Origin of the sequence: Mesorhizobium abyssinicae, assembly GCF_049887195.1 — a bacterium.
GTDB lineage: Bacteria > Pseudomonadota > Alphaproteobacteria > Rhizobiales > Rhizobiaceae > Mesorhizobium > Mesorhizobium abyssinicae.
The window spans coordinates 904,597-950,132 of sequence record NZ_JARAKC010000001.1 but is presented as its reverse complement, the minus strand read 5'-3'; the positions used below and the strand labels follow the sequence as shown (position 1 = coordinate 950,132).

Annotated in this window: 45 protein-coding genes and 1 pseudogene (1 of these 46 running past the window's edge); 24 read left to right on the top strand and 22 right to left on the bottom strand. The window is 64.6% G+C overall.

From position 1 onward, the window contains the following. Positions 1-187, bottom strand: a pseudogene (locus PU724_RS04455) (sulfite oxidase); the annotation flags it as partial. 317 nt (positions 188-504) lie between these two features. Between PU724_RS04455 and PU724_RS04450 the strand changes: the two are divergent. The 3 genes from PU724_RS04450 to PU724_RS04440 all read left to right on the top strand — a co-directional run bounded on the left by PU724_RS04450 (position 505) and on the right by PU724_RS04440 (position 2,212). After that, the gene (locus tag PU724_RS04450; RefSeq protein WP_354419889.1) at positions 505-915 is read left to right on the top strand and encodes an ankyrin repeat domain-containing protein; all 411 of its coding nucleotides are present in this window, start codon (positions 505-507) and stop codon (positions 913-915) included. Then, on the top strand, positions 818-1,057 hold the full coding sequence (locus PU724_RS04445) for an ankyrin repeat domain-containing protein (RefSeq protein WP_354419887.1): 240 nt from the start codon (positions 818-820) through the stop codon (positions 1,055-1,057). The genes PU724_RS04450 and PU724_RS04445 overlap by 98 nt, the downstream gene beginning before the upstream one ends. A 264-nt stretch (positions 1,058-1,321) precedes the next feature. Beyond that, complete coding sequence (locus tag PU724_RS04440; protein WP_354419885.1) at positions 1,322-2,212, top strand: ankyrin repeat domain-containing protein; 891 nt, start codon at positions 1,322-1,324, stop codon at positions 2,210-2,212. 1,814 nt (positions 2,213-4,026) lie between these two features. Here PU724_RS04440 and PU724_RS04435 read toward each other — a convergent pair. After that, positions 4,027-4,242: a helix-turn-helix domain-containing protein gene (locus PU724_RS04435; RefSeq protein WP_354420159.1), complete on the bottom strand. Its 216-nt coding sequence runs from the start codon at positions 4,240-4,242 to the stop codon at positions 4,027-4,029. A gap of 158 nt (positions 4,243-4,400) precedes the next feature. Between PU724_RS04435 and PU724_RS04430 the strand changes: the two genes are divergently transcribed. From PU724_RS04430 to PU724_RS04415, 4 genes are all read left to right on the top strand, one after another. Next, complete coding sequence (locus PU724_RS04430; RefSeq protein ID WP_354419883.1) at positions 4,401-5,114, top strand: hypothetical protein; 714 nt, start codon at positions 4,401-4,403, stop codon at positions 5,112-5,114. Between the two features lie 303 nt (positions 5,115-5,417). Then, on the top strand, positions 5,418-5,693 hold the full coding sequence (locus PU724_RS04425; RefSeq protein WP_354419881.1) for a hypothetical protein: 276 nt from the start codon (positions 5,418-5,420) through the stop codon (positions 5,691-5,693). Then, positions 5,690-7,444, top strand: a complete 1,755-nt coding sequence (locus tag PU724_RS04420; RefSeq protein WP_354419879.1) for a recombinase family protein — start codon at positions 5,690-5,692, stop codon at positions 7,442-7,444. Before PU724_RS04425 ends, PU724_RS04420 begins: the two co-directional genes overlap by 4 nt. Before the next feature lie 176 nt (positions 7,445-7,620). Then, positions 7,621-8,889 (top strand): DUF763 domain-containing protein, encoded by a 1,269-nt coding sequence (locus PU724_RS04415; protein WP_354419877.1) that lies wholly within the window; start codon positions 7,621-7,623, stop codon positions 8,887-8,889. A 6-nt stretch (positions 8,890-8,895) separates the two neighbouring features. Here PU724_RS04415 and PU724_RS04410 read toward each other — a convergent pair whose 3' ends face one another. Together PU724_RS04410 and PU724_RS04405 are read right to left on the bottom strand one after the other, a co-directional pair. Beyond that, positions 8,896-9,339 (bottom strand): PPC domain-containing DNA-binding protein, encoded by a 444-nt coding sequence (locus tag PU724_RS04410; RefSeq protein ID WP_354419875.1) that lies wholly within the window; start codon positions 9,337-9,339, stop codon positions 8,896-8,898. A gap of 90 nt (positions 9,340-9,429) precedes the next feature. Beyond that, the gene (locus tag PU724_RS04405; protein WP_354419873.1) at positions 9,430-11,142 is read right to left on the bottom strand and encodes an HAD family hydrolase; all 1,713 of its coding nucleotides are present in this window, start codon (positions 11,140-11,142) and stop codon (positions 9,430-9,432) included. Positions 11,143-11,300: 158 nt separating this feature from the next. On the opposite strand from PU724_RS04405, the gene PU724_RS04400 reads away from it, so the two are divergent. Beyond that, positions 11,301-11,708, top strand: a complete 408-nt coding sequence (locus PU724_RS04400) for a DUF427 domain-containing protein (RefSeq protein ID WP_127392042.1) — start codon at positions 11,301-11,303, stop codon at positions 11,706-11,708. 23 nt (positions 11,709-11,731) lie between these two features. Here PU724_RS04400 and PU724_RS04395 read toward each other — a convergent pair whose 3' ends face one another. The 3 genes from PU724_RS04395 to ftsZ form a co-directional block, all read right to left on the bottom strand. After that, on the bottom strand, positions 11,732-12,949 hold the full coding sequence (locus PU724_RS04395) for an NAD(P)/FAD-dependent oxidoreductase (RefSeq protein ID WP_354419871.1): 1,218 nt from the start codon (positions 12,947-12,949) through the stop codon (positions 11,732-11,734). A 94-nt stretch (positions 12,950-13,043) separates the two neighbouring features. Next, a complete protein-coding gene (locus PU724_RS04390; protein ID WP_127283184.1) occupies positions 13,044-13,208 on the bottom strand; it encodes a DUF3309 family protein in 165 nt (54 codons plus the stop codon). Positions 13,209-13,414: 206 nt separating this feature from the next. Next, entirely contained in the window at positions 13,415-14,395 is a 981-nt protein-coding gene (gene ftsZ / locus PU724_RS04385) for a cell division protein FtsZ (RefSeq protein WP_127283183.1), read from the bottom strand. Between the two features lie 267 nt (positions 14,396-14,662). Here ftsZ and PU724_RS04380 point away from each other — a divergent pair, with 267 nt between their 5' ends. Next, positions 14,663-15,304, top strand: coding sequence for a ThuA domain-containing protein (locus tag PU724_RS04380; protein ID WP_354419868.1), 642 nt, complete (start codon positions 14,663-14,665; stop codon positions 15,302-15,304). Positions 15,305-15,424: 120 nt separating this feature from the next. Here the strand turns inward: PU724_RS04380 and PU724_RS04375 are convergent, their stop codons facing one another. Together PU724_RS04375 and PU724_RS04370 are read right to left on the bottom strand one after the other, a co-directional pair. Then, positions 15,425-15,775, bottom strand: a complete 351-nt coding sequence (locus PU724_RS04375; protein WP_127283181.1) for a BRA0787 family protein — start codon at positions 15,773-15,775, stop codon at positions 15,425-15,427. Positions 15,776-16,066: 291 nt separating this feature from the next. Then, positions 16,067-16,936: an aldose 1-epimerase gene (locus PU724_RS04370; RefSeq protein WP_127392045.1), complete on the bottom strand. Its 870-nt coding sequence runs from the start codon at positions 16,934-16,936 to the stop codon at positions 16,067-16,069. 98 nt (positions 16,937-17,034) lie between these two features. Between PU724_RS04370 and PU724_RS04365 the strand changes: the two genes are divergently transcribed. The 6 genes from PU724_RS04365 (at position 17,035) to PU724_RS04340 (ending at position 23,453) form a co-directional block, all read left to right on the top strand. Then, complete coding sequence (locus tag PU724_RS04365) at positions 17,035-17,778, top strand: FadR/GntR family transcriptional regulator (protein ID WP_127283179.1); 744 nt, start codon at positions 17,035-17,037, stop codon at positions 17,776-17,778. A gap of 89 nt (positions 17,779-17,867) precedes the next feature. Then, the gene (dgoD, locus tag PU724_RS04360; protein ID WP_354420158.1) at positions 17,868-19,031 is read left to right on the top strand and encodes a galactonate dehydratase; all 1,164 of its coding nucleotides are present in this window, start codon (positions 17,868-17,870) and stop codon (positions 19,029-19,031) included. A 2-nt stretch (positions 19,032-19,033) separates the two neighbouring features. Next, on the top strand, positions 19,034-19,810 hold the full coding sequence (locus tag PU724_RS04355; RefSeq protein ID WP_354419865.1) for an SDR family oxidoreductase: 777 nt from the start codon (positions 19,034-19,036) through the stop codon (positions 19,808-19,810). 82 nt (positions 19,811-19,892) lie between these two features. Further along, the gene (locus PU724_RS04350; protein ID WP_354419863.1) at positions 19,893-20,885 is read left to right on the top strand and encodes a substrate-binding domain-containing protein; all 993 of its coding nucleotides are present in this window, start codon (positions 19,893-19,895) and stop codon (positions 20,883-20,885) included. Positions 20,886-20,946: 61 nt separating this feature from the next. Next, complete coding sequence (locus PU724_RS04345) at positions 20,947-22,467, top strand: sugar ABC transporter ATP-binding protein (protein WP_354419862.1); 1,521 nt, start codon at positions 20,947-20,949, stop codon at positions 22,465-22,467. Further along, complete coding sequence (locus PU724_RS04340; RefSeq protein ID WP_245478376.1) at positions 22,464-23,453, top strand: ABC transporter permease; 990 nt, start codon at positions 22,464-22,466, stop codon at positions 23,451-23,453. The genes PU724_RS04345 and PU724_RS04340 overlap by 4 nt, the downstream gene beginning before the upstream one ends. A 131-nt stretch (positions 23,454-23,584) precedes the next feature. Here PU724_RS04340 and PU724_RS04335 read toward each other — a convergent pair whose 3' ends face one another. The 3 genes from PU724_RS04335 to PU724_RS04325 form a co-directional block, all read right to left on the bottom strand. Beyond that, entirely contained in the window at positions 23,585-24,940 is a 1,356-nt protein-coding gene (locus PU724_RS04335) for a glutamine synthetase family protein (protein ID WP_127286170.1), read from the bottom strand. 255 nt (positions 24,941-25,195) lie between these two features. Beyond that, positions 25,196-25,894 carry a GntR family transcriptional regulator gene (locus tag PU724_RS04330; RefSeq protein WP_354419859.1) on the bottom strand — a complete coding sequence of 233 codons (699 nt, stop codon included), beginning with the start codon at positions 25,892-25,894 and terminating at the stop codon, positions 25,196-25,198. A 154-nt stretch (positions 25,895-26,048) separates the two neighbouring features. Continuing rightward, on the bottom strand, positions 26,049-26,831 hold the full coding sequence (locus tag PU724_RS04325; protein ID WP_354420157.1) for an SDR family NAD(P)-dependent oxidoreductase: 783 nt from the start codon (positions 26,829-26,831) through the stop codon (positions 26,049-26,051). A gap of 176 nt (positions 26,832-27,007) precedes the next feature. Here PU724_RS04325 and uxuA point away from each other — a divergent pair, with 176 nt between their 5' ends. Beyond that, positions 27,008-28,192: a mannonate dehydratase gene (uxuA, locus tag PU724_RS04320; protein WP_354419857.1), complete on the top strand. Its 1,185-nt coding sequence runs from the start codon at positions 27,008-27,010 to the stop codon at positions 28,190-28,192. Between the two features lie 17 nt (positions 28,193-28,209). Here the strand turns inward: uxuA and PU724_RS04315 are convergent, their stop codons facing one another. Beyond that, positions 28,210-29,022 carry a helix-turn-helix transcriptional regulator gene (locus PU724_RS04315; RefSeq protein WP_354419855.1) on the bottom strand — a complete coding sequence of 271 codons (813 nt, stop codon included), beginning with the start codon at positions 29,020-29,022 and terminating at the stop codon, positions 28,210-28,212. Between the two features lie 110 nt (positions 29,023-29,132). On the opposite strand from PU724_RS04315, the gene PU724_RS04310 reads away from it, so the two are divergent. From PU724_RS04310 to PU724_RS04290, 5 genes are all read left to right on the top strand, one after another. Further along, a complete protein-coding gene (locus PU724_RS04310; protein ID WP_354419853.1) occupies positions 29,133-30,269 on the top strand; it encodes an ABC transporter ATP-binding protein in 1,137 nt (378 codons plus the stop codon). Continuing rightward, positions 30,250-31,413 carry an ABC transporter substrate-binding protein gene (locus PU724_RS04305; protein WP_354419851.1) on the top strand — a complete coding sequence of 388 codons (1,164 nt, stop codon included), beginning with the start codon at positions 30,250-30,252 and terminating at the stop codon, positions 31,411-31,413. Before PU724_RS04310 ends, PU724_RS04305 begins: the two co-directional genes overlap by 20 nt. Before the next feature lie 77 nt (positions 31,414-31,490). Continuing rightward, a complete protein-coding gene (locus PU724_RS04300) occupies positions 31,491-32,354 on the top strand; it encodes an ABC transporter permease (RefSeq protein ID WP_127310467.1) in 864 nt (287 codons plus the stop codon). Then, entirely contained in the window at positions 32,354-33,160 is an 807-nt protein-coding gene (locus PU724_RS04295) for an ABC transporter permease (RefSeq protein ID WP_354419849.1), read from the top strand. The genes PU724_RS04300 and PU724_RS04295 overlap by 1 nt, the downstream gene beginning before the upstream one ends. Positions 33,161-33,170: 10 nt before the next feature. Then, positions 33,171-33,932, top strand: coding sequence for an SDR family NAD(P)-dependent oxidoreductase (locus tag PU724_RS04290; protein WP_354419847.1), 762 nt, complete (start codon positions 33,171-33,173; stop codon positions 33,930-33,932). A 24-nt stretch (positions 33,933-33,956) separates the two neighbouring features. On the opposite strand, the gene PU724_RS04285 is transcribed toward PU724_RS04290, so the two are convergent. The 9 genes from PU724_RS04285 to PU724_RS04245 form a co-directional block, all read right to left on the bottom strand. Continuing rightward, the gene (locus tag PU724_RS04285; protein WP_354419845.1) at positions 33,957-35,465 is read right to left on the bottom strand and encodes an aldehyde dehydrogenase family protein; all 1,509 of its coding nucleotides are present in this window, start codon (positions 35,463-35,465) and stop codon (positions 33,957-33,959) included. A 156-nt stretch (positions 35,466-35,621) separates the two neighbouring features. After that, a complete protein-coding gene (locus tag PU724_RS04280) occupies positions 35,622-35,966 on the bottom strand; it encodes a cupin domain-containing protein (RefSeq protein WP_127285932.1) in 345 nt (114 codons plus the stop codon). Between the two features lie 28 nt (positions 35,967-35,994). Further along, positions 35,995-36,336: a cupin domain-containing protein gene (locus tag PU724_RS04275; RefSeq protein WP_127285931.1), complete on the bottom strand. Its 342-nt coding sequence runs from the start codon at positions 36,334-36,336 to the stop codon at positions 35,995-35,997. A 14-nt stretch (positions 36,337-36,350) separates the two neighbouring features. Continuing rightward, a complete protein-coding gene (locus PU724_RS04270; protein ID WP_127312210.1) occupies positions 36,351-36,701 on the bottom strand; it encodes a cupin domain-containing protein in 351 nt (116 codons plus the stop codon). Next, complete coding sequence (locus PU724_RS04265; protein WP_354419843.1) at positions 36,698-37,972, bottom strand: glycosyltransferase; 1,275 nt, start codon at positions 37,970-37,972, stop codon at positions 36,698-36,700. The genes PU724_RS04270 and PU724_RS04265 overlap by 4 nt, the downstream gene beginning before the upstream one ends. 14 nt (positions 37,973-37,986) lie before the next feature. Further along, on the bottom strand, positions 37,987-39,060 hold the full coding sequence (locus PU724_RS04260) for an ABC transporter ATP-binding protein (RefSeq protein WP_354419841.1): 1,074 nt from the start codon (positions 39,058-39,060) through the stop codon (positions 37,987-37,989). Beyond that, complete coding sequence (locus tag PU724_RS04255) at positions 39,057-39,848, bottom strand: ABC transporter permease (protein ID WP_354419839.1); 792 nt, start codon at positions 39,846-39,848, stop codon at positions 39,057-39,059. Before PU724_RS04255 ends, PU724_RS04260 begins: the two co-directional genes overlap by 4 nt. Before the next feature lie 183 nt (positions 39,849-40,031). Further along, positions 40,032-40,874 carry an ABC transporter permease gene (locus PU724_RS04250; protein ID WP_354420156.1) on the bottom strand — a complete coding sequence of 281 codons (843 nt, stop codon included), beginning with the start codon at positions 40,872-40,874 and terminating at the stop codon, positions 40,032-40,034. Between the two features lie 101 nt (positions 40,875-40,975). Beyond that, a complete protein-coding gene (locus tag PU724_RS04245) occupies positions 40,976-42,037 on the bottom strand; it encodes a polyamine ABC transporter substrate-binding protein (protein ID WP_320256100.1) in 1,062 nt (353 codons plus the stop codon). A 229-nt stretch (positions 42,038-42,266) separates the two neighbouring features. On the opposite strand from PU724_RS04245, the gene PU724_RS04240 reads away from it, so the two are divergent. The 3 genes in view from PU724_RS04240 to PU724_RS04230 are tightly spaced (at most 12 nt apart) and all read left to right on the top strand, a layout consistent with a single transcriptional unit that may run on beyond the window. Continuing rightward, a complete protein-coding gene (locus PU724_RS04240; RefSeq protein WP_292173220.1) occupies positions 42,267-43,205 on the top strand; it encodes a GntR family transcriptional regulator in 939 nt (312 codons plus the stop codon). Positions 43,206-43,217: 12 nt separating this feature from the next. Continuing rightward, positions 43,218-44,501, top strand: a complete 1,284-nt coding sequence (locus tag PU724_RS04235) for a glycosyltransferase (protein ID WP_320321011.1) — start codon at positions 43,218-43,220, stop codon at positions 44,499-44,501. Positions 44,502-44,505: 4 nt separating this feature from the next. Further along, positions 44,506-45,536 carry the 5' portion of a glutamine synthetase family protein gene (locus PU724_RS04230; RefSeq protein ID WP_320321010.1) on the top strand. It continues 355 nt past the right edge of the window, so 1,031 of the gene's 1,386 nt are visible here — the first part of the coding sequence; the start codon lies at positions 44,506-44,508; its stop codon lies off the right edge, out of view.

Genomic DNA, 45,536 nt, shown 5'->3' with positions numbered 1-45,536 from the left:
CCTCCCAGACAAGCTGGCTCTGGATGACCGCCGGAACGGGATTGGGCTGCGGCTGATCAAGCCACGGGATCACGGTTTCACCCGCTCGGCTTGGAAAGGCTTGGGCAAACCGTGAGTGGAAGATAGCCAGCGCCGCGAGGGCCGCGCTGCCTTTAGCAATGAATTCGCGTCGTGGAAGGTAATACATGATGATTTCTCCTCCAGTGAAAAGCTGTTTTCTCCTCCAGTGATAAAAGTGATGGCGGCCGGAATAGCGCAAACGAGAGGCCGGCCGAGGCGGCAGTCTTGAGAGCGCGCGGAACAACGCGAGTTGGAATCGCGCCAGATCTTAAGGCGGAGTCTCCCGCTCTCCGTTGCCGGCTCCGTCAGGTCCCAGCCAGCAGTAGTTAAGTATACGCCTGATCTGCGTTCATGGCGAGCGCGACGCGCCGACGCTCCGGAGTAGTCGAGGGAGTTGATCGGGTATACGCTTCTCAATCACCGTGTCGGCCCAGGGAGAGCCAGATGCGTGAACTGATTGGAAGCGTGCTCATCTATTTGACTGCTCTCACGACCGCCGAAGGCAGTCCGCTTCACGAGGCGGTCAAGAACGGGGACCCTGCCGCTATCGCAGCGGCCCTCGATGCAGGGGCGGCCATCGAGGAGCAGGACAGGGGAGCCACTCCTCTCTTCCTGGCAGTTCGCAGCCACCATCCCGAGGCGGCGGAACTGCTGATCAGCCGCGGCGCGGGTGTGAGCAAGGAGTCGGCGCTCGGTCTGCCGATCACCGTTGCTGTCCTGAAGGGTTACGCCGACCTCATGCAACTGTTGTTGTCACATGGCGCTGACCCCAATGCCAAAGCGAGAGGCGGCGAGCCCATGTTTGCACTTCGCGGTCGCGAACGGCTGCCTCGATTGCGTCAAGGTGCTCGTTGAAGCCGGCGCAGACGTGAACGCCATCTGGATCCAGGGCGACCCCGCCCGTCTACCGGGCATTATACGCCCTACCACCTTGCAAAGCACGACGACCGTGCCGACATCGCCGCCTACCTGCAGGCTCATGGGGTCGTCATTCTGAAGCCCGAGCCGATTTCCGCGAAGCTGGCAATCGGTGACCCGGCAAAGGGCGCGGCGTTCTTTGCTCGACAAACGACAGCCGCACCTCGCCGGCACGTTTACGCATCGGAACCCCACGCAACATCGAATTTAATTCAATATCGCATGGCCGTTTCAGTTCCGTTAGCCAACCCTAAAATAACCTTGCCGCGATTTGGCGGTCGCACTAGACTCTGGCCTTCTCAGAACGTGCCCAGTCCTCCGGATTGACAAAGGGGGGTAGCGAATGCGCCACGTTTTGCTTTTGCTTCTGTTTGTGCTTGTACACATTCCGATTGTATCGCATGCCGCCGCCATCCACGACGCCGCCATGGAGGGCGATGTCGCGGCGATCACGGCGGCACTCGATGCAGGTGCCGGAATAGATGAGAGCGATGGCACTGCCACGCCGCTCTATCTTGCGGTGATGCTGGGCCACATCGATGCGGCAAAATTGCTCATAGAACGTGGTGCGGACGTCAACGCCCAGACGACTTGGGGCCCTCCGCTGATGGCGGCCGTGGGGAAAGACAAGATCGATCTGTTAAATCTGTTGCTGGAGCGGAATGCAGATCCAAATTCCAACCGTGACAGCGAATCCGCCCTCCACGTCGCCGTCACTCTCGATTGTCTCGATTGTGTGAGGGCGCTGGTCGAGGCCGGCGCAGACGTGAATGCGAAGACAACGGGCGGCAAGACGCCGCTCCATATCGCAAAGAGCCGGGGGCAAGCCGAAATTGCCGCCTATCTTTTGTCGCACGGGGTTGTCTTGCCAACACCGGCTCCGATCTCAATGAAATTGGCTTCTGCCGATGTCGAGAAAGGTCGAACCTACTTCGCCCGCGTGTGTGTCAGTTGCCACACTGCCGAACCGCAGGGAGGGAACAAGATAGGACCCAACTTGTGGAGCGTCGTCGGCCGCGACAAGGCATCCGGGGCAAATATGCGTTACTCCGATACCTTGCTGAGTTGGGAGGGCGTATGGACGTACGAGGACCTGAACAGATATCTCTTCGGGCCTATGCTCACCACGCCGGGCGTTAAGATGGAGACGCCTGGTGTCCCGGAGGAGACTGAACGGGTCAACGTGATCGCATACTTGCGCACACTCAGTGACAAGCCGATCCCGCTGCCCTGAACGCGGGCGCATCTCAACTTGGGAAAGATACTATCTGCCATGCTGGCGCGTCCGGGCCGACCTATCCCCTGGCGGTTTCAAAACCCCGTACTCAGGCGAACGCGCGGCTCGGTCGGCCTCATGTTCCGCTATCCTCAGCCGCGCTGGAACAATTTCCGCACCCCGTAAGTGTTTCACGCGGCCGATTAGCCCCAGCGCTGCCCAAGCGTCGGGGCGTTGTTATGATTGAAGCGTCCTTGGGTACAGTGCTGAACCTAGCCAACCCCACTGGGACTTCTAAAAACCAAATCGGATCCAGACGCGCCTGCGATAGCACCGGGTGCGCCGTCGGCCATGCCGCCAATAACGACGACAGACCCGTCTCCAAACGCGTCGCCTGTGGTGGCGGTGCCAGCGACGGTGGTAGACAGGCTGCAGCTCCGCTTGAGAACCTTCATCGCCGAAAGGCTCCGTTTCCGGCGCGTCGAGGTCATCCAAAATCCCGTTCTTTCCGACGGATGGCACGCCGGCAACAGCGTTGAGGGGCTGAACCGCGCTCGCAAGGACCGCAGCTCCTGCAAGGCCAAACATTGCTGTCAGAAATGATCGCCGATCCATCAAAACCTCCCAATTATCGCCTGCCCAAAGGGGCTGGCACTGCGTTTGAACGCATGTGGAGAGGCTCGGTTCCTGACCGGGCTGGATCAAGGCTACTATTTCGTTATTGCGACTCTGACAGTAACCCTAGTCTAGGGCCTCGACTTGTCCACCTTAGCGAGCAAGTCTGTCGATAGCCCCGCCTTGGAAAGCCTGCGCCAATAGCGCGGCGAGCCATTCCCCTTCGTCCAGAGGCGCACTAGCTGGGAGCATTTTCCGCAGAACCCGCTCCAACATCGCGATGTTCGTCGGGTTCGCAGTTACCCACACACTGCCCACGCATGAACGCTTCCCCCCGGAACCGTTTGCGGCCTGACCCGCTAGTCTAGATGACACGGGACATCGCCGGTCGGGCCACCCACCCCTTGGAGGGGAAGTATTGATCCAGCATCCATATGAGTGGCGTCGCAAACGACTTCTTCGGCGACTGAAGTCCGATGCTCAAGCGCATTGGTCTTAGCGGCGAAACATATAGCCCGCTATCTCATTGACTTCCCAGACTGGCGAGTGTGAGTCCCTTTCTCGTCAGTCACTTTGCCAGACAAGACCCGCTGCCTCCTTCTATGCGGCGGGTGTTTTTTGTGAGAGATCCCGCATGCGACTTGGCGAAATCATCGCGGAAATGTTTGCGGCGCTTCTCGTCGTAAGCGTCGTTGCCATTTTGTTTTTCCTAGGCGGAAGGCCGTTCTGGCCCGACCACCAAGCGAAGATGGTCATTGTCCTGTCGCAGGATGCAATGACGACGGCATCGATTAGATCGTCAGCTCGACCACACCTACCCGATACGGTTGACGCCGAACTGGTGCGGCCGAGACCGTTCCAGGACTAGGAGGTCGGTTGGAAGACATAATGACACCGCAGCAGTCGCGAGCAGCAAGAGCGCTGTTGATCGCGCGTGCGGCTTGGCGCCAAGTGCAATCTTAGCGAAACAACGAACAGCGAATTTGAGAACGGGGAAAGAAAACCGCATCCCGGCAAAGTCGCCGCTATGCTGCTGGCTTTCGAAGGAGCGGGATTGTCTTTCCGGTCGAAGGCGGCCCCTCCCTAGCGCGCTCTGAGGGTCAGACTGGCACACCGACAATAGAAACTGGCGCCGCCGGCAAACCAATCGGGCGGCGGAATAGAAGCCGACAGGGTCGCTTCGGAAGAACTCCATCACAGAACGGCTGTTGGTTGTGTCAGTTGTCGTGCAGTCGACGGGCAAGGCGGACCCCTGGTCCTCCTCCATTCTGTGAAATGAATTCGATCCCTGCTCCCTCAAAGGCGGCACGAATAGCCTGAAGGGTTTTGGGTTTAAGATGATCGCCCTGTTCCAGACGGGTAATCGTTTGCGTTGCGACGCGCGCCACTTCGGCTAGTTCACGTATGCCCCAGCCAAGAGCTGCTCGAGCCATCCTGCACTGGATTGCGTATATTTCATCACTATGTGATGATTTTTGTTGCCCGCTCACGTCTCTACCTGTAGTCTTTGGCCGCACAATAAACGGCCGGAAAAGGTGCTCGAACACCAATTCCGACCTGACCACAACCTAAGCTTCAGGGAGCTCGGATCATGGCTGATTCCGACAATACCACGCCTTTGTCTTTCGTCACTCGGCGGCTGCTGATGATGCAGATTGTTATCGCGGCCGGACTGGGACCATTTGGCGCTCGGGCGCGCGAGAATATCTCGATCAAGGGCCGGCCGGACGATCCAGCTCTTCGGTTGTGTGAGAGCTGGCACGAGGTTCACCGCTCGACCTTGGTGCTATGCCGGCAACAGCAGCAGTTGGAGACATATCTCGTCAAAGCGATCGGCTTTCCCTGTGCTAAGATGCAGCTTCCCGCCGGCGGGGAAAAGACGGCCCATTCCGTCGAGAGTCTCGACGAACTCTATTCTCCCGACAACGAAGCGGCATGGGGTAGGGCGTTTGCGGATCTAGCCGCACATCAAGCGCGCTGGGACGCTGCTGATGTCGAGATCGGGTTTTCGAGAACTGACGAACTAATACAGCGATCGGAAGCGGCGGAACAGGCGCTTTTGGATGACCTGCCGCTGACTCCGGCATGCTCCGTTGGAGGTGTATTGGCTAAGCTCTTGGTTATCCTAAGCTACGGTGAACACTGGGAGAATCCAGCCGAATTCCCCTGGCCTCATGTCCGGTCGGTGCTCGATGACCTTGCCCGCTACCATCGCATTGATCCGAGAACCATCGTCGCTTCATCCGCGCAAGGAAGGCATCAGGAATGCAAAGGAAGCGCTGACGTATCGGGGATTTCGCCGTGACGGCGATCGCGTGGGTGTGCTCTGGCGGCCATTTGCAGAGAAGACATAGTGGGCCCCCCTGGTCTAAGTGTTGGAGTGTCTGCAAGCGCTTCTCACTGAAACCAGCTGGAACGCACGATAATCCCGGCCAACCGGTGTCCCTTTAACTGAGCGCCATCGCCTCTCTTGGCGATTAGCTGGGAGACGAAACCGCACCGCGCAAGTCATTGCACGCTATGGCCCTACCATATGAATTTCGTGCTTCCCTTCGCCGTCCGGAGGACTCTGATGGCGGGTCGATCCACCATTGGGAGAGCGACCGCGATGGCAGAAGAAACCCGGACTGGCCCCCAGGAGTTCGTTGGGGCCAACGACAACGGCGACCCGGTCAGCCCCGAAGGTCGCCAGGAACTCACGCCGGCGACCAAGCTGGATCGGGTGGTGCTGGATATCGCCCGGCTGATCGGCCGGCAACTGGCGCGAGAGGCATTCGACACTGGGCAGGCGGCGAACGACAATCGGCCAGGCCGCCAAGAGGGAGAGGGCAGGGAGCCGGATGGCGAACCCCTTGGGAACAGGAGAGAGGATCTGCCGCCATGACCCATGTCGCGCTCTATGCCCGCTATTCGTCCGACAGCCAGCGGGACGCTTCCATTGAGGACCAACTGAGGCTGTGCCGCGAGCAGGCGGCGCGCGAGGGCTGGAGCGTGGCGGGAACCTATGAGGATGCGGCGATCTCCGGCGCCAGCACTGTGATGCGGCCGGGCATCCAGCGTTTGGTACGCGATGCCCAGCGAAGCCGCTTTGAGGTCGTGCTGGCCGAGGCGCTTGATCGCATCAGCCGCGACCAGGCAGATGTCGCCACCCTCTTCAAGCATCTCAAATTCGCCGGCGTTGCCATCGTCACCTTGGCCGAGGGCGAGATCAGCGAACTGCACGTCGGCCTCAAGGGCACGATGAATGCCCTGTTCCTCAAGGACCTTGCACTCAAGACCCATCGCGGCCTGCGGGGCAGGGTGGAGAAGGGCAAGGCCGGAGGCGGGCTGTGCTACGGCTACAGCGTGGTGAAGAAACTAGACTCCGATGGTGAACCGTCTCGGGGTGACCGCGCGATCGTGCCTGAGGAAGCGACCATCGTGCGCCGTATCTTCCGCGAGTTCGCTGCCGGCAAGAGCCCGAAGGCCATCGCCGTCGACCTCAACAAGGAGGGTGTTCCTGGTCCGCTCGGGCGACACTGGGGCGATACCAGCGTGCGTGGGCATGTCATCCGGGGTACCGGCGTCATCAATAACGAGCTCTACACCGGTGTGCTGGTCTGGAACCGCCTGCACTTCGTCAAGGATCCCACTACCGGCAAGCGCGTGTCGCGGACCAATCCGCCAGCTAAATGGATCCGCACCGAGGTGCCGCATCTCAGGATCGTCGACGACGAATTGTGGCAGGCCGTGAAGGAGAGACAGAAATCCATTGCCAGCCAGTTCGAGGCGGTGGCGGTCGCAACGCGCAAAGCTAGGGCCAGGAAGCTGCACACGATGAAGCGGCCGGTCTCCCTCCTTTCCGGCTTGCTCACCTGTGGCCGCTGCGGCGGGCGCTACGGCCTGTTCACACGAGACCGCTATGCCTGCCTTAATCACCAGCGCCGGGGCATCTGCGACAATGGCCGCACCATTACCCGCGAGAAGGTCGAGCAGCGCGTCCTCGCAGGCCTGAAGGAAAGGCTTGTCTCGGCCGATGCCGTGGCCGAAGCGATCAGAGCCTATGCGCAGGAGACCAACCGCCTCAACCAGGAGCGTCGCGCGCAAGGCGAACAGGACCGCAAGGCGCTCGACAAGATCGAACGCGCCATCACCGGCATCATGGCCGCGATCGAGGATGGCCTGTACCAACCTTCGATGAAAGCGAGAATGGAAGACCTGGAGCGGCAGAAGGCGGAGATCACCGAGCGTCTGGCGTTGGTGCCCGCTGACGTGCCCGACCTGCATCCCAACATCGCCACTCTCTATCGCAAGCGGGTCGAGCAACTCACGCAGGCGCTCGCCGACCACGAGGACGGGCGCCAAGCTGCAGGGGCGTTGCGCTCGTTGATCGGGGAGATCGTGCTCACGCCTGGCGACAAGCGCGGCGAGGTCCATGCCGAGCTACGCGGCGAGCTGTTCGGCATCCTCGAACTCGCCAATCCTGACCCAACTCAGAACCCTGACGATGTTATGACAAAAGGGGTTGCGGGTCCCCGCAACCAAATCAAAAGGCCCGCTTGGCTCCTCGCCAGCGGGCCTTTTGCTTTGGCAGCCAACGATGGTCGCCCTACCCGCCAACCCGGTGACTGCGGCGTCAAGAAAGTCGAGCGCTGAACGGCGCCGATGATCTTGACGCCGCGGGCTACCGAACCGATCTTCACAAAGCCCTTTTGGGCTACGGCCGTCGTCAGTTTTGCCGTCCCTTGCGTGATGATCGAACCGGCGGCCGCCGTATGCATTCCTGACCGGAGCGAAGGCGCAGAAGCCTGCCGCGTATCTGGAGAAACTTGGTGGCCCAGCGATCGGGAAGTGCGGATCTTCCGCTGCACGGCGGGCGCGTGCCGAAATGGCTCGGCGATCGCATGACCCGGCTTGGCGCCGTCATGTGCGAGGCGATCGTCCATCACTACGGCCGCGACGAATTGCTGCGCCGCCTGGCGCATCCGTTCTGGTTCCAGTCCTTCGGCGCCGTCATGGGCATGGACTGGCATTCGTCCGGGATCACCACCAGCGTTGTCGGCGCCCTGAAGCGCGGTCTGTCGCCGCTTTCCGAAGAGCTCGGCATCCACGTCTGCGGCGGCCGTGGCGCGCACTCGCGCAAGACCCCGCAGGAGCTTGCCAGCATCGGCGAGCGCGTCGGCTTCGATGGCGACAGGCTGGCGACCGCCAGCCGGCTGGTCGCCAAGGTCGACAGCGCCGCGGTGCAGGACGGATTCGATCTCTACCTGCACGGCTTCATCGTCACCGATGACGGCAACTGGGTCGTCGTGCAACAGGGCATGAACGGCGATAGCCGGGTGGCGCGCCGCTATCACTGGCTGTCCGAAGGCCTGAAAAGCTTCGTCGACCAGCCGCATGCCGCGATCGAGGGCGCCAACCAAGGGGAGATCGTCAACCTGACCGACCGGCGCGCCGACGCCTCGCGACAGCGGCAACTGGAGATTCTGCACAATCTCGGACCGGACCGGATCGTGAGCGAGCTTTCGGCGCTGGAGCGTGGCGCGCCGCCGCCGCCGGCGCAGCCGCTGCTGCCGCATCTGGTGATGCCGGCACACCATGATGTGCGCGAAAGCGATGTCGTCATGCGCCGCCTGCACGGCAACATCGCGGCGGCGGCCGATCGCGGTCCGGAGGATTTTGCCGGGCTGCTGCTGGTGCCCGGCGTCGGCGCCGGCACGGTGCGGGCCCTTGCGCTGGTAGCCGAGGTTCTGCACGGCGCGCCATGCCGGTTTTCCGATCCCGGACGCTTTTCCCTGGCGCATGGGGGCAAGGATCGGCACCCGTTCCCGGTGCCGCTCAAGGTCTATGATGAAACGATCGGCGTGCTGAAGTCGGCGATGCAAAAGGCGAGGCTGGGTCGGGAGGAGGAGATCGGCGCCCTGAAGCGGCTGGACGACCAGTCCCGTCAGGTCGAGCGCTACGTCACCGGTCCCAGTTTGAAAGAGATCGTCGCCGGCGAGTTCGACCAGTCGCACCTGCTTGGCGGCCGCAGCGTGTTCGGCTGGGAGAAGCCGCCAGAGGCGACGACCGGCAAGCCCGCCAAGGAAGAACAGGGCTGAAAGTCCTCATGCGTCAAGGTCGATGAGGGCGATGCCAAGTTCGGGGCGTGTCCTGCGCCGCAAGTGGCCTGGCGTTTCGACTAGCGTGACCTCCAACGTCGGCCGCACGTGCCCGTTGAGCAGATGTCCGCCGCGCGTCGTGCCGTCCGCCAGGCCGAGCACGGCGTGGACATGGAGGCTCGGCTTGCCGTCGTCGCCCTGAGCGATATCGCCGATTGCGCTCAGCACTTCGCACTGTTCCAGCACCGGAATCCTGCGGTATTCGGTCTTTTCAAAGTCGAACCATCCGACGGTCGCCCTTTCGAAGGCGCCGATGGCGGTCAGCGAGGCGCTGCCGATATCGTGATCGGCGGCAAACGCCGTCAGTGCCGAGAAGGCCTCTTCACCCATGTCCAGCACCACGATGAAGGTCCTTTGTTCGGCACTTTCGGCAACGAGTTGTGATTTCATCTGGAGCCTCCTGGCGGCTTTCTTTTTCCGTTGGTCGACCGTGAATGACCGTTGGCGGTTCCTTCGCAACTCGGCGATCGCGCGCCCGCGCTACTGTGCCGGAGCGGTGGCGGGGGCCGTGTAGCGCCGGCGCACCGCGTCGAGCACGCGCTTGCGGCTTTCCTGCGCCGACAGCGTCTTGTCCTTCTCCGCGGTCTCGGTTTCGCGGGCCAGGTCCTTGTCCCTGATCTGATGGCGGAACCATTCCGAGTAGTCGCCGGCGCGCAGATGATGCTCCCAGGTCTTGTCGTCGATGCCCTCGGCCATCTGGGCGAAGATAATCAGATTGTGCGCCCTGAGGTTCATGGCATCGTCCGGGCCCCTGAAATAGAAGCTGCCGGCCTCGTCGAGTTGCCCCTCGGCATATTTGCGGCTGTGCCGCTTGAGCGACTGGCGCGGCTCGATCGCCTTGACCGACATCGGCTTCTTGCCATTGCGCGGCCGCCAGAACAGCACGCGGTCACCCTTTTGCGACGACATCGCGCCCGGCTCTTCAACGCCGGTCTCGTGACAGAATGTCCGCACGACGCTCTTCGCCTTTGGGCCAAGCGCGATGACCGCTGTCACCAGGCGCAAGGCATCGGTCGAGATCGCTTCCGGATGGACGGTGATGAGCACGGTGCCCGGCAACTCCAGCGACAGCATGGCGCGCGTGTCGTCGCGGCGTTTCGGCAGGAGATGATGGGCTTCGTCGATGACCAGCCAGTGCGGCCTCGCCGTGCGGTAGCGGAAGCTGCCGAGGCCTGGCAGCAGGTCGGCGAAGAAGTCGGGCCGCTCGTTGACCCGCAACGCCAGCCCATTGACCACCACATTGGTGTCCGGCTTCTCGATCAGGTCGAGCAGCTGTTCCTTCGTCGGCACACTCGACCCGTCGCCGAGCTTGACCGCACCTTGCAGGCCGTCATAGTCGCCTTCCGGGTCGAAGATGCAGAACTGATAGCCGGTCTCGACGAAGCGCTCGGTCAGGGCGGTGGCCAGAGTGGATTTGCCGATGCCGGAACTGCCGGCGATCAGGACCGTGTCGGTCGGCGACAGATAGACGTCCTTGCCGCCGGACGTACCAAGCAGGATGCCGTCGCGGGGCCTTTTGACGAGCCCGCGATCGTGCTTGATCAATTTGCCGATCAGTTCCTCCACGCCCTTGCCGCGTGCTCCGCGCGTGACGAGATCGGCGGTGTTCTTGACCGCCGGCAGCGCATTGTCGACAGCAACGCTGCAGCCACAGGCCTGCAGGAAGGCATGATCGTTTTCCGCGTCGCCGACCCCCACCGTATTGCGCGGCGACAGGCGAAGATCGCCGAGCGCGGCGGCGAGCCCGGTCGCCTTGTTGATGCCGCTCGGCAGGATCATGACCGCGCCCTTGTTGAAGATGATCTCCAGTTCCAGCCCGAGTTCCTTGATGACGTCGAGCACCGTGGCCTGGTGAGGCTCCCAGGTGGCGACGATAGAGCGCCCGACGGAAAGCGGCTTCACGCCGCGCTTCTTCAGCCCGGCGACGAGATCGGCCGACGGCGATGGCGATATCGTGCGCTCCTCCTCGCTGGCGGGCGTGTAGACCAGCGCTCCGTTTTCGGCGACGACCTTGTCGAACAATGCGAGTTCCGGAAAAACCCGCTTGAGGTCGGGCAACTCGCGTCCCGTCACCAGGATCAGTTTGCGGCCGGTCTTCTTCAACTGCTCGAGCGCCGACAGCGTCTTTCTGGTGACGATGCCATCGTGCGCCAGTGTGCCGTCATAGTCCGTCGCCAGGGCAATGAAATACATCCTCTGAGCCTCCATTGCTCGACGTGGATGGCTGTCTGTTAGCCTGAAGAAGGAACAACGCCTGTGGGACGAAAAGGTTTTGCGCCAATTGCGCGCCGAGCCGGAACTGCCGTGGCTGAGGGACGTTTCCAACGCACATCGGGTCAAGGAGTTCGACAATGCAAACCCCAGTCGCCAGTCCAACCTATCCTGCCGCCGCCCTTGCCATCGTGCCCTTTGACGGCACGGTGACAGTCAGGTTCTCGGACGCCGTGGTGGCGTCCAGCGAGCGGGCGAAGGTGCTCCATGAAGACGGAGGCGATCCGGTCTTCTACATACCGTTCGAAGACATCTATTTCGAGCTTTTCGAGAAGACGAACACCACCACAAGCTCGCCCTTGGGCACGGCAAGTTACTGGCGCGTCCATGCCGTCGGCGGATCGGCCGATGATTTCATGTGGGCCTATGAGACGCCCGAAACAGCCGCTTTGGCCATCGCCCGTCACGGCGCCTTCGACCCGGACAAGGCGCGCATCGATGCCGACCCGGCAGAGGACGTACGGCATACGCCGCGTATCCCCGGATAATCTCCTGACGGTCCCGATGGGGTCTATCCGTGCGCCGGGAATGCAAACAGATCTGTATCGACGTCCTCGAGGCCGTCAATCGCCGATGAAACCATCTCGGAAGCGATCTGCGAGAAGGTGATGCCATTGCCGCCATAGCCCATCACGGCGTGAATGCGCGGGTGGCGGGGCAGGGCGCCGATATAGGGCAGGCCGGAGGTTGTGGTTCCGAAGGAGCCGGTCCACGAGAATTCCGGCCTGGTGTCCAGCTTCGGCAACAAGCGGCCCAGTTTTGCCGCCAGGCGCTTGGACTTTTCGGCGATCAACGCATCGCGATGCTCCTCGTCGGTGAAATCCTCGTCCTCGCCGCCGCAGATGACGCGGTCATCCGCCGTCGTGCGGATGTAAAGGTAAGGCTCCGACGCCTCCCAAAGCAAAGCGGCGCCTGGCCATATGTCTTTTGGCTGGCGCGCTGTGGCGATTGCCCAGGTCGAAACGATGCTGTGCGCGGTGGCCGGAATGATGTCGGTCAACTCATAGCCGGTGGCGAGCACCAGATGTCGCGCGGTGATCGTCGGACCACCGCCGGTTTTGACAACGACCTCGTCGCGATCGCTCCTGATCTCGTCCGCCTCCACAGGGGCATAAAGGCGCGCCTTGCGCCCCACCGCGCTGAGCAGGAGCCCGGCGGTCAGCTTGCGCGGGTCGAGCGCAATGTTGTCGTGGCTGAGGATGGCAGCCGCGCGATCGATGCCGAAACTGTCCGACAGAGCCTTGCGGGTCAGATAGGTCGCGGCGATCCCGGCCTGCCGGCGGGCATCGCTTTCGTCGCGCAATTGCGCCGGCGCGAGCAGATTGCCGGCAAGGTAGAGTGACGGCAAGCGGGCCAGGTTGCAGGTTATGCCGAGTTCGGCAATCCGCCCGCGAAGATTGACCACGGCCAGGCGCGAGCGCCGCCACGCGCGCACGGCGTCGATCTTGCCCTTGATCGCGGCAAGTTTGATCAGCGGTTGATCAAGTTCAAATTGCACCAGCGCCGTCGTCGCCGAGGTCGATCCCAGAAGCGGGCCGCGCCGGTCGATGCAGACCACGCCATGGCCCGCGCGCGCCAGTGCGTCCGCCATCATGGCGCCGCTGATGCCCATGCCGACGACCAGCACCTCGGCCCTTATGTCTCGTGTCAACTTTCCTGTCGGCACCGGCGGCGCGCGATAGGCGAACCAGACCGGCCGGCCGCTTCTGAGGTCGAGTTTGCGGACCAATGCTCCCTCCGCGCTATCCGACGGCGGCTCGCCACAGACAAAAACCCGCCGATCGCTGCTCGATCAGCGGGCAATGCCAGGTCTGCCGGCGTCGCTACAGGCGGCCGAGGACAACCAGGATGATGACGATCAGCAAGACCAGCCCAAGGCCGCCGCCGCCGTAGTAGCCGGTGCCGTAAAACGGTCCGCCGCCAAGGCCACTGAAGCCGCCGAGCAAGATGAGAATCAGTAGAATGATAAGAATTGTGCCGAGACCCATGGGAGTTTCCTCTCCTGTTTGCGCTGCGGTGCATCCCGCAACGCCGACTGTTGATCAGAGTATCAACTCGAAGAGGGCTTTCCTGTTCCGGCAAACGCTGCCGGACGTATCGCTTGGGGCGGGCCGGGCAACAGGCCTGTTTTGACAAGAGTCGGTCGCGGCAGCCAAAAAGAGGTAATAAAAACAGTCGCTTCTCGTCGAAGCCCCTACATCGGCAGCTCAGGTCCCTGTCGCAAGCCCGTTGCGACGACCGAGACCCTGAATTTCCCGGCGAGCGCCCGGTCGAATATGGCGCCGACGATGATATCGGCATCAGCGTCGACCTCTTCGCGGATGCGGGTGGCGGCCTCGTCGACCTCGAACAGCGTCATGTCCGTGCCGCCCGAAATCGAGACAAGGACGCCCCTGGCACCGATCATGGACGCTTCGTCGAGCAGCGGGTTTGCAATCGCCGCCTCCGCGGCGTTCTTGGCCCGCCCTTCACCCGTGGCTTCCCCGGTCCCCATCATTGCGCGGCCCATGTCGCGCATCACCGACTTCACATCGGCGAAGTCGAGATTGATCAGGCCCTCCTTGACGATGAGGTCGGTGATGCAGCCGACGCCCGAGTAAAGGACCCGATCCGCCATGGCAAAGGCGTCGGCGAACGTCGTTTTGGCGTCGGCGACCCTGAACAGGTTCTGGTTCGGGATGACGATTACCGTATCGGCGCATTCGCGAAGCCGCTCGATGCCTTCCTGGGCCGATTGCATCCGTCGCTTGCCCTCGAAGCTGAACGGTTTGGTGACGACCGCCACCGTCAGGATGCCGGCCGCGCGCGCGGCATTCGCGATGACGGGAGCAGCGCCGGTACCGGTTCCACCTCCCATGCCCGCGGTCACAAAGCACATATGCGTTCCCGCAAGGTGATCCATGATTTCGTCGATCGATTCTTCAGCGGCGGCACGGCCGACTTCGGGCAGCGAACCGGCGCCCAGGCCCTCGGTGATACGGGCTCCCAACTGGATCAGCCTCGGTGCCTTGGACATGGTGAGCGCCTGCGCATCGGTATTGGCGACGATGAACTCGGCGCCCTGCAGGTTCTCGGCAATCATGTTGTTAATCGCGTTTCCGCCGCCGCCGCCAACACCGACGACCGTTATCTTCGGCCTCATTTCCGAGATTGCTGGCCTTGTCGCGGTGTTCATCGCCGTATCTCCTTGAAATGCACCTGGCGCTTGGATCGACGAAAAATCTTCCAGTCGGCGCGACGTTCGAGCGCGCCAAAGTGCAAGAATCAGGTTCTATCGCTCCGGCAAATGGAATCAGAGCGTGGACTTGGCCGCAAGACAAATGCGCCTATGGTCGTCGCTCACCCGCGGGCTCTGCCGTGCGCATGTGGCCTGCGGATCACTGTGCGGTCATATTGGCCGGATCCGGGACACCCGGGCAGATTGCGAAGACAGGAGTGAAGGATGCGGCAGGCACTGATCGTTTGGGGCGGCTGGGAAGGCCACGAGCCGGAACTCGGCGCGCGCGCCGTCAAGGCGATGCTCGAGGAAGATGGATTTGCCGTTCGCGTCGAGACCTCGACCGCGGCATTCGCCGATCCCGCAATCGCCGACCTCAGCCTGATCGTGCCGATCTACACCATGTCCAAGCTGAGCAAGACCGAGGAGTCCAACCTCGTCAGCGCAATCGCGGGAGGCGTCGGCCTTGGCGGTTACCATGGCGGCATGGGCGATGCGTTCCGCGAATCGACCGATTACCAATTCATGTGCGGCGGCCAGTGGGTCGCCCATCCCGGCAACATCATCGACTACCAGGTCGACATCGTCCGCCGCGACGATCTGATCATGAGCGGCATCGACGATTTCCCCTACCGCTCCGAGCAGTACTACATGCATGTCGACCCGTCGAACGAAGTGCTGGCGACCACCACGTTCACGGGCGCGCACGCCCCTTGGATCGACGGCGTCGTCATGCCGGTGGTCTGGAAGCGCCGGCACGGCAAGGGCCGCGTGTTCTACTCGTCGCTGGGGCATGTGGCCAAGGAGTTCGAGGTGCCGCAGATGCGGACCATCCTGCGCCGTGGGCTGGCCTGGGCAGCGCGCTGAGACCCATGACAGGCAGCGGGGCCGGTATGGTACGACCGGTCCCGCTTTCTTTGTCTTGCAGCCCCTGTGCCGCCGCAGGCGCGTCAGGTTGCTGACGGTCTCATGCGGCACGCAAAGGCTTCATCTCACTGCAAATCGGACACCGCCGTCGTCGCGAAGGCGATCCACGCACAGGGCGCGAAGGACGAGCGCGGCGTCTGCATAGGTGATCGACCTTTCGCCGCCGGCGGGCAACATGCCGCCGACGGTGTCCAGGACATCGGCCTCGATGCGCCAAGGCAGGATGTCGGTGCAAGTCCGCATGCGGCCGAAGACCGAGCTGATCGGGATCAAATGGCCTTCGAACTCGACTTGCGGTTCGTCCGTGCCCGGAGTCCAGGCCTGGTAGGCTTCCAGAGCCTCGTCGAAGGCGCCATGCAACTGGATTGGGGCATGGCCCTCGTGCAGTGCGGGCAGCAGGCGTGTGGTCATCGGTCTCCTCCTCGATCGCGGCAGCAATGCCTGCCGTCCAACGCCCCCGCGCCCATGATGAGTTGATTGGTCTTCTACACCGGCCTGACGGTGGTGGGATCTGGAACGATCTCCGGAAATGTCTGCGTCATCGTCATCTCCTGATCATACGAACACGAATGGCGAAAAAGTCAGGCACTTGGATGGGCAGTATGACCTGCTCGGGAATAAATGTCTATAAAGTTTGTAGACATTCGTTAGACAGAGCTAAGATGAACGCCACCGCTTCGCTTGTCGAGGAGCCGGCGCGTGTCACTCCACGATGAACCGGCACGAGCCGGCCAACGTCTCGTCCGGCTCGAGCGCGACCAGTCCGCCGAGATCGGCTCGATGATGCGCGTCGACGCTGTGGGTCATCGGCTCGAAGCAGAACCAGTCATGGCGATAGAGCGCGTCGAAGGCTGCATGCGAAACGAAGATCATGCAGCGCGAGAATTGCGCATCGGCCTCGATCCGCAGACGCGATCCGGTCTCCGGCCACATTATGGTCGCCGCGCCGTTCCAGCCTTCGAACTCGGTGTTCATCCAGGTCCCGGGCAGCCGGCGGCCGCCGGAAAAATCCATGCCGCCGCGCGCAGGATGGCTCTTCAGCGGCAGGAAAGCCGCGTCCTGCTCCCAGTAGCGCTCGGCGGTGAAGTCGACGATGGTGGCCGGCGTCATCGGCAGGAACGGATGCAGGCCGAGCCCGTAGGGCAGGCGCCGGCGCGCGCGGTTGGTCACCGAAAGGCTGACGGACAGCATGTTGTCGGAGAGGGCGAAACGCTGCTCGGCGCGGTAGGCGTAGGGTCCATCCTTGCCGGCATGATCGTAGGCGATGGTCAGCTCGTGATGGTCGTGAGCGATGGTCCGCCAATGGCCAAGCCAGGCGTCGCCGTGAATGTAGTGCGGGTCGCTCGCAGTGTTCGGTTGCAGACGATGGGTTCCTCCATCGAAGACAAAGGCGTTGCCGCGCAGCCGGTTGCCGAACGGGATCAGCGGAAAACACACATCCGCTTCCACCGCTCCACGGTGGAAAACGGGAACCGGACCGCTCGCCGCGTGGCGGTCGAAGCGATGGATCGCGCCGCCGGCAAGATCGACCGAAAGCGCCACCGTGTCATTGGAGATCTGCAGCATGCCCATTGCGGAGCCCGTTATAGATCGTATGAATGAAAGATTTACATAAGACCTAGCCTCTCATACAACAGCTTGCAACGGCGCTCTATCGGGAGAGGATCTGCGTGGAAACCATAGCTCCTTCAGATGCACTCGGCTGGATGCCATCGGTCGACCAGACCGGCGCCAGCGTGCACAACGCCGTGGTCAGCGTGCTCGGCAGCCGCATCCTGGGCGGAGAATACGCGCCGGGAGACGCCCTGCCGCGCGAAGAGGAACTGTGCGCCATGCTGGGCGTCAGCCGCACTTCGGTCCGGGAGGCGGTCAAGGTCCTGTCGGCGAAGGGGCTTGTCGAAGCGAGGCGCCGCGCCGGCGTACGTGTGCTGGCGCGCGACAATTGGCGGCTGCTCGATCCGGTCGTGCTCGGCTGGCACCCGTCCATCCAGGACGACGAAGAACTGGTTTCCGGCCTGCTCGAGGCGCGCAGGATCTTCGAGCCCGCCGCGGCGGAGCTCGCGGCCAGGCGCGCCACGGCGGCCGACCTCGCCGAAATCGAGCGCGCCGTGGTCGGCATGCGCGACAACATCCCGAATGATCTCAATGCAGTCTGCCAAGCGGACCTGGCCTTCCACAAGGGCGTGATCGCCGCCAGCCACAATGTTGTGCTGAAGGGGCTGGTCGGCATGCTGGAGGCCGCCTTGCGCGCCACCTTCCTCGTCACCAATCCGCTGATGGAAGCGCAGTCGCGCGCGCTCTCGGCGCATGTCGCGGTGCTGGAAGCGATCCGCATCCGCGACACGGCCGGCGCCCGCGCCGCCATGAACCGACTGCTCGACATCGCCGCCGACGATCTTCACGCCAAGGGCTAAGATTTCCGCCTTGACGCCATTTTAGATCATATGATAACTCAATTTCATATGATCTAAGTGTCGCCTGGGAGGAGTAGCGCTTGAGAATCGTGGCGATCACCACGCGCGTCGTGAACGCGGACATGCGCAACTGGGTGTTCGTGCGCATCGAGACCGACCAGCCCGGCCTCTACGGCTGGGGCGAGGCGACGCTGGAGTGGAAGACCCAGGCCGTGGTCGGCGCCGTCAACGACCTGGCGCCGCTTCTGATCGGGCGCGATCCGCGCGACATCGAGCAGGCGGTGCGCATCCTCAAGAAGCATTCGTTCTGGCGGCTCGGCGTGATCGGCATGTCGGCCGTCTCCGGCATCGAGCTGGCGCTGTGGGATATTTTCGGCAAGTGGCTTGGCCAGCCGGTCTGGCGGCTGCTCGGCGGCAAGGTGCGCGACCGGGTCAAGGTCTACACCCATCTCGGCCTCGGCGACATGCGCGCCGTGTACGAGACGCTCGACGCCGAGCCGCTGGTGAAGCGCGCCTCCGAAGTGGTGGCCAAGGGCTATCGCGCGCTGAAGGCGGTCTTCATTCCCTACAGCCACTACCACGCGCCGCTGGTCGAGGTCGAAAAGGTCGGCCGGCTGATGGAGGCGCTGCGTAAGACGGTCGGTCCCGAGGTCGAGATCATGGTCGATTTCCACGGCCGCCCCGCCTCGACCTCGACCGCGCTCGCGTATATCGACGTGCTTGCGCCATACCGGCCGATGTTCATCGAGGAGCCGCTGCCGCCCGGCGAGACCGGCGCACTGACGCAGCTCGCCGCCAAGTCGCGCGTGCCGATCGCCACCGGCGAGCGGCTCATCGACCGTGCCGAATTCGACGATCTGTTCCGGGCAAGGGCGGTCGACATCGTGCAGCCAGACATCTGCCATTGCGGCGGCCTGCTCGAGGCGAAGAAGATCGCGGCGATGGCCGAGGCGGTATCGGTCGGCGTGGCGCCGCACAATCCGCTCGGTCCGATCGCCGGTGCGGCGGCGCTGCATTTTGCCGTCTCCACCCCCAACCATCTGATCCAGGAAGAGATGGTCGGCGCGGTGCCCTGGTATTTCGAGGTGGTGAAAGGGCCGATCCGCATGGTCGATGGCTGTTGGCAGGTGCCGGAAGCGCCGGGGCTCGGCATCGAAGTCGACGAGGCGGTCGCTGCCCGCCATCCCTACAAGCCTGAGGTGATGCACACCACCAATGCGGTGCTCTCCGACGGCACCATCGTGGACTGGTGACAATGGCCGGGCGTCTCAAAGACAAGGTGGTGATCATCACCGGCGCCGGGCGTGGCATCGGCGAGGCGACGGCGCGCGCCATGGCCGCCGAGGGGGCGGTGATCGTCGTCGCGGAAAAGGACGCGGCGACCGGAAAGAGCGTCGCAGCGTCGCTTGCCGACAGCGGCGTGAAGGCGCTGTTCGTTGAAACCGATGTCGCGGACGCCGGCTCCTGCGAAGCGATGGCCAAGCAGGTTCTCGACGCCTTCGGCCGCATCGACGTGCTGGTCGCCAATGCCGGCATCAACGTGTTCCACGAGCCGCTGGAAACCACCGAAGAGGAATGGCGGCGCTGCTTTGCCGTCGATCTCGACGGCGTCTGGTATTCGGCGCGCGCGGTGCTGCCGGCGATGCGCGACCAGAAACAGGGTTCGATCGTCGCGATCGCTTCCTGTCATTCCTTCGCGATCATCCCGTCGACCTTTCCCTATCCGGTCGCCAAGCACGGGCTGCTCGGCCTGGTGCGGTCGCTCGGCATCCAATACGCGGCCGAGGGCATCCGCGTGAACGCGATTGCGCCTGGCTACATCGAGACGCAGATCGCGGTCGACTACTGGAACACATTCCCAGACCCGCAGTCCGAGCGCCAGCGCACCTACGATTTGCATCCGCCACGCCGCATCGGCCGGCCGGAGGAAGTGGCCATGACCGCCGTCTTCCTCGGCTCCGACGAGGCGCCGTTCATCAACGCAGCCTGCATCGTCATCGATGGCGGGCGCTCGGTTCTCTACCACGAATGAGATTTCGCGCCGGCGGCCGGTCGCCGGGAACGTCTTCAAGCAAAATGGGATCCCGCCGGCCGGGATCCAGAGGGAGGAAACCATGAAACCAATGATCAAGGCATGCCTTGCGGTGACTGCGACCGCAGCCGTCGCTCTGACGGTCCACGGCGCGGGCGCGCAGGACAAAATGAAGTTCGGCTACATCAACAAGATGGGCGATCACCCGTGGTTCGTCCGCGAGGTGCAGGGCGCCAAGGAGAAGGCCAAAGAGCTCGGCGTCGATCTCCTGGTGCAGGACGTCCAGTTCGACGCCAACCTCGCCGTCACCACCTTCGACACCTATGTCGGCGACGGTGTCAAAGGCATTGCCGTGGTGGTGCCCGACCGCTCGCTCGGCCCGGTCGTCGCCGACAAGGCAAAGGCGGCCAAGATCGGCCTGATCGCGGTCGACGACGACATCGCCTTCGCCGACGGCAGCCCGGTCGCCTATGTCGGCATGAACGCGCTCAACATCGGCAAGCAGGTCGGCGGCGAGATCGCCCGCATCGTCAAGGCCGAGGGCTGGGACAAGGACCTTTCCAAGGTGCGCGTCGGCTCGATCGAGGACCAGAAGGCCGATACCTGCATGCGCCGCAACAAGGGCGCCGAGGAAGCGCTCGTCGCGGCGATCCCGGAGATCAAGTCGCGCATCCTGTCGATCCCCTACGACAACACCATGGTCAATTCGATCGATGTGGTGTCGACGACGCTGACGGCCAATCCCGACGCCGAGAAGTGGATATTCTACTCCTGCAACGACGACGGCGTGCTCGGCGGCGTGCGCGCCACCGAGAACGCCGGCATGAAGCCGGAGAACGTCATCGGCATCGGCATCGACGGCTCACGCTCCTGCGAGGCCTTCGGCTCCGGCAAGCCCACCGGCTTCCGCGGCACGATGTGGCTGGACAGCGCCAAGCATGGCGCCGCGGCGATCCAGGCGCTCTACGACCAAGCCACTGGCAAGGAAATGCAGAAGGACTATTTCCAGGACGCGACGCTGATCAGCGGCGAGAACTTCGCCAAGTTCAAGGACACGCTCGGTTGCAAGTCCTAGGCTTCCTTTTGGCCTCATTGTCGGCCTCGGGGCGCGCGGCCTCACAAGGAGCCGCGCGCCGATGACCGTGCCCGTCGTTTCCGTCGAGGGCGTCAGCAAGCGCTTCGGCGCGGTGCAGGCGCTGCGCGACGTCTCCGTTGCCTTCCATGCCGGCGAGATCACCGCTTTGATCGGCGAGAACGGCGCCGGCAAGTCCACGCTGATGCGCGTGCTGGAGGGCGAGCATCGCCCGGACAGCGGTCGCGTTCTGGTCGATGGTCAGCCGGTCCAGCTCAACTCGCCACGCGCAGCACACGGCTCGGGCATCCGGGTCATCCACCAGGAGCCGGAGATCATCCCGGAGCTGACGGTGGCGGAAAACATATTCATCGGCGACATCAAGGCGCGGGGCGGGATTTTTCTCGACCGCACGGATCTGGAGCGGCGCAGCCTCGAGCTGCTCAACACCTTCGGCGTGGTCGACGTGCTGTCACCCGGGCAACGCTGCCATGGCCTGAGCCCGGCGCTCAGGCAACTGATCGAGATCATGCGCGCGTTGCGCCCAGGGGCGCGGCTGCTCGCCTTCGATGAGCCGACCTCGTCGCTCACGGAGGATGAGGCGCAGCGGCTGTTTCGGGTCATCCGGCGGCTGAAGGCCGATGGCGTCGCGGTGATCTACATCTCGCACCGGCTGCGCGAGATCATCGAGCTTGCCGACCGTTGCGTGGTGATGCGCGACGGCAAACGCGTCGCCGACGAGCCGATTACAGCGCTCGACGAGCAGCGCATGGTGCGGCTGATGGTGGGCAGGCCGGTGAGCGATCTGTTCAACCGGAAGGAGCGCACGCTCGGACCGGTGCGGCTGGCGCTCAACGATGTCACGACACGGCGTGTCGAGGGGATCAGCTTCGAGGTGAGGGCGGGCGAGATCGTCGGGCTGGGCGGCCTGGTCGGCGCCGGGCGCACGGAAGTCGCGCGCGCCATCGTCGGCCTCGACCCGCTGCTGTCGGGGCAAATGGCGGCCGGCGGCAAGCCCTACCGGCCGCGCGAGCCTTCGGATGCCGTGGCCGCCGGTATCGGGCTGGTGCCGGAAGACCGCAAGCAGGAGGCGCTGCTTCTGATGCAGGCGGTGCGCGACAATGTCAGCCTCGTGGTGCCCGACAAGGTGTCGCGCTACGGCTTCTTCAGCCGCCGTCGCGAGCGGGCGCTGGTCGCCCATCACGTCGCCGAGCTCAGGGTCAAGACGCCGTCGATCGAACAGGCGGTGGGAAAACTTTCCGGCGGCAACCAGCAGAAGGTCGTGTTCGCCCGCTGGCAGGCGCGCGGGCCGGCGGTGCTCATCCTCGACGAGCCGACGCGCGGCATCGACGTCGGCGCCAAGGCGGAGATCTACAGGTTGATCGAAAGCCTGGCCGACCGGGGTCTCGCCATCCTGCTCATCTCCTCGGAAATGCCGGAGCTGCTCGGCCTCGCCGACCGAGTGCTGGTCATGCAGGGCGGACGCATCAGCGGCGAGCTGCCTTGGCTGGAGGCGAGCGAGGAAGCTGTGCTGGCGCTGGCCATGCGCTCGGGGAAAGAGACAATCGAAAGGAGGGTATCGTGACCGATACCGCGACGGCCGGCCGCGAGCGCGTGCCGGCAACCCTGCTTGGCCGCATCGGCGCGCAGAACATCAGCCTGCTGATCGCGCTGGTGGTGCTGCTGGCGATTTTTGGCGCGCTGAGGCCGGACGTCTTCTTCACCCCACGCAACCTGATCAACATCGGCCTCGCGGTCACCCTCCTCGGCATCCTCGCCATGGCGCAGACCGTCGTCATCGTCTCCGGCGGGCTCGACATATCGGTCGGATCGATCGTCGGCCTGAGCACCATGGTGCTGGCAGTCGCCGCGCAGGAAACCGGATCCATACCGATCGGCATTCTGGCCGGCCTGCTTGCCGGCCTGCTGGCGGGCGCGATCAACGGGTTGATCATCGTCTACGGCCCGGTCAACGCGGTGATCGCCACGCTCGGAACGATGTCGGCCTTCCGCGGCCTCGCCTATCTGATGAACAACGGCAACTCGATCCCGATCACCGGCGACAGTCTGCGGGCGCTGGGCATCGGCACGCTCTTCGGCCTGCCCTTCGCCATCTGGCTGCTGATCGCGGCGATGGCGGCGTTCATCGTCTTCACCCGCGAGACGGTCGTCGGCCGCAACATCTACGCGCTCGGCGGCAATCCGACGGTGGCGCGGCTGGCCGGGATCCCGATCCGCCGCTACCAGATCTCCATCTATGCGATGAGCGGGTTCGCGGCGGCAGTGGCCGGCCTGGTGCTTGCCAGCCGCACCATGTCCGGCCAGCCTGCCTCCGGCAGCCAGGGGCTGGAGCTGGAAGCGATCACCGCCGCGATCCTCGGCGGCTGTGCGCTGCAGGGCGGCAAGGGCACGATCGTCGGCGCCATGCTGGGCGTGCTGATCATCGGCGTGCTCAACAACGGCATGATCCTGACCAGCGTGCCGACCTTCTATCAGCTGCTCGCCAAGGGCGCGCTGCTGATCCTGGCGGTCATCGTCCAGGAACGCCAGCGGGCGCGGACCGGAGAGTGAGCTGACCAGAGCAATTCACCGTTTCACGGAAACGGCGGCCTGCTCTAACTCTTTGTTTTGACGCAATTCCGGACGGAAGGCTACGGCGAAGTCGCCGAGCCCAACCGTTTCACACTTTTCCTGGAATTGCTCTAGACGCTCTCCAGATAGGTCTCGATCTCGAAGTCGCTGACATTGAGCGCGAAGGTGTTCAATTCCTGGCGCTTGCAGGCGACGAAGGACTGGCGCAGCGTGGCCGGGAAGATCTCGGCGACGAGCGGCCCGCTTTCGAAGCTGGCGATGGCCGAGGCCCAGTCCGGCGGCAGCTTCGCCAGCGTGAGTCCTTGTCCCTCGCCGCCGGTCGGTTCGCCGGGCGACAGTTCCTTTTCGATCCCGACGAGCGCCGCGCCAAGGATAGCGGCCAGCACCAGGTAGGGATTGGCGTCGGCGCCGGACACGCGGTGCTCGATGCGGCGCGCCGCGGCGGGGCCGCCGGGAATGCGGATCGCCACCATGCGGTTCTCGTAGCCCCACGCCACCGCGGTCGGCGCGTAGGAGCGCGGGCGCAGCCGGCGGTAGGAATTGAAATGCGGCGCGAACACCAGCGTGCTCTCGGCCATCGCCGCGAGCAGGCCGCCCACCGCGTGGCGCATGGTGTCGGAGCCCTGGTCGCTGCCGTCGTCGAAAATGTTGCGGCCGTCGCGATCGATGACGCTGAAATGGACGTGGAACCCGTTGCCGGCGCGCTCGCCATAAGGCTTGGCCATGAAGCAAGCGGCAAAGCCGTGCTTGCGGGCGATGCCCTTGACGGTGCGCTTGAAGAGCACGGCGTCGTCGGCGGCGCGCAAGGCATCCGGCACATGGTTGAGGTTGATCTCGAACTGGCCGACGCCGTTCTCGGCGATCGCGGTGTCGACGGGGATGCCCTGCATGCGGCAGGCCTCGTAGACGTCATGGATGAAGGCCTCGAAATCGTCGATCTCGTCGATCGAGAGCGCGGCATCGGAATCGAGGCGCCGGCCGGTGATCGGCGAGACAGGCCCTACGGGCCGCTGCGATGTCGGGTCGACGAGGTAGAATTCGAGCTCGGTCGCGGTGACCGGCGTCAGGCCGAGCGCGGCGTAGCGGTCGAGGATGCGGGCGAGCGCGCGGCGCGGGTCGCCGAGATAGGGCGCGCCGTTTTCATCGGCGAGCCACAGCGGCAGAAGCGCCGTCGGATGCGCCGTCCAGTTGACGGGCAGGATGCCGCGCCCGGTCCACTGGCAAAGCCCATCGGCGTCGCCGGTCGAGAAGACCTGCGCGTTGCCTTCGATATCCTCGCCCCAGATGTCGAGCCCGATCAGCGAGTAGGGCATGCGCAGCTTGCCTTCGAGCGCCTTGCGCGCCTGCTCGACGGGAATGCGCTTGCCGCGCATGATCCCGTTGAGATCGCATACCGCGGCCCTCAGGCTCTGGATGTCCTCCCTGCTTTCAAGCCAGTTCAAAACGTCCGCAATTGCATCGCTCAATTTCCAGCCCCTTGGTTCTTTCTGTAGCCATCGCGGCTACGACATCCATTTTTCAGCTTGTGAGTTCATGAAGGTCGCCATGGATGCTTCCAGGCAATTTTCCTTCATTTTTTCAATTTTCTAGCTGGGATATCGGGGGGCATTTCAGGTCCATATTGTGCGATCTGCGATCGCAACATAGCTTGATGACGCAGGAAAGCCAAGCCGGGATTTGGCGGGCCTTCGGCGCGTGCTCGAATGGGCCCTGCAGGCTGCCTAGTGGCGCAGCTCCGGGAACTTCACCTGGCTGAGGATGTGTGTCGCCCCCTCGTCGATGTCGCGCACGATGGCCGCGCGGGCCCGTTCGCCGTCGCCGGCCTCGATCGCCGCGACGACTTCCTCGTGATAGTCGATGCCGAGAATGCCGGCGAGACCATCCTCGAAGCCGATCGCCAGGTTCCTGAGAAACGGGCCGACCTGCATCCACACCGTCTCGATCAGGAAGATCATCTGCTCGTTGCCGCAGTGGCGGTAGATCGAGAATTTGAAGTCGTGGTTCTTGCGCAAATAGTCGTCGATGTCACCGCTGCGGGCGGCTTGGGTGAGCTCGGTGCAATGGCGGCGGATGGCGCGCAGGTTATTGCCGTTGATACGGTTGGTGGCGAGCCCGGTGGCCGTACCTTCCAGGATCGTGCGCACGGCGGTCAGTTGCTGGAAGCGCTCGGCGGAGATCAGCGGCACCTCGACGCTGCCGTTCGGCATCGGGCTCAGCGCCCGCAGCGCCTGCAGCCGGGTGAAGGCGCTGCGCACCGGCATGTCGCTGGTGCCGAGCTCCTTGGCGAGCTTGCGCGAGGTCAGCTTCTGGCCGGGCTGCAGCTGGCCCGACATCAGTGCGCGCACGAGCTCCAGATAGACTTTCTCATGCAACGGAACGGTATCGACAGCGGTCAGCCCGAATTGCGATTTGTCGGCCATTGGCGATGCGTTGCTTCACTCGTCCTGAAAACTGCCCGGTCGCTCTGTCGGCTGGCCGGATGCGTTACGGGCTTTCGAACCACGATAGACGGTTAAAGCGCGCCGCCGCAAGTGCGGGCGGCGGCGGCCATCCGTCCCGTTGCCGTCGATGCCCTCATCTCACGCCAATGCCGGCCAGCAGGCCGCCATCGATCCTGTAGTCGGCGCCGGTGCAGAAGCTTGCCTTGGACGAGCACAGGAAGGCGATGAGCTCGGCCACTTCCTCCGGCTCGCCGATGCGGCCGAGCGGGTGCGCCTCGCCGAAGCGCTTGAAGGCCGCCTCGATGTCGGCATTCGGGTCGTCGCCGCGCGCGGCCCTTTCGAGGATCGGCGTGCGGACCGACCCCGGGCTGACCGAATTCACGCGGATGCCCTGGCGGGCATAGTCGAGCGCCAGCGAGCGCGTCAGCGTGTGGATGGCGCCCTTGGTGGTGGCATAGGCGGCGACGTTCTGCTGGCAGGCAGTGCCTTGCACCGATGCGACGTTGACGATGGCGCCGCCGCCGCGCTTGATCATCTCGGGGATGCCGTAGTGGGCGGTGAGGTAGATGGAACCGACATTGACGGACATCGCCCGGTTCCAGGTCTCGAAATCGGTGCTGGTGGTGGTGCCGTAGGGATGGACGGCCGCGGAGTTGACGATGACGTCCAGCCCGCCGAAGCGGCCGACACCGTCGGCGATCGCCTGGGCGACCTGGTCCGGCACGGACACATCGACAGTCGCCACCAGCACTGGGGCGCCGTTCCGGTCGAATTCGGCCTGCATCGCTGCATTGGCGTGCTCGTCGATGCCGAGCGCGACGATCGCCGCTCCGCCCGCCGCCAGGCGCCTGGCGCTTGCCAGGCCGATGCCGGTCGTTCCGGTCACCAGGGCGACCTTGCCGTCGAAATCCTTCATTGCCGACACTCCGTGATTGTCCGCCGTGAATTGCCGGCGCGCGACGCCGTTGCCGATCCTCATAATGCGCTGGATGACGGGCGACAAGAACGCGCGTCCCGTCGACTTTGGCTGCCCGATTTGACTCGCCGTCAAGGCCGACAATAAGGTCCGCCGGAATCAGGAAAGAGGCACCCATGGAACAATGCTGGCGCTGGTACGGGCCGGACGATCCGGTCACGCTCGACCATATCAAGCAGGCCGGAGCGACCGGCATCGTGACGGCCTTGCACAACATCTATGACGGCAGCGCCTGGCCGCTGGACGCCATCCTCGAGCGCAAGCGCATCGTCGAGGCGGCCGGGCTCACCTGGTCGGTGGTGGAGAGCATTCCCGTCCACAACTCGATCAAGATCGGGTCGGCGGAGCGGCAGCGCTATGCCGGCTGGTACAAGGACACAATCAGGGCGCTGGCCAAGGCCGGCATCGCCACCATCTGCTACAATTTCATGCCGGTGGTCGACTGGACGCGCACCGATCTCATGTACCGGCTGCCGACCACCGGCTACGCGTTGCGTTTCGATGCGATCGACTTCGCCGCCTATGACGTCTTCGTGCTGAAGCGCAAGAATGTCGAGGCGAGCTACAACCAGGCACGCCTCAAGGAAGCTGAAGCGCGGCTGAAATCGCTCAGCGACGCGCAGATCGAAAAGGTCGAGCGCAACCTGATCGCCGGCCTGCCGGCCACCGAGCGCAAGTACAATCGCGAGACGATGCGCGAGGCGCTCGCCGATTACGACGCGATCGGCCCGGCGGAACTGCGCGCCAACCTGGCCTGGTTCCTGAAGGAGATCATCCCGGTCGCCGAGGAGGTCGGGGCGCGCATGTGCATCCACCCGGACGATCCGCCCTTCTCGCTGTTCGGGCTGCCGCGGGTCGTCTCCACCGCCGCCGACGCGCGCTTCATCCTGGAGACGGTCGACAGCCCGGCCAACGGCCTGACCTTCTGCACCGGCTCCTACGGCGTGCGCGCCGACAACGATCTTGTCGCAATGATCGGGGAATTCGCGCCGAGGATCCATTTCGCGCATCTGCGCAACGTGACGCGCGAAGCGGACGGCTCCTTCTACGAGGCCGAGCATCTGGAGGGCTCGACCGACATGGCGGCGGTCATCCTGGCGCTGATGAAGGAGGAGGCGCGCCGGCGCAAGGAAGGCCGGTCCGACTGGCGCATCCCGATGCGTCCGGACCATGGCCATCTGCTTGCCGACGACATCGGCAAGACCAGGATCAACCCCGGCTATTCGCTGATCGGGCGGCTCAAGGGCCTTGCCGAATTGCGCGGCATCATGCGGGCGGTGGAGCGGTTCGAACTGGCCTGAGGCCAGGCTTGGTTCGCTCAGCCGATCTGCGCGTCAATGATCTCGACGAAGCGCGCGAAGAGGCCGGCCTGCGATTTGATCTTGAGCTTGCGGTAGATGTTGCGGCGGTGGACCTTGACGGTTCCCGGCACGATCCTCAGCGCCCGCGCGATCGATTCCGTCGAGTGGCCCTGAAGCACGAGGTCGACCACCTGCTTTTCGCGTGAAGTGAGCGACAGGCTCTTCCAGATATGCGCGCGGTCGAATTCGCTGGGAACAGCCGCCGCCTCGCCGCGCGGCGTCGTCGCCGGCTCGTCGGCCGGCAGGCCAGGCCAGCGCAGCCTGACGAGGCTGATCACCGCCGGCGCCATGTCGCGCAGCAGCCTGGCGTCGGCGGTCCCGAACGGGCCCGAGGCGCGGAGCCGCATCAGCGAGAGCACCAGCGCGTCCTTGCCCGGCAGTGGAACGAAGAAGCCGACCTCCTCGGCGAGCTTGGTCTGGCTGTAGTAGGAGCGGTAATATTCGCTGGCATAGAAGCGGTCCGGCGCCAGCTCGCGCATGCGCCAGAAGCCTTCCTTGCGCTCGACCGCCGCGTGATGGAACGGGTCGAGCAGATAGGGGCCCTCCTGATAGAGCGCGACGAAGACGTGGCTCTCGGCCGGCGAGAAGGTCTCGAACAGCAGCGGCGGGCGGGCAGCCCCGCGATAGCCGAAGACGACACAGTGATCGAAGCCGACATGGCCGCGCAGCCAGCCGACCATGGCGCGGCCGAAATGATCGCCGCCGGCCTCGCGCGTCGCGGCGATGACGGCGCCGAGCCCATTGTAGTCATCGCTGCGGGAAACGGCCATTCATACCCCTCTAAACGATAAAATAGATCAAATATACCACCTGCGAGGTATATACTAGCCGGCATTGGCTCTGGTAGCGTTTCGAAATCAACTCGCCCTGGAGCCCGCCTTTGACTGCAGTGCCCGATATCGAGTTTCGCGCGGTCACCAAGCGCTATGGCGCGGTTACGGCGGTCGGCGGCATCGACCTTGCCGTCCCGCCATCGGCCTTTGTCGCCTTGCTCGGGCCGTCCGGATGCGGCAAGACGACGTGCCTGCGCATGATCGGCGGCTTCGAGCAGCCGAGCGAAGGCCAGGTGCTGATCCGCGGCCGCGACATGGCCGGCACGCCGCCCTACCGGCGCCCGGTCAACATGGTGTTCCAGCAATACGCGCTGTTTCCGCATCTCGATGTCGAGAACAACATCGCCTACGGACTGCGCCAGGCGAGGCCCAGGCTGTCGTCGCGCGAGATCAGCCAGAGGGCGGGCGAGGCGCTCGCCATGGTGCGGCTCGCCGGCTATGGCCGCCGCAAGATCCACGAGCTTTCCGGCGGCCAGCAGCAGCGCGTGGCGCTGGCACGCGCATTGGTCAACAAGCCGGCGGTGCTGTTGCTCGACGAGCCGCTGGCCGCGCTCGACAAGAAGCTGCGCACCGACATGCAGATCGAGCTGCAGAACCTGCAGCGCGAGATCGGCATCACTTTCGTTCTGGTCACGCACGACCAGGAGGAAGCGCTGTCGATGAGCGACCTCGTCTGCGTCATGAATGGCGGGCGCATCGTCCAGCTCGGACAGCCGAACGAGATCTACGACGAGCCGGCCGACCTGTTCGTCGCCGATTTCGTCGGCAAGACCAATCTGTTGAGCGGCACGGTGGCGGCCCTGTCGGGCGATCTCGTCGATGTCGCACTCGCCGATGGCACGGTGATTTCCGCGCGCAAACGGGCGCCGCTCAGCCGAGGCGAGGCGGTGTCGGTGTCGCTGCGGCCCGAGACGCTCAGCCTCGGCGCGGCCGGAAGCGGCAGCCTGAAGGGCATCGTGCGTAACCGCATCTTCCTGGGCTCGACCGCCGAATATGCGATCGAGGTCGAGGGCATCGGATCACTGCTCGCCAAGGCCGATCACCAGATCGGCCGCGACAACCTCTTCAAGCCGGGCGAACCCGTCGCCATCGGCTTTGCCGCCGGGGCGCCGCTGGCGTTTCCGCAACCCAAGAACAACGGGACCAACCAGAGGGAAAACCACCATGTCGAAATCCTATCGTGACGGACTGCCAATAAGCCCCGAGAAATTCGTCGACCAGCTGATGCGCCTGAAGCGCGGCTCGATCGGCCGGCGCGAATTCCTCGGCCTCACCGGCCTTGGCGTCGCCACCGCGGTGATGGCGCGCGAGCTCGGCATCATGCCGACGCCGGCCTACGCCGCCGAAAACCTCGGCGACCGCATGTCGATCGCCACCTGGCCGAACTATCACGACCCGGCGACGTTCGAGAGCTTCAAGGCCGAGACCGGCGTTGCCGTCGAGGTCAACGTCTTCGGCTCGAACGAGGAGATGCTGGCCAAGCTGCAGGCCGGCGGCTCGGGCTGGAGCCTGTTCGTGCCGACCAACTACACGATCTCGACCTACAAGAAGCTCGACATCATCGAAGCGCTCGACATGGCCAAGCTCGGCAATTTCGACGGTTCGCAGGAGGATGCCCGCTTCACCGCGGAAGGCACGATCGACGGCACGACCTACGCCGTGCCGAAGAACTGGGGCACGACGGGATTCTCGGTCAACACCAAGAAGCTGACCAAGCCGATGTCGAGCTGGAAGGAGTTCTGGGACACCGCAATGGCGGAAGGCGACGGCCGCACCATGGTGCATGACTATCAGCTCACCACGATCGGCAATGCGCTGAAATATTACGGCTATTCGTTCAACTCGCTGAAGCAGGACGAGCTCGCCAAGGCCGAGGAACTGCTGCTCAAGGTCAAGCCGCATCTGTTCGCGGTGTCGAGTGACTATCAGCCGTCGATGCGCGCCGGCGATGCCTGGATGACGATGTGCTGGACCAATGACGGGGCGCAGCTCAACCGCGATATTCCCGAAATCGCCTATGTTCTGGGCAAGGAAGGCGGCGAGATCTGGACCGACTTCTACGCCATCCCGAAGGACGCGCCGAACAAGCCTGCCGGATATGCGCTGCTCAACTACCTGATGAACCCGAAGGTGGCGGTGAAGGAGCATCTGGCCAACGGCGCGCCCTCGACCGACGCGCGGGTCAACGCGCTGCTGCCGAAGGAGGTGCTGGACAATCCGATCCTCTATCCGGCGGCGGACCTGTTGAAGCCGCTGGAGTTCGGCGCCGCCGCGACGCTCACCGATCCGGGGCGCGCCGAGCTGATGGCGCGCTTCAAGTCGGCTTGAGCGGAACCGGCCACAAACCCGATCCAGGCAACGCGACCGGCGGGCAATTGCCCGCCGGCACCGAAGCGGCTTTTTCGATGCGCGGCACCCTTCTTCGCAAAAACCTCATGACCGCGCTGCTGCTGGCGCCGGCGACGCTGTGGCTGGTGGTATTCCTGGTCCTGCCGTTCGTCGCCATCGCTATCTTCAGCGTCGGCGAGCGGGCGCCCGAGGGAGGCTACCAGGCAGCTTTCACGCTTGCGCAATACGCCAACCTGCCGGCGCGGGCGACCGCGTTCTGGAACACGATGGTACTGGCGCCGGTCGGCGCCTTCGCCTGCCTGCTCGTCGCCTATCCGGTGGCCTACTATCTGGCGCTGCGCGCGCCGGAGCGCTGGCGGCTGATCCTGCTGGCGCTCGTCGTCATCCCGTTCTGGACCAGCCTTTTGATGCGCACCTATGCCTGGATGTATGTGCTGGGCGGACGCGGCATTCCGGCCCTGCTCGCCTATGTCGGCATCGAGGACGTCCGGCTGATCAACACGCCGGGCGCGGTGCTGCTCGGCATCGTCTACGGCTATCTGCCGCTGATGATCCTGCCGATCTATGTCAGCCTGGAGCGGCTCGACCGGCGGCTGCTGGAAGCCTCCGCCGATCTCGGCGCGACGCCGCTGTCGACCTTCCTCGGTGTCACGCTCCGGCTGTCGCTGCCCGGCGTGATGACCGGCTTCTCGCTGGTGATGATCCTCCTGCTCGGCGAATATCTGATCCCGACTCTGCTCGGCGGCGGCAAGGTGTTCTTTATCGGCAACGCGCTGGTCGACCTGTTCCTGCAGTCGCGCAACTGGCCGTTCGGTTCGGCCATCGCCATCACGCTGGTGCTGGTCTCGGTGGTGGTGCTGATTGCCGCCAACCGCATCTCGGCCCGGCTGTCGGGCGCGCGCCGGGTGGACCTGATCTGATGCGCGCCTTCGTCGTTGCCGTCTTTGCCTTCCTCTACCTGCCGATCGCGCTGGTGGTGCTGTTCTCCTTCAACGCCGGCCACCATGCCAGCGAGTTCACCGGCTTCTCGACGCAATGGTACGGCAAGGCGCTGTCCAACCCGTTCCTGGTCGAGGCGCTGAAGAACAGCCTGTTCATCGCCACCACCAGCGCGCTTTTGGCGGCGGTCGCGGGCACCGCCGCCGCGCTCGGCCTGCAGCGCGTTGGGGCGCGGACGCGGGCTGTCTTCGACGGGCTTTTGGGCGCCGCGATCGTCGTTCCCGGCGTCGTCATCGGGATCTCGACGCTGGTCGCGCTCGTGCAGCTGTTCGGCGTCGTCAATCCGTTCCTCGCCGAGTTGTGGCCGGGCGACGAGCCGCCGCGCCTGGCGCTCGGTTACGGCTCGATCATCGCCGCGCATGGCCTGTTCTCGATGGCGCTGGTGGCGATGATCGTCGGCACGCGCCTTGGCAGTCTCGACCGCAACCTGGTCGAGGCGTCGAGCGATCTCTACGCCACGCCGCTGACGACGTTCCGCTCGATCGTGCTGCCGCAGATCATGCCTGCGGTGATCGCCGGCTTCCTGCTCGCCTTCACCTTCTCGTTCGACGACTTCATCATCGCCTTCTTCGTCGCCGGCGCGCAGACGACGCTGCCGATCTACGTCTTCGCCTCGATACGCCGCGGCGTGACGCCGGAAATCAACGCCGTCGCGACCATCGTGCTCGTCGCATCGGTCCTGCTCGTGGTGCTTGCCCAGTGGCAGCTGCGCCGAAGAAAACAGTGAAAGACCGATCATGATCCTGAAAGACCGCATCGCCGTCGTGACCGGAGCCGGGTCCGGCATCGGGCGCGCCGGCGCCACGATCATGGGCAGGGAAGGGGCGACAGTGGTGATCGCCGACCGCGATCGGGCCGCCGGCGAGGCCGTCGCCTCCGACATCCGCCAAGCCGGCGGCCGCGCCGAAGCGGTCGCGACCGATGTCGGCGACGATGCCGCGGTCGAGGCGCTGATCTCCGGCACGCTCGGCAGGCATGGCCGGATCGACATCCTGCACAGCCATGCCGGCATCCAGGTCGGCGGCTCGCTCGTCGAAGTCGGCGTCGACGGCATGGATGCCTCGTGGCGCATCAACGTGCGGGCGCAGTTCCTCGCGGCCAAGACGGTCATGCCGACGATGATCGCGCAGGGCGGCGGCGTCATCCTCAACACCGCCTCGAATTCGGGGGTCTTCTACGACCGCGAGATGATCGCCTATGCGACGTCTAAGCATGCGGTGGTGGCGATGACCAGGCAGATGTCGCTCGACTATGCCAGGCACAATGTCCGCATCAACGCGCTTTGCCCTGGCTGGGTCGACACGCCGTTCAACGAGCCGTTCATCGCCCAGATGGGCGGGCGCGAAGCGATCGAAAACTATGTCCGGACCAAGATCCCGATGGGGCGCTGGGCAAGCGCCGACGAGATCGCCGAAGCGATCCTGTTCCTCGTCTCCGACCGCTCGTCCTTCATGACCGGGCAGGCGCTGGTGGTCGACGGCGGCGAAAGCATCGGCTGAGCCAGGGCGTCCCCCCGGCTCGCCTTACACGTGCTTGCGGCCGCCGGTGTCGCGAAACCAGCTGTCCGGGTAAGGGTACCACCAGCCCTGGATCTCGGGTTTGTGGTCGATGATCACCATCTTCGAGCGGCGGAAGGCGTCGAGCCCCTGGCGGCCGAGCTCGCGGCCGAGGCCGGAAGCCTTCCAGCCGCCGAAAGGCAGCGCGTCGTTGTCGATCAGCGGGTTGTTGACCCAGACCATGCCGGCCTCGAGCCGTTCGGCCGACTCGTGCGCTTCGGCGAGATCGGTGGTGAACACCGAGGCGCCGAGACCGAAGGGGCTGTCATTGGCAAGCCTGATCGCCTCGTCGAAATCCTTCACGCGGCAGATCGCGGCGACCGGCCCGAAACATTCCTCGCGCACGATCGCCATGTCCGGGGTGACGCCGGTCAGGATCGTCGGCTCGTAGAACCAGCCGGTGTTGTGCGCCGGCGGGATGCGCCCGCCCGTCACCGCCCTGGCGCCGTTGCGAACCGCGTCGTCGACCAGGCGCATGACCTTGGCGCGTGCGTCTTCGCTGACCAGCGGGCCGATCTCGGTCCTGTCCAGGCCGTTACCGATCCTCAGCGCGCGGGTCTTTGTGGCGAACAGATCGACGAAGCGGTCGTGCACGGCATCGACGACGAAGAAGCGCTCGGCCGAGGTGCAGACCTGGCCGGTCAGGTGGAAGGCGGCGGTGACGGAGCCGGCCGCTGCGACGTCGAGCGGAGCGTGCTGCGAGATGATCAGCGGATCGCTGCCGCCGGCCTCGATGACGCAAGGCTTCATGCGCTCGGCGCACGCCACTGCGACGGCCTTGCCGGCGGCGACCGAGCCGGTGAAGGCGACCGCATGGGTGCGGTCGGAGGCGATCAGCGCCTGCGCCGTGGCGGCTCCGCCGGGCAGGCAGGAGACGAGGCCTTCGGGCAGCGAGCGGAACACCGTCATGTAGTCGAGCGTCGACAGCGTCGTCGCCTCCGCCGGCTTGATCACGCAGGCATTGCCGGCGGCGAGCGAGGCCGCCACCGTCCAGCACATCAGCAGGATCGGGAAGTTGTAGGGCATGATGTGGACCGAGACGCCGTACGGCTCGTAGCGCGCATACTGGAAGGAACCCGCCTGTGTCGTGCCGGCGACCTTGCCGGCCTCGTCTCGCGCCATCTCGGCATAATAACGAAAGATCGGCGCGCAATTGGCGATCTCGCCGATCGCTTCCGGATAGGGCTTGCCCATCTCGCGCACCATCAGCTCGGCGCAGCGGGTAAAGTCCCCCGCCTCGATGGCATTGGCCACCGCGTGCAAATGTTTGGCGCGGCTCTTGGCATCGAGTCTTTTCCACGCCGCCTGCGCCCTCGTCGCGGCGGTCAGTGCGACATCGATCTCGCCGTCGCTGGCCGAAGCGATGGCACCGACCGTCTCCAGCGTTGCCGGATCGATCACCGGTTTTTGCGCACCGGTGGGCGGCCGGTAGTCCGGATTGACGAAGTATACCGGACGGTCGGGCGAGAACTGCATCGTATCCTCCTGGCGGAGCCTTTTTGAGAATTCGCCCTGCCGAGGCAGATGGCGCGGCTTTCGAGCACCGGGGCGCAGCGGACATTCAGGTCCGTGAGCACCGGAAGCGCAGAAAGTCGCGTCAGGTGTCCGGCAGGGTAGAATTGTCAAGAAGGCTCAGCGGATCATGTAGACCTTCTTGATTGTTTCATGGACGGTGCAGACGCCCTTCCAGTCCTGCGGAAAGAACGCCGCCGTGTCAGGCTCGATCTCGATCACCTCGCCGGATTCATGCACATAGGTGCAGCGCCCCTCAAGGAAGTGGCAGAACTCGTCGCGGGTGACGTGGCAGTGCCATTTGCCCGGCGTGCAGACCCACAGGCCGCATTCCGAGCGGCCTTCCGGCCCCTTGTAGAGCAGCTTGCCGGAGGTGTGGGACTGGCCCTCGATCATCGTCGGGATGACGCCCCAGTCGACGAGGTCGACAATTGTGAGCGGCGATTGCATGGTCGGCGTGGTCATCGATCTTATCCTGGATTTCTTTGGCTGCTTACCGGCACATGAAGGCCTTGGTCAGCGTTTCGGTGATTTCGGAAGTGCCGGTCCAGCCGGCTGGGAAGAAGACCAGTGTCCCGGCCTCGACCGGGATCGCCTCGCCATTCTCGTGGATGTAGCTGCCGCGCCCGGACAGGAAATGACAGAACTCGTCGACGGCGAAGGTGATGTGGCGCGTGCCGGGCGTGCAGGACCACAGCCCGCATTCGCTCGATCCGTCCGCATGCTGAAACAGGACCTTGCCCGACGCACGTGGTGAGCCGGCGATCGGGTTGGCGCCGGCGCCCCAGTCGTCCAGTTCCACGGTCGAGGCTTTCGGCCAGTGCGGTGTCGGCATATCAAGTTCCTCGCTCAGGCCAGCATGTAGACGTTGCGCATGGTCTCATGCACGGTGCATTCGCCGCTCCAGCCGGCCGGGAACAGCACCACCGTCCCGGCTGTCACCTCTATCACCTCGCTGTCGTCGGATTTGTAGGTGGCGCGACCTGAAACGAAGTGGCAGAGCTCGTCGCGCGGGATCTTGAGCCGCCAGCGTCCCGGCGTGCAGACCCAGATGCCGGATTCCGGCTGGTTGTTCGGACCCTTGTGCACCAGCCTGCCGGTCGAGTGCGAAGCGCCTTCCAGCGCGTCAGGCTGCGCGCCCCAGTCGACGAGATCGGCGCGGGTCGAGGCCTGATAAAGGTGCGGGGCGGAGGAGGTCACAGCAACTGCTCCAGCAGCCCGGCAGCCTTCTCGGGGCCGTTCTGCGACTGCATCTGCGCCGATGCCTTGGCGAGCTTGGCCTTGATCGCCGGATCGGTGAGGCAGGCCTCGATCTTCGCGATCAGCTCGGCATCGCTCCAGTCGTAGCGCGGCATGCCGAAACCGCAGCCGATCTCGCCGACGCGGGTGGCATTGTCGTGACCGTCCCAGACATAGGGCATGATGATCGCCGGCTTGCCGAAATAGAGGCACTCGGTGAAGGAGTTGTTGCCGCCATGGTGGATCACCGCGTCGACCTGCGGGATCACCGAAGGTTGCGGGAACCAGCCGTCGACGATGACGTTGCCGGGCACATCGGTGTATTGGTCCTTGTAGCCGCCGACATTGACCAGCGCCCGGTAGCGCGTCTTGCCGAGCGCAGCGATGATGCGCTTCAGAAGGTCGACGTCGCCGGCTCCCAGGCTGCCGAACGAGACGTAGAGCAGTGGTCCGTCATTGTTCCTGGCGAAGGTCGGTATTGCGTAGGGCTTTTCTTGCCGCACGCAGCCCTCGAGATACTGGAATTTCGCCGGGTCGAGCGGGTGCCGGCGTTTGAACTTCGCCGCTTGCGGATAGAGCAGCAGGTTGAGATAGGGCGAGGCCTCAAAGAACTGGCCGATCGGGTAGGGCGCCTCGCCATTGGCGGCGAGGAAGGCGTTGAAGTCGTCATGGATCGGCTTGATCACCGCGTTGAAATGGTCGCGGTAGCGCTTGTGGCCGGCATGGTCGTCCTCGGCGCAGCCGGAGAGATGCGGCGGGATGTCTTCGTCCTCGATCTCGTTCTCCGAGCAGGAGATGACCCGCACCCACGGCTTGCCGTACTGCTTGATCGCCGGAAACAGGATGACGTTGTCGACCGAGATGACGTCGGGCTTGATCTTGTCGAGCACGCCGGGCAGATCCTTCTGCGCCCATTTGGCGCTGTCGACGATCGCCGTCCAGCAATCCTTCACGTAGTTGTCGACCTGGTCGTAGGGCGACTTGCGGAAATTCGGGATGTGGCCGTTGATGAAGTCCTCCCAGAACTTGGCCATCTGCTCCGGCGGCATCGGCTCGGAGAGGTTCACCGGATGCGCCTCGAAGCCGTAGCCCTTGTAGACGTCGACGAAGCCGGGGTCGGACAGGAACACCGCCCTGTGGCCGCGCGCCTCGACCGCCTGGGCGATGCCGACGGAATTGAGCGCCGGTCCAAAGGCCGCTTCCGGGAAAAACGCGATGGTCTTCTGCGCCATGGTTTCAATCTCCATCAATCTGCGAAAATTCTGACATAGGCGGCGTCCCAGCCGAGCTCGATCCGGTCGCCGGCGGCAACCGGCCGGCGGTCGGCGGCATCGGCGGTGACGCGCACCAGGAACGGCTTTTCCGACAGCGCGGTGCGGACATGCACCTGCAGGTCGAGGCCCTGATAGGCGAGCGCCTCGACCGTGCCGGCAACGCGGTTGGCGGTGTCGGGCGACGGAAACAGCCGGATGCGTTCGGGCCGCACAGCCGCGACAGCCGAGGCGCCCGACGAAAGTGTCGCCGGAACCTTGCCGGTGATCTTCGTGCCATTCGTCGCCTGGACGCCGTTGCCGTCAACACGACCGGGAACAAAATTCATCACGCCGATGAAGTCGGCGACGAAGCGGTCGGAAGGATGCTCGTAGATCGCGTGCGGCGTGTCGCATTGCAGCAGCCTGCCGTCCTTCAGCACCGCCATGCGGTCGGCCATGACCAGCGATTCCTCCTGGTCGTGGGTGACGATGACAAAGGTGATGCCGACCTCGTGCTGCAGGCGCTTCAATTCGAGCTGCATGGCGCCGCGCAGTTTCTTGTCGAGCGCGCCGAGCGGCTCGTCGAGCAACAGCAGGCGCGGCCGCTTGACCAGAGCGCGGGCGAGCGCGACGCGCTGCTTCTGGCCGCCCGACAATTGCTCCGGCTTGCGGTCGGCGAAGGGCACCAGCTCGGTCGTCGCCAGGATGGCGTCGACGCGGCTGCGGATCTCGGCCGCCGGCAGGCGCTCCATTTCGAGGCCGTAGGAGACGTTGGCCCTGACGCTCATATGCGGAAACAGCGCATAGGACTGGAACATCAGGTTGACCGGTCGCTTGTTGGGCGGCGTGCGGGCGATGTCGCGGCCGTCGAGCAGAATCTGGCCGTCGCTCGGCGTCTCGAAGCCGGCCAGCATGCGCAGCAGCGTTGTCTTGCCGCAGCCGGAGGGACCGAGCAGGGCGAAGAACTCATTCTCGCGGATGTCGAGCGAAATGCCGTCGACGGCCCTCACGCGGCCGAAATTCTTCGACACGCGATCGATCCGAAGCAGCGTGCGCGGTTCGCTCATTGGCCGATGACCCCACGATTGAGCCGCTGCGAAAGGGTGAGCGCGGTGATCGAGACCGCCATGACGATGGTCGCCAGTGCGTTGATCTCCGGCGTGATGCCGAAGCGGATCATCGAATAGATCTGCATTGGCAGCGTGGTCGAGGCGCGCCCGGCCCCGGCGGTGAAGAAGGCGATGATGAACTCGTCGACCGAGAGCGTGAAGGCGAGCAGCGCGCCGGCGACCACCGCCGGCAGGATCACCGGCAAGGTCACCCGTCGGAAGGTGGTGAGCGCGGACGCTCCGAGATCGGCGGAGGCCTCGACGATCGACCAGTCGAAGCTCTTCAGCCGCGCGCGCACCACCGAGCAGACGAAGGCGAGGTTGAAGACGACATGGGCGAGAATGATGGTGTGCAGGCCCATGGTGACATCAAGCATGGCGAAGAACGACAGCAGCGCGATGGCGAGCACGATGTCGGGGATGATCATCGGCGCGAAGATCAGTGCCTCGAGACCCTTGCCGTACTGCCGGCGCATCTCGATGCCGATCGCCAGCAGCGTGCCGAGCAGCGTGGCGATGGCGGTCGAAACCAGCGCCACGATCAGGGTGTTCAGCGCTGCCTGCAGGATCGCCGCATTGCCGGCGAGCGAGGTGTACCATTTCAGCGAGAACCCGGACCATGCCGTCGGCAGTCCGCCCGCATTGAACGAGAGTGCCACCAGCACGGCGATCGGGATGTAGAGGAAGGCGAAGACCAGGACGAGGATCGTCCGCAGGCCGAGAAGGCGGGCAGGCGATGACGTCATGGCTGCCCTCCGACGGTCAGGAGGCGAGTGGCCGGACAGCCTTGCTCCCCCCGTTTGCGAGGAGAAGATGCCGGCAGGCAGATGAGGGGCAGCGCTGAGCGTCGCAAAGGCTGGCGCCGCCCCTCATCCGCCCCTTCGGGGCACCTTCTCCCCGTGAACGGGGAGAAGGAAGCAAGAGAGCGCTCAGCCATCGGCGCCTCCCTCGGCTTCCCTGGTTCGGCCGGCGGCGCGGTCCGCAAGCAGGGCCTGCGCCATCAGCACCGCGAGCATGATGGCGATCAGCGCCATCGCAAGGGCGGCGCCGAACGGCCAGTCATTGGCGGTCAGGAACTGGTCGTAGACCAGGTTGCCGATCATCTGGAAGCGGCCGCCGCCGAGCAGAGCGGGGGTGACGAAATTGCCGATCGACAGCACGAAGACGAAGACCGCGCCGGCGGCGATGCCCGGCACCGTCAGGGGCAGGATGACGCGGCGAAAGGTGGTCAGCGCCGAAGCGCCGAGGTCGCGCGAGGCCTCCGCCAGCTCCGGGTTAAGGCGCGACAGCGGCGCGTAGCAGGCGAGGATGACGAAGGGCAGGTAGTTGTAGACCAGGCCGGCGATGACGGCGCCCTCGGTGTAGAGCATCGACGGCGGCTCGCCGGCATAGCCGATCCAGCGCAGCAGCTGGGTGACGAGGCCTTCGCGGTTGAGCAGCACGATCCAGGCATAGGTGCGGATCAGATAGTTCGACCAGAACGGCAGCACGGCGAAGAACAGGAAGACCGGCTGCAGTCGGCGGGGCGCTGCTGATATCGCATAGGCAGCGGCGTAGCCGATGATGACCGCGATCAGCGTCGCGGTGCCGGCGATGCGCGCCGAGTTGAGGAAGATGCCGGCGTAGAGCGGGTCGAGGACCTGGCTGAAATTCTCCAGCGTGAAGGTGTATTCGATGCCGCCATAAATGCCGCGCCGGAAGAAGGCGAGCGCAAGCACCAGCGCGCATGGCACGACCATGAGCGCGGTCAGCCAGGCCAAAGCCGGCGCCATCAGCAGGTTGGAGCGAAGTCTGGTCTGGGACAATTTTCGATACCGCTCAGCGGCCGACGGCGACAGCCCGCCATCGGCCATTGTCTCCGGGCTGCAAGCGCCTACTGCGCGGCCTTGATCTCGCTGACGATCTTGGAATAGTCGCGCTGGGCGTCGCCGACGTCGCGCAACTGCTCGAACTTGACGAGGTCGGCCACCGGCATCGCCATGTTGGGGAATTTAGCCAGGAAGTCGGCCGGCAGGCTCTCCATCGCCGGCTTGTTCGGCACCTTGTAGTCGATGTTCTGGGCCGCCCAGGCATGGTTCTTGGCGTCGAGCATGAAGTTGATGAACTTGAAGGCGGCGTCCTTGTGCTCGGAAGCCTTCATCACCACCATCGTGTCGACCCAGAGGTCCGAGCCTTCCTTCGGGATGACGTATTTGATCTCGGGCTTTTCGGCGATGCCGTAATTGCACCAGCCGTCCCAGGCCTGCACCATCAGTGCCTCGCCGGACACCAGCTTCGAATAGAAGGTGGTGTCGTCATAGGCGAGCAGGGTCTTCTTGGCCGAGATCAGCAGGTCCTTGACCTCGGCCATCTTGGCCGGATCGGTCTCGTTGACGGAGAAACCCTTGTCAAGCTGGCCGGCGGCCAGCAGCCAGCGGTCGGTCGCCAGCATGGTGGTCTTGCCCTTGAGGTCGTCGGAAGGCGCCAGCAGGTCGCTCCAGCTGGTCGGCGCGGCCTTGACCAGGTCCGAGCGGTAGCAGAGGCCTGTGGTGCCCCAGGTGTAGGGCACCGAGAAGGCGTTGCCGACATCGTGCGGCAGCTTGGTCGCCTCCGGATAGAGATTGGCGAGGTTGGGGACCTGGGCATGGTCGATCGGCTCGGTCAGGCCGAGCTTGTTCAGCACCTCGGCGAAGGGCGAGGAGACGAAGACCACGTCATAGCCCTTGCCGCCGGAGGCAACGAGCTTGCCCATGATCTCCTCATTGGTGGCGTGGACCACGACCTCGCCGGCAACACCGGTCGCGGTCTTGAAGGCGGCCATGGCGTCGGGCGCCATGTAGCCGTCCCAGTTGGAGATGACGAGGTCGGCGGCGGCCGCCGGCGCCGAAAGCGCCAGAGCGAAGCCGAGCGCGATTGAAGACGTTCTGAACGAACGGTGCCGCAGGGCGGTGGTCATGACAGTCTCCCATTCCGGTTGGTCAAATTCGTTGGCGGACCGGCATTCGCGGTTCCCGCCGCGGGCTCGATCCCGTTCCCCGGTCTTTTGTTGCCGATTGCAGTGACAGTACTATTGCAGAAAAAAGTACGTCAATCCATAATTTGGCAGGCGGCTCCGGAATCTGGCCGATTGCCTCGGCGGGGACGATCGGCCAAACCGGGGTCGCACCGATCCACGAGAACAAGTCATGCAAGCGGCAGCCAGGCGACCTCGCACCAACCATCTCGATCTCGCGCAGCGCATCCTGGACGTTGCCAGGCAGCGCGGCTTCGCGCCCGGCGCCCACCTTCCCGAGCAACAGATCGCCTCGCTCTGCAGCGTTTCGCGGACTCCGGTGCGGGCGGCGCTGCGCCTGCTCACCGAACAGGGCGTGGTGCGCTGGGAAGCCGCCACAGGCTACCGCCTCGCCATCGACCTCGCGGCGCAAGGGGCTGTCGCCGCCGAATTGCCGAATACGGAGGAAGACGAACTGGCCGAGGCGATCCTGCGCGACCGCTCGGCGCGGCGGTTGGACCAGACGGTAACCGTCAGCGGGCTGATGCGGCGCTACGATGCGGAACGCAAGACGGTACTAAAAGCGCTTCAGAGACTGACTGAAGAGAATCTCGTCGACCGCGCGCCGGGCCAGTCCTGGCTGTTTCGCCGGGCGCCCGACGATCCCGAAGCGCAGGGCGAGAGCTACGACTTCCGGCTGCTGCTGGAGCCCGCCGCCATATTGACGCCGGGCTTCAGCCTCGACGGCGCGCGGGCGGCGGCGCTTCGGCAGGGCATGGAGGCGCTGATGGCGCAGCCCGATGCGGCCTTCGACACCAGGGAATTCCAACGGCTGGACATCGAGTTCCACGGCATGATCGCCGACGGCTCGGCCAACCGGTTCATCACCGACGCGCTGTCCGATCATCTCCGGTTGCGCCGGCTGCCCGGCATCTATGCGGGCGTCAACGTGTTCCGGCTCAAGCAGTCGCTGCGCGAGCACCTCACCATACTCGATCATCTGGAAAGCCGGCAGTATGAGGTTGCCGCCGATCTGTTGCGTGTGCATCTCAGGCTGTCGCGCAGCCAGCGGCCGCGGGCGGCGAGCCGCGGCGCGCCGGCGCTGTTCGGCATGATCAGCCGGCCGGATTGACCGAGGACCATCGTGACGCGCAAAGCCAGCCCGACCATAGCGCTGTTTCCCGAAGCGAGCTTCGGCGCGGCGCTCAATTGCGTCGGCATCGCGCAGGCCTTGCGAGCTAGGGGCGCCCGGCCGGTCTTCATCTGCCATGCTGGCTTCTCCGGCGTCTTTGCCGATTACGGCTTTCAGGAATACCAGCTGCCGACCGACGATCCGCTGAGCGACAGCGAGCGGCAGAGCTACTGGCAGGCTTTCGTGCGCCGCCACCTGCCGCATTTCCGGCTGAGTCCGGTCGACCAGCTCGAAACCTATGTCGCGCCGACATGGCAGGCGATCGTCGACACGGCGGTCCAGGCCGAGGCGCCGCTCAGGCAATTGCTGGCGCGGCTGAAGCCCGACGCCGTCGTGCTCGACAATGTCATTATGTTTCCGGCGATCGCCGGCGCCGGCTGCCCGTGGGTGCGCGTCGTCTCCTGCGCCGAGACGGAATTGCCCGACGCCGAGGTGCCGCCCTATCTTTCCGGCCTTGCCGCCGACGATCCCGGGCGCGCCGCCTTCGAGGCGCGCTATCTCGCGGCGGTCGCCCCGGCGCATGAGCGGTTCAACCGGCTGCGCGCCGATGCAGGCCTCGCGCCGCTGCCGAGGGGCCTGTTCCTGGAGGCATCGCCCGATCTCAACCTGCTGCTGACGCCGGCCATCGTGCGCCGCGAACGCGCCGAGCCGCTCGACCCCGCGCGCTTTACCTACCTCGAGGGCTGCGTCCGCTCCGAGGGGCCGTTCGAGGTGCCGGTCTTTCCGCGCAACGGCGGGCCGCTGGTCTATCTCAGCTTCGGCAGCCTGGGCGCCATGGATGTCGGCCTGATCCAGCGCATGCTTGCCGTCTTCGACCGGCTGCCCGCACGCTTCATCGTCAATGTCGGCGGCCTGCGCGATGCCTATCGCGCGGTGCCCGACAACGTCTATCTCGGCGCCTGGTTCCCGCAGCCCTCGGTGGTGGCGAAATCGGACCTCTTCATCCATCACGGCGGCAACAATAGTTTCTGCGAGGCGCTTCGCTTCGGCGTGCCGTCGCTAATCATGCCCTATTGCTGGGACGGACACGACAATGCGCGGCGCGCCGAGGAGACCGGCGTCGGCAACCATATCGGCCGCGATGGCTGGACCGAAGGAGTACTGGAGCGAGCGATCCTCGGCCTACTGGCCGACGATGCGATGCGCGCCCGCCTGAAGGACAATGCAGCGCAGATGGCGCTGAAGCCCGGAACGGATGTGGCCGCCGAAGCGATCCTCTCTTTGATACGGACATGACCAAATGCCTGAAAACCACCTGACGACCCTGCCGCCGACGAGCGGCGCCAACGATCCGAAAAGCTGGCTGGCCGCGCACGCGATCAGCGAAGTCGAATGCCTGGTGCCCGACATGAACGGCGTGCTGCGCGGCAAGGCGCTGCCGGCGGCGAAATTCCTGAAGGCGCTGGAAGACCGCGCGCTCTATCTGCCGAGTAGCGCCTTCCTGGTCAGCATTGACGGCCGCTATTCCGGCTCGATCGACGAAGGCTTCGCCTATTCGGACCCGGACATGCGCATGGTGCCGGATGTCTCGACACTTTGCCTGGCGCCCGGCGGCGGGCCTGGCAAGGCCTATGTCTTTGCCGATGCCTTCCACATGGACGACCGTCCGTGGATGGCCTCGCCGCGTCACGCCCTGCGGGCGGTACTCGATCTCTATCGCCAGCGCGGCTGGCGGGCGGTGGTGGCGCCAGAGCTCGAATTCTATCTTACCGCGCCAAATCCCGACCCGGACCAGCCGCTGACCGCCCCGGCCGGGCGCAACGGCCGCGCCGAAAGCGTGCAGCATCCCTACGACATGGCGGCGCTGGAGGAGTTCGAGCCGGTGATCCAACGCATCTACGCGCATGCGGCGGCCGCGGGGCTGCCGCTCGATACGCTGATCCATGAGTCGGGCACGGCGCAACTGGAGATTAACTTCCTACACGGCGATGCGCTGGCGCTGGCCGACAAAGTGCTGTTGTTCAAGCGCCTGACCAGGCAGGCGGCGCAGGCGAGCGGCATGCACGCCACCTTCATGGCCAAGCCGATCGCGGCGCAGGCCGGCTCCTCGATGCATCTGCACATGTCGATCGTCGACGAGACCGGCAACACGCTGTTCGCCGGCAGCGACGATGCCGACACCGCGATGTTCGGCCATTTCATCGGCGGCCTGCAGAAATACGTTCCCGAAATCATACCGCTGTTTGCGCCGAACGTGAATTCGTACCGGCGCATTCGTCCGAACCACAGCGCGCCAGCCAATATCGAATGGTCGCACGACAACCGCTCCTG

Bases quoted from the DNA above. Each gene is read 5' to 3' on its own strand.
- PU724_RS04380 (WP_354419868.1), top strand. From the start codon at position 14,663: ATGCGGCAGGCACTGATCGTTTGGGGCGGCTGGGAAGGCCACGAGCCG.
- uxuA (WP_354419857.1), top strand. From the start codon at position 27,008: ATGGAACAATGCTGGCGCTGGTACGGGCCGGACGATCCGGTCACGCTC.
- PU724_RS04430 (WP_354419883.1), top strand. From the start codon at position 4,401: ATGGCTGATTCCGACAATACCACGCCTTTGTCTTTCGTCACTCGGCGG.
- PU724_RS04260 (WP_354419841.1), bottom strand. From the start codon at position 39,060: ATGAGCGAACCGCGCACGCTGCTTCGGATCGATCGCGTGTCGAAGAAT.
- PU724_RS04280 (WP_127285932.1), bottom strand. From the start codon at position 35,966: ATGACCACGCCGACCATGCAATCGCCGCTCACAATTGTCGACCTCGTC.
- PU724_RS04295 (WP_354419849.1), top strand. From the start codon at position 32,354: ATGCGCGCCTTCGTCGTTGCCGTCTTTGCCTTCCTCTACCTGCCGATC.
- PU724_RS04405 (WP_354419873.1), bottom strand. From the start codon at position 11,142: ATGTATTTCATTGCCCTGGCGACGGACTATGACGGCACACTGGCGCAC.
- PU724_RS04240 (WP_292173220.1), top strand. From the start codon at position 42,267: ATGCAAGCGGCAGCCAGGCGACCTCGCACCAACCATCTCGATCTCGCG.
- PU724_RS04265 (WP_354419843.1), bottom strand. From the start codon at position 37,972: ATGGCGCAGAAGACCATCGCGTTTTTCCCGGAAGCGGCCTTTGGACCG.
- PU724_RS04355 (WP_354419865.1), top strand. From the start codon at position 19,034: ATGGCCGGGCGTCTCAAAGACAAGGTGGTGATCATCACCGGCGCCGGG.
- PU724_RS04285 (WP_354419845.1), bottom strand. From the start codon at position 35,465: ATGCAGTTCTCGCCCGACCGTCCGGTATACTTCGTCAATCCGGACTAC.
- PU724_RS04305 (WP_354419851.1), top strand. From the start codon at position 30,250: ATGTCGAAATCCTATCGTGACGGACTGCCAATAAGCCCCGAGAAATTC.
- PU724_RS04290 (WP_354419847.1), top strand. From the start codon at position 33,171: ATGATCCTGAAAGACCGCATCGCCGTCGTGACCGGAGCCGGGTCCGGC.
- PU724_RS04250 (WP_354420156.1), bottom strand. From the start codon at position 40,874: ATGGCGCCGGCTTTGGCCTGGCTGACCGCGCTCATGGTCGTGCCATGC.
- PU724_RS04440 (WP_354419885.1), top strand. From the start codon at position 1,322: ATGCGCCACGTTTTGCTTTTGCTTCTGTTTGTGCTTGTACACATTCCG.
- PU724_RS04445 (WP_354419887.1), top strand. From the start codon at position 818: ATGGCGCTGACCCCAATGCCAAAGCGAGAGGCGGCGAGCCCATGTTTG.
- PU724_RS04410 (WP_354419875.1), bottom strand. From the start codon at position 9,339: ATGAAATCACAACTCGTTGCCGAAAGTGCCGAACAAAGGACCTTCATC.
- PU724_RS04300 (WP_127310467.1), top strand. From the start codon at position 31,491: ATGCGCGGCACCCTTCTTCGCAAAAACCTCATGACCGCGCTGCTGCTG.
- PU724_RS04255 (WP_354419839.1), bottom strand. From the start codon at position 39,848: ATGACGTCATCGCCTGCCCGCCTTCTCGGCCTGCGGACGATCCTCGTC.
- PU724_RS04435 (WP_354420159.1), bottom strand. From the start codon at position 4,242: ATGGCTCGAGCAGCTCTTGGCTGGGGCATACGTGAACTAGCCGAAGTG.
- PU724_RS04345 (WP_354419862.1), top strand. From the start codon at position 20,947: ATGACCGTGCCCGTCGTTTCCGTCGAGGGCGTCAGCAAGCGCTTCGGC.
- PU724_RS04275 (WP_127285931.1), bottom strand. From the start codon at position 36,336: ATGCCGACACCGCACTGGCCGAAAGCCTCGACCGTGGAACTGGACGAC.
- PU724_RS04325 (WP_354420157.1), bottom strand. From the start codon at position 26,831: ATGAAGGATTTCGACGGCAAGGTCGCCCTGGTGACCGGAACGACCGGC.
- PU724_RS04350 (WP_354419863.1), top strand. From the start codon at position 19,893: ATGAAACCAATGATCAAGGCATGCCTTGCGGTGACTGCGACCGCAGCC.
- PU724_RS04370 (WP_127392045.1), bottom strand. From the start codon at position 16,936: ATGGGCATGCTGCAGATCTCCAATGACACGGTGGCGCTTTCGGTCGAT.
- PU724_RS04450 (WP_354419889.1), top strand. From the start codon at position 505: ATGCGTGAACTGATTGGAAGCGTGCTCATCTATTTGACTGCTCTCACG.
- PU724_RS04390 (WP_127283184.1), bottom strand. From the start codon at position 13,208: ATGGGTCTCGGCACAATTCTTATCATTCTACTGATTCTCATCTTGCTC.
- PU724_RS04425 (WP_354419881.1), top strand. From the start codon at position 5,418: ATGGCAGAAGAAACCCGGACTGGCCCCCAGGAGTTCGTTGGGGCCAAC.
- PU724_RS04315 (WP_354419855.1), bottom strand. From the start codon at position 29,022: ATGGCCGTTTCCCGCAGCGATGACTACAATGGGCTCGGCGCCGTCATC.
- PU724_RS04420 (WP_354419879.1), top strand. From the start codon at position 5,690: ATGACCCATGTCGCGCTCTATGCCCGCTATTCGTCCGACAGCCAGCGG.
- PU724_RS04375 (WP_127283181.1), bottom strand. From the start codon at position 15,775: ATGACCACACGCCTGCTGCCCGCACTGCACGAGGGCCATGCCCCAATC.
- PU724_RS04330 (WP_354419859.1), bottom strand. From the start codon at position 25,894: ATGGCCGACAAATCGCAATTCGGGCTGACCGCTGTCGATACCGTTCCG.
- PU724_RS04245 (WP_320256100.1), bottom strand. From the start codon at position 42,037: ATGACCACCGCCCTGCGGCACCGTTCGTTCAGAACGTCTTCAATCGCG.
- ftsZ (WP_127283183.1), bottom strand. From the start codon at position 14,395: ATGAACACCGCGACAAGGCCAGCAATCTCGGAAATGAGGCCGAAGATA.
- PU724_RS04400 (WP_127392042.1), top strand. From the start codon at position 11,301: ATGCAAACCCCAGTCGCCAGTCCAACCTATCCTGCCGCCGCCCTTGCC.